This window comes from Amycolatopsis sp. NBRC 101858 (assembly GCF_030269325.1).
Lineage (GTDB): Bacteria > Actinomycetota > Actinomycetes > Mycobacteriales > Pseudonocardiaceae > Amycolatopsis > Amycolatopsis ponsaeliensis.
Window position 1 is genome coordinate 802,660 of sequence record NZ_BSTD01000003.1, and the last position, 55,437, is coordinate 858,096.

The following is a 55,437-nucleotide window of genomic DNA, read 5'->3' on the forward strand; positions in this document are numbered from 1 at the left end:
CCCTCCACTAGGTTTCCGGCATGGCTGAATTCGTACTGGTGGCAGGCGCTTGGCTCGGTTCGTGGGCGTGGGACGACGTGGTCCCGGGGTTGCGCGAAGCGGGCCACGGCGCCCACGCGGTGACGTTGTCCGGCGTCGCCGAAAAACGCGACGTGCCGGCCGGGCAGCAGCGGCACGTGCAGGACATCGTCGACGTCGTCTCGCAGGGCGACCTGCGGGACGTCGTGGTGGTCGGGCACAGCTACTCCGGCATCCCGGTCGGGCAGGCGGCCGAGCGGATCGGCGACCGGCTGAACCGCGCGGTGTTCGTCGATTCGAACGTGCCTGCCGACGGGGAGTCCTTCACCGCCGTCTGGTCCGAGGCACAGGTCGCGGCCCTCACCGAGCGCGGCTTCTGGCCGCCGCTGACCGCGGAAGACTATGCGGGCCAAGGACTTTCGGACGCCGAGATCGCCCGGATCGTCGAGGGCTCGACCCCGCACCCGGCCGCGTCGCTCACCGAACCCGCGGTGCTCACACGCCCGCTGGGCGAAATCCCGGCGACCTACGTCAAGTGCCTGCTCGACGGTGACACGCCCAGCCCGGACGTCGTCAAGCTGCTGGAAAGCGACCGCTGGCAGCTGGTGGAGCTGGACACCGGGCACTGGCCGATGTTCTCGCGGCCGAAGGAGCTGACCACGATCCTGCTGGAGGCGGCCCAGGGCTGACCGTCGCCGGTCACGGCGTCAGGGCGCGCACGTCCCAGACCCACACCCCGCCGACGAACTCCGCCGGTTTGCGCAGCAGGAGCTCCACAGTGGACTTCAGCGCTTCCTGGTTCTGGCGGGGGCCGACCACCAGCACGTCCGCGTTCCAGGCGCGCAGGTCGGTCAGCGCCTGGGTGCGGTCGGCTTCGGTGACGTCCGCGGCCTGGCCCGTCTTCTCCACTTCGGCGAACAGATCCGAGGTCGGCAGGGGCACGGCGCCGTAGCGGCCGCGGCGGTCGTCCGGTGAGGTCGGGCCGACGAAGTAGCCCTCGGGCATCGGGTAGCCGAGGCCCGCGTCGACCTGCCAGTGCAGCGGCTCGGCCTCGCCGGTGCTGGGCAGCGGCACCGGCACGAGCGAGCCGCCGGGGGCGATGTACTGGCGCCAGATCCCGTCGGCGAAGAAAGGAGGCGAGAGCGGGCGTTCGTGCGTCACCAGCTCCGTCGGCGCGATCGGCAGCAGCACCGCCACCACCGCGCCGATCCAGATCATGCGCAGCGGGAACGCGGGCTTGCCGTCGAGGGGCTCCGGCTGCTCGGCCGCCGCCGTCCAGACGCGGTGCGTCGCGATCGCCAGGAGCCCGCCGACCACCGGGATGCAGCCCATCGCGAGCCGGGATTCGAGCAGCGAGTCCAGCAGCGGCAGCTGCCCCAGCCACTTCCACGGGCCGGGGACGCCGGTGTCGTCGTGCGCCACGGTGATCTCGATGCCGAGCGAAAGCACGGCCATCACGTACATCGTGATCGCGAGCGCGCGCGAAACGACGTCACGCCACAGCCAGATCGTGAGCACGACCATGAGCACGATCAGCGGCCAGCCGAAGAACGCGTTCTCCTCGGTGCGGTTCATCGACACGTCCGCCGCCGCCTCGGGCGCGCCGGCGATCGACTGCGTCGCGAAGCGCGTGAACGCCGCCGTGTCGTTGCCCGCCGAACCGTGCAGCAGCGAGTGGAAGCTCTGCGGGCCGAAGAACTGCCAGTACAGCGGGAACCCGGCGATCAGCAGCGCGACGACCGCGCCGATGCCGATCCCCTTGCCCAGCGGCGCCAGCATGCCGCGGATCTCCGCGCGGTGCGGGATCAGGTACGCGACGGCGAACACCACGAACGTGATGGCGAAGATCATCAGCGGCTCTTCGCCCAGCAGGATCTGCCACGCGACGAGCAGCCCGAGCACGATCCCGTTGCGCACCGGGCGTTCGCCGTGCGCGAGCTGGATCGTCTTGAGCGCGATGAACGGCAGCACGAACAGCACGACGAAGTTCGGGTGCGCGTTGCCGTGCGAGATCATCGGCGGGGCGAAGCCGCAGAACGCGCCGCCGATCGCGGCCGCGGTGCGGTTCGGCACCAGGTGGCGGGAGAACACCCAGTACCAGCCGGTCGCGGTGCCGGCGAGCCCGGCGGTGAGCACGATCGCCCACGTCAGCGTCGCGCCGAAGGTCAGCGTGATCGGCGCGAGCGGGATGTTGAGGCCGAACATCGCCGCGTTGGCCGCCATGTTGACGCCGAGCGGGTAGTTCTGGAGGTCCGTGGTGAACGGGTTCTGGAAGTGCAGGACGGCCTTCGCGACGACCGTCGAATACCACTCCCACTGGCTCTGGTCGGCCGCGCCGTTCCAGAGGTAACCGCGCTTGAGGTCGAACCAGAGCCCGTTGTAGAGCAGGATCGTGAAGAGCAGGAACCCGCCGGTGATCGCGGAGTCCTGCCACGCCCAGCGCTTCGGGCCTTCGGGTGGTTCGGGAGCGGGCGGGACGAGATCGGGGACGGCTTCGGACTTCAAGCTCACGGTTCGACCACCCTGGCGAGGAAGTGGAGAGCTCCGGTGCCGGCGTGCCGGACCAGCAGCAGGAACGGCCGGTCGACCGTGACGGTGACCGGGTCGTCGATGATCATCGAGGTGAGGCGCATGGTCAGCGCGGTCGCCGCGGCCCCCTCGAAGCCCTGTTCGTCCACCCGCAGCACGGCCTGGTGCAGCACCTCGGACACGGTCAGCCGCGGGTCCGGGGAGAGCCCGCTCAGGTCGGCCCGGCCGGTGAACATCGTGGTGACGCCGAGGCCGCGCAGCACGCCGGTGAGCGTGCTGGGGATGTCCAGCGAGATCTTCGGCAGCGCGAGCTCGACCGGCTTGAAGGCGATGGCGTCGAGCAGGCTGGTGAGCGTCGGCTGGTCGAGGGCCGCTTCGGCGTCGGCGAGGTCGCCGTCGGGCAGCAGCACCACGGCCTGCAGGCCGCCCGCCGCGACCAGCTGCACGGCCTGCCAGCCGGCGGCGTGCGCGTAGCCGACGCGTTCGCTGAGCCACATGGTCGGGACGTCCCGGGTGCCCGAGGGCGCGTGGAACGGCGCGTCACCGGTGTTCGCCTCGCGGAAGGGCAGCTTCCACGCGGCTTTGAGGTAGAGGGCGTTGACCAGCACGGCGGCCACGTCCGAGTCGATCGAGCCGGGCGGCAGCAGCTGCGGGATGAGGCCGCGCGTGGTGCGCCCGACATCCTCGTTGATCAGGGCGCGCGCGGCTTCGGGCTCCTTCTCGAAGGGAGCGCTCGCGACGGCAGCACCCGGCCACCCGGCCAGCTCGGCCTTGAAGGAGTCTTCGAGCGGCAGCCGGTCGTCGGCCCACAACGTGTTCGAGACGGCCAGCTCGGCTTGCTCGCCCCGGGACTCTTCGACGAGCTGCACGGCTTCCCGCAGCAGGGCGGCCTGCTCCCCGGGATCGCCGAGCAGGGCGACGAGCTCCTCGCGGGTCTCCCCCCGGGCGGCCAGTGCGGCCAGGGTCAGGGCGCTGGCCACCGAATACGGCGAGAAACAGGAGTTCCCGCCCTCGGCACCGAGGGCCGCGTGGACGGCGAGGGCGAACCGGAGGTGGCTGTCCGTGGCCATGCGGGCGAGACTACCGGAACGGTTCACCCTGCCGGGCGGCCACGCGGAACTCCGCCCACGGGTGACAAATCCCCCATGCGGCGGACACCGCCGAATGCCAGCGAACCGGGCCCGGCCCGTCAGCGGTGGTGGCGGGTCACGTGCCAGGAGTACCACGTGTGGGCCTGCGCGTCGGTGAGGGAAGCGACCTGGTCGATCACCACCCGCAGCAACCCCGCGTCGTCGCGGGCCGCCTTCCAGGCGGGGACGAACAGCGGGTCCAGGGACTCCGGGGCCCGGCGGGCCAGCGCGTGAACGAGCTCCACCAGCAGCTCGCGCTGGCCCTCCTGCATCGCCAGCCGGCGGCGGTCGCTCATCACGTACCGCAGCGCCAGCGCCTTCAGCAGCGCCACCTCCGCGGCCACCTGCTCGGGGACGCACAGCCGCGCCCGGTAACGCCCCAGCGGCCCCTCGCCGAACTCCGCGCGGGTGCCCGTGACCGCCGCCGTCGTGAAGCGGCCGACCAGCTCGCTCGTCAGCCGCTTCAACGCCACCTGCGCGCCCGGGGAACCGTCCGGCTCCGCCGACGTCAGCGCCGCCACCACCGGCAGCGCCAGCAGCTCCGCCGCCGCATCCTCCAAAGTGGACACCGACTGCGCCGAGAAGTGCTTGGCCGCGGCCTCGGCGACGGCCGCGCGCTCGTCCGGGTGGGCCAGCACGCGCAGCTTGATCCGGCCGGCCAGCACCCCGTCTTCGACGTCGTGCACCGAATACGCGACGTCGTCCGCCCAGTCCATGATCTGGGCTTCCAAACACGTCTGCTCGTCCGGCGCCCCGGACCGGACCCAGGAGAACACCGGGACGTCGTCGGCGTACACGCCGTACTTCACCTGCCCCGGCTTGCGCGGCCACGGGTACTTCGTGGTCGCGTCCAGGCACGCGCGGGTCAGGTTGAGCCCCACCGGGTCACCCTCGGCGGAAATCAGCTTCGGCTCCAGCCGGGTGAGGATGCGCAACGTCTGCGCGTTGCCCTCGAAGCCGCCGCACGCGGTGGCCACCTCGTCGAGCGCGCGCTCGCCGTTGTGCCCGAACGGCGGGTGCCCGATGTCGTGCGCCAGCCCCGCGGTGTCGACGAGGTCCGGGTCGGCGCCCAGCTCCTCGGCGATGCCCCGCCCGATCTGCGCGACCTCCAGCGAATGCGTCAGCCGGGTGCGCGGGACGCCGGTGACCTCGGCGCCCTCCCCCGGCCCGACCACCTGGGTCTTGCCGGCGAGCCGCCGCAGCGCCGCCGAGTGCAGCACGCGGGCCCGGTCGCGGGAGAACGCGCTGCGCCCGTCCGCGCGCGTGCCGGGCAGCGCCGCGCCCTTGGCCGGTTCCGGCAGCAGGCGGGCGGTGTCGTGCTCGGTGTAGTCCACCCGACCAGCCTAAACGCGGCCACCGACAGTTCTCAGCCCAGGAACGTGGCGAAGAGATCGTCGGCCGGGGTCTTCGTCAGCCGGTAGTACAGCAGCGCGCCGGTCTCGCGGACGATGTAGCGCACCTGGGTGACGCGCTCCTGCACGATCGGCCCGCTGTGCGTCGGCGCGGTCCAGGCGTCCAGCCCCAGGTCGTCGGCCATGGTCCGGGCCCGGAACGAGTGCCACGGGTCGCTGACCAGCACGGCCGTGTGCCAGCCGCGCCCCTGGACCTCGTCCGCGACCGCCCGGAGGCTGCGCAGCGTGTCGCTGCCCTCGCCGACGGCCAGCGTCGCGGCGGACGGCACGCCGTGGCGGGTCAGCCACAGCTGGCCGGCCCGGGCCTCGGTGAAGTTGTCCTCGGCCTTCTTGCCGCCCGCGGTGACGATCGTCTTCGCGACGCCCGAGTCGTAGAGCTGCTTCGCCTTGACCAGCCTGGCCGCGTAGATGTCCGACGGCTTGCCGTTGTACTGCGCCGCCCCCAGCACCACGATGACGTCGGCGGGGGTCCGGTCGTTCACGCGCGCGACCTGCCAGACGCGGAACGCCGTGCCGCCGACGAGCGCGAGCAGCATGAGGACCGTGCCGAAGGCGATCCGGCGCGCCCAGCTCGCGAGCGTCGGTTTGGTGCGTTCAGCGGTACCCACCCGGCCCATCTTGTCAGAAGGCCGGTGGCCGCTCAGAGCCAGCCGCGCTCCTCCGAGACCCGCACCGCTTCGGCCCGCGTCCGCGCGCCGGTCTTGCCGATCGCGGCCGACAGGTGGTTGCGGACGGTCCCTTCCGACAGGTGCAGGGCCCGCGCGACGTCGGCGACCGTGCTGCCGTCCTTGGCTTCCCGCAGCACATCCCGCTCCCGTACGGTCAGCGGGCTGGCCCCGGTGGCCAGCGACTCGGCGGCCAGCGCCGGGTCCACCACCCGGAGTCCACTGTGGACTCGCCGGACGGCCTCGACGAGCTGCTCGGGCGGGGCGTCCTTGACGACGAACCCGGCCGCGCCCGCCGCCATCGCGCGCGCCAGGTAGCCGGGCCTGCCGAACGTCGTGCAGATGATCACCCGGCACGACGGGAGCGCCGCTCGCAGGTCGGCCGCCGCCTCGAGCCCGTCCTTGCCCGGCATCTGCACGTCGAGCAGGGCGACGTCGGGCTTGACCTCACGCGCGGCGGCCACCACCTCGTCACCGGAACCGACCTGCCCGACCACCTCGATGTCCGATTCCAGGCCCAGCACGGTGGCCAGCGCCCCGCGCACCATGGCCTGGTCGTCGGCCAGCAACACCCGGATCAAGCGAGTCCTCCCGCGGGTTCGGCGCGCACGGCCGGGGCGGCCGCGCGGGGTTCCGGCAGCGGGATCTCCGCCCGCACCAGCAATCCTCCCCCGGGCCGGGCCGACGCGCGCAGGGTGCCCCCGGCCGCGGCCAGCCGCTCGGTCAGCCCGCGCAGGCCGTTGCCCGGCACGACCTCGGTGGCCCGCCCGTCGTCCTCGACCTCCAGCCAGGTGTCCCCCAGCTTCACCTTGACCAGCTTCGCGCCGGAGTGCCGCAGCACGTTCGTCACGGCCTCGCGCAGCACGTACCCGAAGACGCTCTGGAACTCCGGGCGCACGTTGTCGACCGCGTGCGGCAGGTCGGCGTCGATCTCCGCGGCCCGCAACGCGGCCCGGGCGCCGACGATCTCGGCCGACAACGACACCTCGCGGTACTCCGACACGGTGGCGCGGACGTCGGACAGCGCGCTGCGCGTGAGGCCCTCGACCTCGCGGATCTCCTCGACCGCGCGCGGGATGTCGCCGGCGCTCTCCAGCACCCGCCGGGCCAGCCCCGCCTTGACGGTGATCGTGGTGAGGCTGTGCCCGAGCAGGTCGTGCAGGTCACGGGCGACGCGCTCGCGTTCGTTCGCCACCGCGAGCGTGGCGATCTCCTCGTTGGCCAGCTGCAGCCGCCGGACCGCCCGGACCAGGCTGGACATGAAGAACATCGCCAGCGTCACCGACCCGACGGTGACCAGGTCACCCCAGTTGTCCGCGAACCGGCCGTCCAGCAGCAGGATCCCGGCCCCGATCAGCAGCGCCGCGCCGTCGAGGAGCACCACCCACGCCAGCGGCAGCAGGAACACCAGCGCGGCGGTGCCGTAGAGCATGACGAACGGGTTGGCGTGCGTCGCGCCGACCACGGCGAGGCCCAGTGCGAGCATCCAGATGCTGTAGGCGAACCGGAACGGGCGGCCGCGGTCGAACGCCAGCGGGAACAGCGCGTACGAGATCGCGACGGCGTAGACGAGCACCCACAGCGCCACCACCTCCGGCGTCACCGGGTCCCGGGCCAGCAGCGACTTCGTCACCGGGATGAGATACGGCAGGGTAAACACGACCGACAGGATCGGCCACCGGAGCTTGTCCGGCCCGCTGCGGCCCCGGTTGGGCGGCGGGTCCTCCCACCACGTTTCGTGGTGGCCCAGCCCGTACTGCTGCGCTTCGTCCTTGGCCATCGCCGTTCCCATTCCCCGTCCCCGGCCCTCAGACCCGGGCGCTGTCCTTACGGTAACGCCTGATCACCAGCGCCCCCAGCACGACCGTCCACCCCGCGAGCACCGCCACCGCGTTCGGCAGCGACACGACCATGTCGGTGGTCACCGCGGGCCGGGCCAGCTGCAGCACCCAGTACGTCGGCATGATCTGCGCGAGGTCGTGCATCCAGGACGGCATGGTCTCGATCGGGATCCACAGCCCGCCCAGGAAGCCCATGCCGAGGGTGACGAGCATGTTGATCGGCTGCATCGACTCGGGCGTGCCGAACTGCCCGATCAGCAGGCCGAGCAGCACGAGCGGGATCGTGCCGAGGAAGATCCCGGCGAAGATCCGGATCCAGCCCGAGGCGTCGAGGTGCACGCCCTCGACGGTGACGGCCAGCAGCGGCACGAGGATCAGCGCGGGCAGGCCGACGAGCATGCCCGAAATGCCCTTCCCGGCCAGGTAGCCCGTGCCGGTCAGCGGGGTCAGCCGCAGCTGCCGCTGCCAGCCGAGCGCCCGCTCGATCGCGAGCCGGGCGCCACTGGTGTTGGCCGCGGCGAACGTGCCGAAGGTCATCATGTTGATCATGACCACGGCGGTGAACAGCGCGTGGTCGGGCGCGTCCGCCTTCACGAAGACGTTGGCCTGCAACAGGAACATCAGCACCGGGAACGCGATGACGAAGATCAGGAACCGCGGCGCCCGGAAGTTCCGGCGGATCTCGGTGAACAGGTAGGCGGCGTTCATCGCACGGACTCCGGGGTCTCGTCGGCGGTCAGGGAGAGGAAGGCGCCTTCGAGGCCGACGGCGCTGATTTCGACGTCGTGCACGGCGGGCACCGCGGCTTTGAGCGCCCACAGCGTCGCGTCGGAGTCGCCGGTGGAGATCGCGACGCGGTCACCGCGCAGCTCGAACTCCTTGACGCCGGGCAGCGCCGCGATCACGGCTTCTGCGGCGCCGGGGACGGCGGCCCGCAGCGTGCGGCCGCCGGCGAGCGCGCGCACCTCGGCGACCGACCCGTCGGCGACGACGCGGCCACGCCGCATCAGCACGACGCGGTCGGCGAACTCCTCGGCTTCTTCGAGGTAGTGCGTGGCGAACACGACCGTGCGGCCGGACTCGGTGAACGAGTACATCGACTGCCAGAACTCGCGGCGGGTCCCGACGTCCATCGCGGCCGTCGGCTCGTCGAGGATCAGCAGGTCGGGGTTGCTGACCAGGGCGACGGCAAAGCGCACGCGCTGCTTCTGCCCACCGGAGAGCTTGTTCGCGCGGCGGCCGGCCAGCTCGTCGACCCCGGCGGCGCGCAGGGCCTCGGCCACCGGCATCGGCCGGCGGTGCAGGGCCGCGACCATGCCGACGGTCTCCCCGACGGTCAGGTCGTCCATCAGGGCGCCGCCCTGCAGCATCGCGCCGATCAGGCCGGCGCGGACCGCGTCGATCGGCTTGCGGCCGAAGACGCGCACGTCACCCGCGTCCGGCGTGGTCAGGCCGAGGATCATGTCGACGGTGGTGGACTTGCCGGCGCCGTTGGGGCCGAGCAGGGCGACCACCTCGCCCGGGGCGATCGTCAGGTCGACGCCGTCGACCGCGTGGACTTCGCCGTAGTGCTTGCGCAGGCCGGTGAGGTGGACCGCGGCCCCCGCCGCCACCGCCTGGATGTCGTTTTCTCGCATGCCCCCAGGCTGCCGCCCGGGAGGCCCGGGTCCCCGGATCGTGCGTCACGTTCTGACCGTGACAGGTGTCAGGGGTACCCGGGCAGCGGGTGGTTCAGCAGCCGATCAGACGGCCGGCCAGGTAGGACTCCAGCTTGTCGATCGCGACGCGTTCCTGCGCCATGCTGTCGCGGTCGCGGACCGTGACGGCGTCGTCCTCGAGGCTGTCGAAGTCGACCGTCACGCAGTACGGCGTGCCGATCTCCTCCTGGCGGCGGTAGCGCTTGCCGATCGACCCGGCGTCGTCGAAGTCGATGTTCCAGTGCTTGCGCAGCAGGTCGGCGACGGCCTTCGCCTTCGGGGTCAGGTCGGCGTTGCGCGAGAGCGGCAGCACCGCGGCCTTGAACGGCGAGAGCCGCGGGTCGAGCTTCAGCACCACGCGGGTGTCGGTGCCGCCCTTGGCGTTCGGCACCTCTTCCTCGTGGTAGGCGTCGACCATGAAGGCCATCATCGACCGGCCGACACCCGCCGCCGGCTCGATGACGAACGGCCGGTACCGCTGGCCCGAGGCCTGGTCGAAGAACGACAGGTCCTGGCCCGAGTGGTTCGAGTGCGTGGTCAGGTCGAAGTCGGTGCGGTTGGCGATGCCTTCGAGCTCACCCCACTCCTGCCCGGCGTTGAACGCGAACCGGTACTCGATGTCGACGGTGCGCTTCGCGTAGTGCGAGAGCTTTTCCTTCGGGTGCTCGAAGTGGCGCAGGTTCTCGGCCTTGATGCCGAGGTCGGTGTACCACTTCGTGCGCTCGTCGATCCAGTACTGGTGCCAGGTCTCGTCCTCGCCCGGCTCGACGAAGAACTCCATCTCCATCTGCTCGAACTCGCGCGTCCGGAAGATGAAGTTGCCCGGCGTGATCTCGTTGCGGAACGACTTGCCGATCTGGCCGATGCCGAACGGCGGCTTCTTCCGCGTCGTCGTCTGGACGTTCGAGAAGTTGACGAAGATGCCCTGCGCCGTCTCCGGGCGGAGGTAGTGCAGGCCCTCTTCGGACTCCACCGGGCCGAGGTAGGTCTTCAGCATCATGTTGAAGTCCCGCGGCGCCGTGTACTTGCCACGGGTGCCGCAGTTCGGGCACGGCACGTCGGACAGGTCGTCCTCGGAGGTCTCCTTGCCGCTGCGCGCCGAGTACTCCTCGGCGAGCTGGTCGGCGCGGAACCGCTTGTGGCACGAGAGGCACTCGATCAGCGGGTCGGTGAACACGTTGACGTGCCCCGAAGCCACCCACACCTGCCGCGGCAGGATCACCGAGGAGTCGAGGCCGACGACGTCGTCGCGGCCCTGGACCACGGTCTTCCACCACTGGCGCTTGATGTTGTCCTTGAGCTCGACCCCGAGCGGCCCGTAGTCCCACGCCGAGCGGGTACCGCCGTAGATCTCTCCGCTGGGGAAGACGAAACCACGGCGCTTGCACAGGCTGACTACGGTATCGATGGTGTTCGTGGGCACTCCACGCTCCGGAAGCATGCGGGGACGGTTATCGGACTAGAACGTCCAGGGTATCCGCCTGGGCCCAGGGCTTTTCGCGCAGGCTACGGCCGGGACACCAGCGATGCCGTGACGACCCGGTTGTCCTCGTACCCCTCGCTCCCGCCGACGTACTCGCCACCGCAGGTGACCAGGAGCAGCTTGTGCGGGCCGTCCGGGTCGAACAGCTGCTCCGAGCGGCCGGCCAGCTCGGACTTGTGGATGGTCTCGGCCGCGTCGACCCGGTAGACCCAGGCACCGCCCGCGGCGTCGGTCAGCTTGACCTCCTGGCCCTGCTTGACCTGCCAGAGCTCGGTGAACGGGCCCTTCTTGCCCTTCCAGTTCACGTGCCCGGACAGCAGGGCGACCCCGTGGTCGGCGCCCAGCTTCGCGCCCCACCACGCGGCTTCGTCGAGGCCTTCGGGGATCTTGAGGGCGCCCGCGTCGTCGAGGTCCTCCTGGACGAGCTTCGCGGCTCCGCCACCGGGCAGGGACAGCTGCGCGGGAGCCTGACCGGTGTCCTGCTTCGCGGGCTGGTCGGCGGCCGCCACCGGCGTGGTCGTGCCGTTCGCACCGGCCGGTTCATCCTTTCCGGTGAAGATGAGCAGCGTGGCGACGAGCGCCGCGACCAAGAAAGCGCCGGCGACGCCGACGATCCACCAGCGGCCGGGGCCCTGCTTCCGCTCCGCCGGACTCTGCTCCTGCATGCGCTTGTGCTCCTTCGCTGTCGTGCCGTTGCGAAGACACACATGCGCCGGCGGGCGCAGGAGGTTGCACCGAACTCGGTCAGCCCGTGGGGCGCGTCACCAGCCGGGCCGTGACCAGGCGGTTCTCGTCGTAGCCCTCGGTGCCGCCGACGTAGTCGCCGCCGCAGGTCACCAGCACCAGGCGGTGCGGGCCGTCCTGGCCGAACCACTTCGCGGCCTGCTCCGGCAGCGTCTCCTTCGGCAGCGTCGTCACGGTGTCGACGCGGTAGACCCAGCGGCCGCCCCGCGCGTCGACCACGCTCACCTCGTCGCCGTCGCGCATGCGCCAGAGCTCGTCGAACGGCCCCCGCTGCCCTTCCCAGTTCACGTGCCCGGACAGCAGCGCCGCGCCCTGGGCCGCGCCCAGCTTCGCGCCCCACCAGGCCGCGTCGCCCAGGCCGCGCGGGATCGGGAGCACGCCGCGGTCGGTGAGCTCCGTGCGGACCAGGCGGGCGGTGGCGCCGTCGGGCAGCCGGACCGTGCCCGGGCGCTGCTGCGCGGCGGACTCGCTGTCCGCGGGCAGCACGGCCGGGGCCGCGTTCTCCCCCGGCAGCGAGCCGGGCGGGGGCGCGGCGGCCTGCGTGGCCGTCGGCGGCAGCCAGGTCAGCACGATGACCCCGGCCGCGAAGGCGGCCACGGCCAGCGCCGCCGAGACGGCGGCCAGCCCGGTGCGCAGCACCTAGTCCGTCCCGGACTTGCGCCGCCTGCCGAGCAGCAGCGCGACGGCCCCGAAGAACACCCCGCCGAAGAGCAGCCCGATGCCGAGCGGGACGCGCGAGCCGTCCCCGCCCGTGTCGGGTGCGGCCGCGCCGAGGTACCCGGCCGGGACCTGCGTCGGCACCGCGGCCTGCGTCGCGCTCGTGCCGCCGCCGGTGTTTCCCGCCTTCGCGACGAAGCCCTTCGGCACCGAGCAGCTGACCCCGCCGAGCACGATGTTCGTCTGGACGTCCTGTAACGCGGCGCCGGCCGCGTCCTTGACGTGGGTGGTGATCTCGACGCGCCAGCCGGCGACGGCGGTGTAGTCGCCGCCTCGCCAGCCGTCCTGGCGGATCAGCTGGTCGAACGCGCCGACGCGGGTCAGCTTGAGGTCGGAGAGGGTGGTGTCCTTGCTCGCGTTCGCGATGTCGCCGGGCGGGCCGAGCCGCAGGTTCTTCAGCTCGAGGCCGGCGGTGCCGCCGGGCATCGGGACGATGCCGAGCCCGCCGTCCTGGCGCACCCACAGCCGGGTCACCGACGACGTGCCGGTCAGCTTCGACGGCGCGGTGCAGTCCACCGCCGTCTTCGCGCCTTCGAGCACGAGCACGGTGTTGTCGGCCGCCTTCGCGCCGCCCTGCCAGTTGTCGCGCAGCGCGTAGCTGGTCTCGGCGACGGCGGTGGGCACGGTGGTCGCCTGCAGCGCGGCGACGACGTTGTGGTCGCGGCTCGCGACGCCCGCCGGGTAGGGATTGCCGTTGGTGTAGCGGCCGAGGTCGATCTGGTAGTGCCCGCCGAAGGTGGCGCGCTCGCCGTCGTCCTTGGGGACCGTGACGCGGTCCGTGCCGAGCTTCGACTGGCCGGGCAGCAGCGGGGAGCGCTGGGTCTCGGTGATCAGGGCGCCGCCGTGCTGGCCTTCGCCGCCGATCCGGACCGACGCGATGTTCGCGAACGAGACCGGCCCGGTCTTCTCGTCGACGGCCTGGCCCTGCGCCCCGGCGACCCCGGCGCCGACCAGCGGGAAGAGGACGGCCGTCAGCGCGGCTGCCTTGCTTGCGAAACGGGTCATGTCTCCCCACTGCGGTCGTTCGGGCGGGTCGCCAGCGTACGAGAAGCGACGAAACGCTCCGCGACAACCTTGCACCGTCGGCCACGACATGCGAAGCCGAAGTGGCAATATCCCACGAACTCACCCGAATGGAGCAATACGACCGGCCGTAGTTCGCAAGGCGAGCTGACGGAGTGGGTGCTACCGCGGGGAACACTAGGATGGGTGGTGCCGTTATCGGCAATGACTACGGAATTCATGGTCGCCGGCGGCGATGACGAGCAGCGGGGAGGCGGGAATGGCGACAGTCACCGGAGGTGGCGCCCAGCCGGGCCTCGCGGAGTGCGCGCCGGCGGCGGCCGTGGCACCGGCGCACCCGCCGTCGTCGGTCCTCACCGACGCCGGCGACCTGCTGCGCGCGCTGGCGGCGCCGGTCCGGATCGCGATCGTGCTGCAGCTGCGCGCGGCCGACCGGTGCGTGCACGAGCTGGTGGACGCCCTCGACGTCGCCCAGCCGCTGATCAGCCAGCACCTGCGGGTGCTGAAGACCGCCGGGGTGGTCCAGGGCGAGCGCCGCGGCCGCGAGGTCGTCTACCGGCTCGCCGACGACCACCTGGCGCACATCGTCGTCGACGCCGTCGCCCACGTGCAGGAAGGAAAGTGATGAACACCGTCGCCCCGCGTGGCCAGGCCCCGGTGCCCGGGCGCCGTTCGACCCGCCAGCGGGCCGCGGTCGTCGAGCTGCTGAGCACCGTCGACGACTTCCGGTCGGCCCAGGAACTGCACGACGAGCTGCGCAAACGCGGCGACGGCATCGGCCTGACGACGGTGTACCGCACGCTGCAGTCGCTCTCGGAGGCGGGCGAGATCGACGTGCTCCGCACGGATTCGGGCGAGGCGATCTACCGGCGCTGCTCGGCCCACCACCACCATCACCTGGTGTGCCGCCTGTGCGGGCGGACGGTCGAGGTCGAGGGCCCGGCGGTGGAGCGCTGGGCGGAGAAGATCGCGGCCGAGCACGGCTTTTCGGAGATCTCGCACACGGTGGAGATCACCGGGACTTGCGCGGAGCACTGACCGGCGCTCAGTACTCGTAGGGGTCCTTCGGGGCCGGGACCGTCGCCATCGAGGCCAGCGTGAAGTCCGGCGTGTAGCTGTTGTCCTTCGTGGCCGTGCCGGGGACGACCTGGCCCGTCACCCGGATCCACGCGTCGCTCGCCAGGTAGTCGGCTTCGCCGCCGCGGAGGTGCACCGTCACCGGGAACGCGTCCGCCGCGCAGCAGCTGATCACCAGGCGGGCCAGCAGCGTGCGGCCGCCGGTGTGCACGATGAAGCCGGTCAGGGAGACGGTGCGGTTGTCGAGGGTGCCGGCCGCGTCCCAGCCCGCCCGGCTGACGAACTCGTTCACCGTCAGCGGCACGACGTTCCCGGTGGGCAACGGCGGGAAGGCGGCAGCGTTGGCGGCGGCCGCGCTCGCCGGGACCCGCGCCTCGGTGCGGAGCACGGAGTCAGCGCCGAGCGCGGGCGGCGCGACGAGGAAGACGGCCAGCACCGGCACCAGCAGCAGCCAGGCGGGCCGCGCCGAGTGGGAGTGCTCGTGGTGCTCGTCGTGGTCCGGCGCGGCGGCGGCTTTGGCCCGCACGGCCAGGAGATCGCGCACGACGGCGACGGCCCCGAGCAGCACCATGACGGCCCCGCCGGCGATGATCCACGGCTGTTGCGCCGGCTTGACGTACCGCAGGTAGTCGCCGTTGACCGCGATCTTGACCAGCGCACCGCCGAGCAGGATCAGCAGGATGTTCTGGGTTTCGCGCTTCACGCGGCCTCCAGGGTCGAGGAGTGACGGCGCGAGGGACCGAACCCGGCGATCGGCGAGACAAACGGCGCCTCCACCGCCAGCAGCGACCGCGGCCGGCCACCGATAGCCGCGGCAGGCGGCAACTCGTTGTGTGCCAAGGACTTCCGGCTCACGCCCGAGCCCCAGAAGCCGCCGGACCGCAGTCCCCGTCCGGCACGCAACAACACCTTGCCTAACGCCAGCCTCCAGCCGGCCCCCGGCAACGACCGCGCACGGCCGCCGAACCCAGCAACGCGCCCAGCAGGCGGCGACTCGGTGTCCGCCTGAGACTTCCGGCCCACGCCAGAGCCCGGGAAGTGACCCGACCGCAACCCCCGCCCCGCGAGCAGCGGCTCCCGGCCCACGCCCGCACCGCGAGAGCGGCGTGCCGACACCCGCGAACCAGCCATCGAATCAGCCGGATTCGTCATGACACCCCCACCACCAAGCCCGCCACCACGGCGCACGCCACCGCCACCACGAACGTCGCCGGGGCGAAGCGGGCCGCGAATGACTTGCCGAACGTGCCTGCCTGCAACGCGAACAGCTTCACGTCCACCGCCGGGCCCACCACCAGGAACACCAGCTTCGGCAGCATCGGCATCGCCGTCAGCGAGGCCGCCACGAACGCGTCCGCCTCGCTGCACAGCGCCAGCACCACCGCCAGCACCGCCATCACCACGATGCCCAGCACCAGCTGCTCGCCCAGCACCCCGAACCAGCGCGCCGGCACCAGCACGTTCAGCGCCGACGAGATCAGCGCCCCCAGCACCAGGAACCCGCCCGCCTCGACCAGGTCCGTGCGGGCCGTCTCGGCGAACACCCGCCACCGCTGCCCGCTCGCCACCTCCGGCAAGCGCCGCAGCGCGCGGGCGGTGATCCACTCCAGCTTGCCCCAGCGGGCCCACAGCCAGCCCATCACCATCGCCGTCGCCAGTGAACCCGCGAAGCGCGCCAGCACCATCTCCGGCCGGCCCGGGAACGCCACCGCCGTCGCCACCAGCACCACCGGGTTCACCGCCGGCGCCGCCAGCAGGAACGTCAGCGCCGCCGCCGGTGCCACGCCCTGCCCCATCAGCCGGCGCGCCACCGGCACCGAAGCGCACTCGCAGCCCGGCAGCGCGACCCCGGCCAGCCCCGCGACCCCGACCGCCGCGCCGGCTCGCCGGGGCAGCACCTTCTCCAGGACCCGGGCCGGCACGAACGCCGCGATCGCCCCGCTGATCAGCACGCCCAGCACGAGGAACGGCAGGGCCTGCACGCAGACCGCGACGAACACGGTCGAGCCGGTGCGCAGCGCGGGCACGTCGAACGCCCGCTGCAGCCAGCCCTGGGCCAGGATCGCGACCAGCAGGATCGCGCACAGCACCTCGACAGAGCTGATGCGGAACCGGCGGGTGCGCCGGGCCGAGTCGGAAACGATGTTCACGAAGGCGATGATGCCAGCACGGTCCGACAGCGAGAGCGCCGCACAGCCGCGAACGGTCGAGAAGTGCCGGATTCCGGCCGGAATCCGCCGTTCGCGACGAAAAGCCGCCCCGAGTGGGTTACTCGCCGGGCACGATTCCCGGCAAATCGGTCCGCAGCTGCGACGCCGTCGACACGACCAGCATCAGCAGCGTCCCGAGCGCCGCCGCGTCCAGGCCCGCCGCCGGGAACGCGTACCGCAGCGTCACGTCCACGCCGTTGTCCGAGTGCCCGACACCCAGCGTCCCGAACAGCCCCTGTCCCGCCCGCTCGGCGACGGCGATCGACAGCTCCGGCCCGTCCGCGAGGTCCCAGCCGACCACGCAGGTCAGCGTCAGCACGGTCAGCCCCTCGCCGAGCCGGGTCGCCTGGATCACGCACGGGACGTCGCCGTGGGAGAACGTCAGCGCGCCGTCGTCGTCGACGTGCACCTCGAGGTAGCGCTCGAGCGACTCCTTCGCCTGCGTCAGCAGCTCCGCGGTCTCGGCCGCTTCGGTCGCGCTCATGACGAAGACGCCTGGTCGACAGCGGCACCGAAGCGGCGATCCCGCTTGGCGAACTCCAGGCACGCGCGCCACAGGTGCGTCCGGTCGAAGTCCGGGAACAGCGTGTCCTGGTAGACCATCTCGGCGTAGGCCGATTGCCACAGCAGGAAGTTCGACGTCCGCTGCTCGCCCGAGGGCCGCAGGAACAGGTCCACGTCCGGCATGTCCGGCTGGTACAGGTACTTGCCGATGGTCTTCTCGGTGACCTTCGCGGGGTCCAGCTTGCCGTCCGCGACGTCCCGCGCGATCCGCTGCATCGCGTCGCCCAGCTCGGCGCGGCCGCCGTAGTTGACGCACATCGTCATGTTCAGCGCCGTGTTGTGCTTGGTCTTCTCCTCGGCCGCCTGCAGCTCCTTGATCACCGACGCCCAGAGCTTCGGCCGCCGCCCGGCCCAGCGGATGCGCACGCCGATCGAGCCGAGGTAGTCGACCTGGCGGCGGATGGTGTCGCGGTTGAAGCCCATCAGGAACCGCACCTCTTCGGGGCTGCGCTTCCAGTTCTCCGTCGAGAACGCGTACACCGAGAGCCACTTGACGCCGATCTCGACCGCGCCGGCGGCGACGTCGATCATCACCGCTTCGCCGCGCTTGTGGCCTTCGATCCGCGGCAGGCCGCGCTGGTTGGCCCAGCGGCCGTTGCCGTCCATGACCAGCGCGACGTGCTTCGGGACCAGCTCGCGCGGGATTTCCGGCGGCTTCGCGCCGGACGGGTGCGGATCCGGGGCTCGCAGTTCGTACCGCGACGCCTTGTTCTCGCGTCCCCTGCGCAGCACTGCGAGCCTCCCTGGATGGGTGAAAACCGATCAGGCCCGACCCTACTGCCCGCGCACCACAGGCTCCCGAGCGCGTCGCTCGACCAGGGGCAAGGACCGGAGCTGCCGCTCCAGATGCCATTGCAGGTGGGCCGCGACCAGGCCGCTCGCGTCGCGGCGGGTGCCCGGCAGGGCCGACTCGGCCAGCGGCCATTCGCCGTGCAGGAGAGCGGTGAGCAGGTCGATGACCTCGGGCGCGGGGTGCACGCAGCCGGGCACGCGGCAGTCCTGGCACATCGAGCCGCCGGCCGTGACGCTGAACGCGACGTGCGGCCCGGGCAGGCCGCAGCGGGCGCATTCGGTGAGCGCGGGCGCCCAGCCGGCGTAGGACATCGCGCGGAGGAAGAACGCGTCGAGCACGAGGGACGCGTCACGCTCCCCGGCGGCGAGGGACCGCAGTGCGCCGCAGACGAGGAGGTAGAGCTTGAGCACCGGTTCGCCCTCTTCGGCCGAGAGCCGGTCCGCGGTTTCGGCGATCGCGCTGGCCGCGGTGTAGCGCTGGTAGTCGGCGACCAGCGGCAGCGCGAAGGCGTCCACGGTCTCGACCTGGGTGATCACGTCGAGCGTGCGCCCGGTGTAGAACTGCACGTCGACGTGGCCGAACGGCTCCAGCCGGGCCCCGAACCGCGAAGACGTCCGCCGCACGCCCTTCGCGACGGCGCGGACCTTGCCGTGCCGGCGCGTGAGCAGGGTGACGATCCGGTCGGCCTCACCCAGCTTGTGCGTGCGCAACACCACCCCGGTGTCGCGGTAGAGGTTCACCACCCCGCCATCGTCCCACTCGCAGGCGATGCCGGGGTGGTGCGCCCCGCGGAATCACAGGATCAGCAGTAGTAGCCGTAGCAGGTGCTGACGGCCACCGCCGAGGCGATGATCACGATGATCGCCACGACGCAGCCGATGCTGCCCAGGATGGTGGAGATCAGGCAGAGCGTCTTGGTGGTGCGCGACGCCTGCTCCGCCATCATGTAGTTGCCCTGCATCTTGTACGTGCCGACCTCGTTCGACTTCATGATCGCGAAGATGCCGAGGATGAGGCCGCCCAGGAAGAGCGAAGCGATCGCCCAGCCTTTGTAGTCCTTGATGGCGTTGATGTCGCCACCGCCGGGCATGCCGTAGCCGGGCGTGCCGAAGCCGCCGGTCGGGGGCTGGCCGTACGGCGCGGGCTGGCCGTAGGCGGGCATCCCGCCCGACGGCGGCCCGTAGCCGGGCTGCTGCGGCTGCTGGAAACCACCGGACTGCGGCTGCTGGCCGTAGGGCGGCTGCTGCTGGCCGTAGGGATTGGTCATGAACGTCTACCCCAATTACTCGTGAACGTCCGCCGGGTCACTCCGGCGGTGGTGCGGAAACGGCTTGCTTCAGTGGTGCGGCGGCTGGTCGTTCGGCGGCTGGCCGAACTGGCCCGGTTGGAGCTTCTGGGTGGCTTCGGGTTCGCCCTGGCCTTCGGGGCGGAGCATCTGGGTGCGTTCGGCCTGCTCGTCGAAGGCGGACGGCGGCTGCTGGCCGGGCGGCGGCGCCAGCGGCTGGCCGAAGCCACCGGACTGCGGCTGGTCGAACCCGCCCGGCTGCGGCTGCTGCCCGAAGCCACCCGGCGCGGGCTGCTGCGGGAACCCACCCGGCTGCGGCTGGTCGAAGCCGCCGGACGGGGTCTGCTGCGGGAACCCGCCGGGCTGCTGGCCGAACTGGCCGGGCTGCTGCCCGGGCGGCGGGTAGCCACCGGCGAACGGCTGCGCGCCGGGCTGGCCCGTGCCGGGCTGCCCGTAGGGGCCGGCGTCGTCGGCGTTGACGACGACCGTGCCGACGATCTTGTCGGCGAGGGTCTGGGACTTGTCGTCCCACAGCGGCCACAGCCAGCCGACGTAGCAGATGACGCCGTCGACGAAGTGGGCGAGGTCGCGGACGAACGCCATGCCGGCGCCGATCGGCTGCCCGGTGGCCTCGCTGACGAGCTTGATCTTCGCGACGCGCTTGCCGAGCGACTGGCCGGTGTTGCCCTGCTGGATCCAGCGGTTGAAGACCGCCCAGCCGATCCAGGCGAGCGTGCCGAGAATGACGACGATCTGCAGGATGCCGATCTTCCCCATGATCGCCACGATGATGAAGATCAGGTACAGCAGGGCCAGCGGCCCCATGTCGATGAGCCAGCCCAGCGCGCGCTGGCCCCAGTTCGCGTAGTTCTGCGGTGCGCCGAAGGGGTTTCCCGGCTGGCCGAACGGCGCCGGCTGCCCGTAGGGCGCGGCCTGCCCGTACGGCGGCGGCGCCTGACCGGGCGGCGGCTGTCCGAACGGCTGCTGGCCGCCGGGCTGCTGCCCGAACGGCTGCTGACCGTAGGGATCGGTCATCTGGGTATCCCCCTCGCTGATCACTCCACCGCACGCTGCGCGCGGAATCCGGTGCGAATGTACGGCACTGGTCCGCGGGAGCGTACTCGGTTCACCTGCGGCCGCGCTGCCAGGCATCCACTGTCCGGGTGAACCGGACGAGCCTCCGACGCGGTGCGTGGCGAAGCGGTTCCCGTGCGTCGAATTCAGACGCGCAGGCCGGTGAACGGGGCGAACGGGAGGTTGCGAATGACGAACCAGACGACGAACACGACGCCGACGGTCAGCGGGGTCCAGCGCCAGTGCAGCCAGCTGTTCACCCAGCGGCCGCGCAGCCGCCCGACCGTCCAGGCGATCGTGCTCCAGACGAAGAGCAGGATGAACACGAGCGACACGGCGTTGTAGTGCAGGGCCGCGGGCAGGTCGCCGTGCATCAGGCTGTACGCCATCCGCATGCCGCCGCAGCCGGGGCAGTCGATGCCGAGCAGCGCCTTGGTCGGGCAGACCGGGAGCCAGCCGCCGGGGGTGGTGGGGTCGCCGATCAGGACCGCCGCGCAGCACACGCCGAGCCCGCCGACGACGGCCATCGGGGCGCTGAGCGCGCGCAGGGTGGCCTTGGCGCCGCGGGCGGGGTATCCCGTGTAGACGGTCGTCATGGCATCAGCGACCAGAACGAGACGCCGACGAAGGCGAACATGACCAGGATGAACACCAGGTAGAGCGCGAGCAGGATGCCGGAGGAGATCGCCGACCACATCGCCCACTTGCGGGCTTCGTCGGCGGCCCGGTGCGCTTCGGCGTGGAAGCCCTGGAACCACAGGGAGTTGACCTGGCTCGCCTTCACGATGGCGACGATACCCAACGGCAGGCAGCACATCACCGTCGCCAGGATCGCCCAGACCAGGTTGTTGTCCGGCGGCGGCCCGTAGTTCGGCACCCAGCCGTGGGGCGGCGGTGGGTACTGCGGGTAGGGCTGGGTCACCGGGGATCGCCTCCTGCTGCCGTGGTCGTCAGTTCGACGCGGCGTCGTCGGTGAGCGTTCCGAAGAGCAGGACGATCGTCACGATCGCCGCGACCCACAGCACGGCGCCGGCGACGGCGGCGACGATCGCCCACCGCCGGGCGTCGCGGGCCGACGCGAGGGCGGCGTCCTGGTCGCCCTGGGCCCAGAGCTTCTCGACCTTGGCGGCCTGGTAGATCGACAGGGCGCCGAACGGGAGGCAGCACAGGATCGCGCTGACGATCCCCCAGACCAGGTTGCTCGCGGGGGGCGGCCCGGGGTTGTAGTCGGCGGGCGGGCGCGGGCGCTCGGTCACGTCAGAACCCGAGCCGGCGCAGCTGCCGGGGGTCGCGCTGCCACTCCTTGGCCACCTTGACGTGCAGGTCGAGGTAGACCTTGGAGCCGAGCAGCGCCTCGATGTTCTTGCGGGCGGCGGCGCCGACCTCGCGCAGCCGCTCGCCCTTGTGCCCGAGGATGATGCCCTTCTGGCTGGGCCGCTCCACGTACAGGAACGCGTGCACGTCGATCAGGTCGTCGCGGCCTTCGCGCGGCAGCATCTCCTCGACGGTGACGGCGATCGAGTGCGGCAGCTCGTCGCGGACGCCTTCCAGCGCCGACTCGCGGATCAGCTCGGCGACCAGCGTCTGCTCGGGTTCGTCGGTGAGCTCGCCGCCCGGGTAGAGCTGCGGGCCCTCGGGGAGCTTCTGGACGAGCAGGTCCGCGAGCGCGCCGACCTGGAAACCGTCCACGGCGGACACCGGGATCAGCTCGGCGAACTCCATGACGTTCTGCAGCGCCAAGAGCTGCTCGGCGACCTGCTGGGGCTGGACGAGGTCGGTCTTGGTGACGATGCCGATGACCGGCGTGCGCTTGGCGATCTTCTGCAGCTCGGCGGCGATGAACTTGTCGCCGGGGCCGATCTTTTCGTCGGCGGGCACGCAGAACCCGACGACGTCCACTTCGGACCACGTCGTGTGCACGATGTCGTTGAGCCGCTCGCCGAGCAGGGTGCGCGGCCGGTGCAGGCCGGGGGTGTCGATGAGGACGAGCTGGGCGTCCTCGCGGTGCACGATGCCGCGGATCGCGTGGCGGGTGGTCTGCGGCTTGCTGGAGGTGATCGCGACCTTGGTGCCGACGAGGGCGTTGGTCAGCGTCGACTTGCCGGCGTTGGGACGGCCGACGAAGCAGGCGAAGCCGGAGCGGTGTTCGGTCATCGCTCCAGCACCTCGATGACCGCGCCGCTCGGGTCGGCGAGGATGATCGGCGCGTACTTGGCGATGTCGCGGATCGCGTGCCGGGAAGCTTCCTTGAGCAGGCCTTCGCCGGTGACGACGGCGGCCGCTTCGATGCCTTCGGCGCCGCTGGACAGCGCGGCGGCGACGGCAGCCTGCAGCGCGGTGAGCTTGAACGACGGCTGGTCGACCGTGCCCGCCGCGTAGGTGCGGCCGTCGGTGTCGCGGATCGCGGCGCCTTCGGCGGCCTGGATCCGGGCGCGCGAGGACCGGGCGAGGGTGACCAGCTTCTGGTCCTCCGCCTCGAGGTCAGGCATGTTCGACGCTCCTGTCGCGTTCGTCGGGGTGGGGCAGGCGGGTGCGGCGCCGGGTGGTGCGGTCGGCCGGGTCGGTCATCGCCTCGGCGTCGGCCGGGTGCACGACCACCGAGGTGATCCGCATGCGGCCGCGCCGGTCCTTGCCCCCTTCGGCGAACAGCCGAAGGCCGGCGACCTCGGCTTCGGCCCCCGGTAGCGGGACCCTACCCAGTCGTTCCGCGAGCAGCCCGCCCACGGTCTCCACGTCGTGGTCTTCGAGGTCGATGCCGAAGAGCTCGCCCAGGTCGTCGACGGTCATCCGGGACGACACGCGGACGGCGCCGCCGGTGAGCTCCTCGACCTCGGGGCGCTCGTCGGCGTCGGACTCGTCGGTGATCTCGCCGACGATCTCCTCGAGGACGTCTTCGATGGTGAGCAGGCCGGCGGTGCCGCCGTACTCGTCGACGGCGATCGCCATGTGGTGGTGCGAGCGCTGCATCTCCTTGAGGAGCTCGTCGAGCCGTTTCGAGTCGGGGACGAAGGAGGCTTCGTTCATCAGGGTGTCGACGACCGTGCTCGACCCGTCCGGGTCCATGTAGGCCGACATCAGGTCCTTGATGTTGACGACGCCGACGATGTCGTCGACCGAGTCGTCGATCACCGGGAGCCGGGTGAAGCCGGTGCGCAACGCCAGGGCGAGGGCTTGGCGGACGGTTTTGGTGCGCTCGATCCAGACGATCTCGGTGCGCGGCACCATGACCTCGCGCGCGATCGTGTCGCCGAGCTCGAACACCGAGTGGATCATCTCGCGCTCGGAGTCTTCGACGACGCCGCGTTCCTGCGCGAGGTCGACGAGCTCGCGCAGCTCGACCTCGGAGGTGAACGGGCCTTCGCGGAAGCCCTGACCGGGGGTGATGGCGTTACCGATGAGGATGAGCAGCCGGGACAGCGGGCCGAGGACCGAGCCGAGGACGCGGACGGGCCCGGCGACGTAGCGGCCGATGCGGTAGGGGTGCTGGCGGCCGAGGGTGCGGGGGCCGACGCCGATGAGGACGTAGCTCACGACGATCATCACGACCGCTGTGACCAGCACGGCGACGCCGAGTGGCGCCAGGCGGGTGCCGATGAAGACGGTGACCAGCACGGTGGCGGTGAGTTCGCAGCCGAGGCGCAGCAGGAGCAGCAGGTTGATGTGCCGGCGTCGTTCGACGACGACCGCCGCGAGGTGGCAGGCTCCGGGCAGCCCGAGCCGGGCGAGGCCTTCGGCCCGGGCTTGCGACACGGTGCTGATGGCGGCGTCGGCCGCCGCGAACACGCCCGCGAGGAGCACGAGCGCGATCGCGAAGAGGAGCTGGACCATGGCCGGCGCTAAGGCGTTTCCCCGGCGGGTGGTTCGGCGGCCGGGGTGGTGGCCGCGTCGAGCCCGGCGATGCCGAGGACGCGGTCGTCGGTGTTGCGCTGGGCGTCGCGCTTCTGCAGGGCGGCGACGGCGTCCTGGTACTCGCCGAGGATGCGCTTCTGGAGGGCGAACATCTCGCGCTCTTCGGCGGGTTCGGCGTGGTCGTAGCCGAGGAGGTGGAGGCAGCCGTGCACGGTGAGCAGGTGCAGCTCGTCGATCAGCGCGTGGCCCGCGGTCTTGGCCTGGTCCTTGGCGAAGGCCGGGCAGAGCACGATGTCCCCGAGCAGGGCCGGGGACGCGTCGGGCGCGTCCGGGCGGCGGGAGGAGTCGAGCTCGTCCATCGGGAAGGCCATGACGTCGGTGGGACCGGGGAGGTCCATCCAGCGTTCGTGCAGGTCTTCCATGACTTCGAGGGTGACGAGCAGGATGGAGAGCTCGGCGAGCGGGCTGACCTCCATCTTGTCGAGGGCGTAGCGCGCGGCCGAGACGATGGACGTCTCGTCGACGTCGACGCCGGACTCGTTGGCGATTTCGATGCTCAACGCCGGTTGCCCTTCCAGCCGTTGCCCTGCTGCTGGTCCTGGGCGTCCTGCACGGCCTGCCACTTCTCGTAGGCGTCGACGATGTCGCCGACGAGCTTGTGCCGGACGACGTCCTGGCTGGTCAGTTCGGAGAAGTGGAGCCCGTCGACGCCGCCCAGGATGTCGCGGACGACGCGGAGGCCGCTGCGCTGCCCGTTGGGCAGGTCGATCTGGGTGATGTCGCCGGTGACGACGATCTTGGAGCCGAAGCCGAGCCGGGTGAGGAACATCTTCATCTGCTCGGGCGTGGTGTTCTGGGCCTCGTCGAGGATGATGAAGGCGTCGTTGAGCGTGCGGCCGCGCATGTAGGCGAGCGGCGCGATCTCGATGGTGCCGGCCTGCATGAGCCGCGGGATCGACTCGGGTTCGACCATGTCGTGCAGCGCGTCGTAGAGCGGCCGCAGGTAGGGGTCGATCTTCTCGTTGAGGGTGCCGGGCAGGTAGCCGAGGCGCTCGCCGGCTTCGACGGCCGGGCGGGTCAGCACGATGCGGGTGACCTGCTTGGCCTGGAGGGCCTGGACGGCTTTCGCCATGGCGAGGTAGGTCTTGCCGGTGCCGGCGGGGCCGATGCCGAAGACGACGGTGTGCTTGTCGATGGCGTCGACGTAGCGCTTCTGGTTGAGCGTCTTGGGCCGGATGGTCTTGCCGCGGCGGGAGACGATGTTGAGGCTGAGGACCTCGGCGGGCGAGGCGTCTCCGGTGGAGAGCATGCCGATGGTGCGGCGGACGGTGTCCGGGCCGACCTGCTGCCCGCCGGTGGCGAGGGTGACGAGGTCGGCGAAGACGCGTTCGGCGAAGGCGACGTCGGCGGGGGTGCCGGTGAGGGTGACTTCGTTGCCGCGAACGTGCACGTCAGCGGCGAGAAGTTCCTCGGCGACGCGGAGGTTCTCGTCACGGGAGCCGAGCAGGCTGAGCGCGGCGGCGTCGGGGATGGGGAACCGGGACTGCGCGGCCTGGACGGCGGCATCCTCGGTCTTGGCGACGTCCCCGGGGACGTCGGGTCGGGCGGCTCCACCCGGTACGGTTCCGGCCACGTGGCCTCAGGCCTGCTTTCTCGGTGAGGGAGATCGGACCCCACCGATGCTACTGGCACCCACCGACAGAACGCAGACGGGTTTCGCCTAGTCCTGCTCAGGAGCCCCGAAGAGCCCGAGAGGCTCCCCACCCAGAACATGGGCATGAACATGAAAAACGGTCTGCCCGGCATCAGAGTCGGTGTTGAAGACAACCCGATACCCACTCTCAAGGACACCCTCAAGCTCAGCAACCCGCCGAGCGCTCAGAGCAACATCGGCCAGCAGCTGCGGATCAGCGGCGGCAAGCTCCCCCAGGTTCCGATACCGAGTCTTGGGCACAACAAGCACATGGACCTTCGCTTGAGGCCGAATATCCCGAAAGGCAAAGGTGGTGTCGTCCTGGTAGACGACATCAGCAGGGATCTCACCAGCAATGATCCGCTCGAAGAGAGTCTCGTCCTCACTCATGAGAGACACCCTATCGACAGAGAGCCGCGATACGAGACAGGCACCGAGCGGCACAGGCGGGGGGTCCGGGGGGAACCCCCGGCGGGGGTCTGGGGGTCCGACCCCCAGAGAACACAACGAACGCGAAGCGGCCCACTGAGTCGAGCGAAGCGAGAGGAAGGGGGCCGCGGAGCGGTAGACCCTGGGGGTCGATCTACCGCCACCGCGGCGGCCGCCGGACCGAGGGGGGAGGTGCCCGGCGGGGTCTGTGCTATCCCAGTGGCGCGCCGGACCCGGAAACGGTGTGTGGCGCGTTAGTAAACGAGAGTAACGGGTCGGAGTGTGATCGCGCCATAACTGGGCGCAAAATCGGGGGTCTTTTTTCCGGTGATCTTTTCACCGCCACCGGCTGGTGAGGGCGCCCAGCGCGCCGAGGGCGACGGCGGCGGCGGTGGACGTGCGCAGCACCGTCGTGCCGAGCCGGACGGCGCGGGCGCCGGCTTCGCGCAGCGTGTGGAGTTCTTCGTCGGTGATGCCGCCTTCCGGGCCCACCACCAGCAGCAGGTCTCCGGTGTCGGGGAGGGTGAGGTCGGTGAGGCGGTCGGGGACGTCGGACTCGAGGACGACGGCGAGGGACATCGTGGCGGCGAGGCCGGCGAGCTCGCGGGTGCCGGCGGGTTCGGTGATGTCGGGGACGTGGGCGCGGCGGGCTTGCTTGGCAGCCGAGCGGGCGGTGGCGCGCCAGCGGGCGAGGGCTTTGCCGCCGCGGCCGCCGTCGTCCCACTTGGCGACGCTGCGGGCGGCGCGCCAGGGGACGATCGCGTCGACGCCGGCTTCGGTGGCGAGCTCGACCGCGAGTTCGCCGCGGTCGCCTTTGGCGAGGGCCTGGGCGAGCACGACGCGCAGGGCGGGTGGTTCCTCGGTCCAGCTTTCCTCGACCGACAGCGTCAGGGCGGCGTCGCGGCCGGGCTGGACGGCTTCGACGACGCAGCGGGCCATGGTGCCCGCGCCGTCGGAGAGGACGAGCCGCTCCCCCGTGCGCAGGCGGCGGACCGTGGCCGCGTGCCGGGCTTCCTCGCCGTCGAGGACCGTGCGCCCCGAAGCGGGCACGGAGGTGGCGAGGAAGACCGGCAGGGTGGTGTCGGGCACGGGTCAGCGGTGGTTCTTGGCGCGCAGCTTGGAGAACAGGCCGCCGTGCTTGGCGCCGTTGGACGCCAGCGTGGGGACTTCCTCGCCGCGCTGCTGGGCGAGTTCGACGAGGAGGTCGCGCTGGGCTTCGTCGAGCTTGGTCGGGACCACGACGTCGATGTGGACGTGGAGGTCGCCGCGGCCGTCGACGCGGCCGGAGGACCGCAGCCGGGGCATGCCCTTGCCGGTGAGGACGAGCTCGGCGTTGGGCTGGGTGCCGGGTTCGACGTCGAGTTCGTAGTCGCCGTCGACCAGCGTCGAGATGGGCACCGTGGCGCCGAGGGCGGCGGTGGTCATCGGGATGCGGAAGTTGCAGTGCAGGTCGTGGCCCTGGCGGACGAAGACCTCGTGCGGGGTCTCGTCGATCTCGACGTAGAGGTCGCCGGCCGGGCCGCCGCCGGGGCCGACCTCGCCCTGGCCGGACAGGCGGATGCGCATGCCGTCGCCGACGCCCGGCGGGATCTTCGCGGTGACGTTGCGGCGGGCGCGGATGCGGCCGTCGCCGCCGCACTGGCGGCAGGGGTCGGGGATGACCTCGCCGAAGCCGCGGCAGACCGGGCACGGGCGGGCCGTGACGACCTGGCCGAGGAAGGACCGCTGGACGGACTGGACCTCGCCGGCGCCGCCGCAGGTGTCGCACGTCTTGACGCCGGTGCCTTCGGTGGTGCCGGCGCCGCGGCAGAGGTCGCAGACGATCGCGGTGTCGACGGCGATCTCCTTGTCGACGCCGGTGGCGCAGTCCTCGAGGGACAGGCCGAGCCGGATCAGCGCGTCGGAGCCGGGCTGGACGCGGCTGCGCGGGCCACGCCCGCGGCCGCCGCCACCGCCGCCCGCGGCACCGAAGAAGGCGTCCATGATGTCGCCGAGGCCGCCGAACCCGGCGAACGGGTCGCCGCCGCCCCCGCCGCGCGCGCCGCCGTCCATCGGGTCGCCGCCGAGGTCGACGATCTTGCGCTTCTGCGGGTCGGACAGCACCTCGTAGGCCGTGGTGACCTCGCCGAACTTGTGCTGCGCGTCTTCCGACGGGTTGACGTCGGGGTGCAGCTCCCTGGCCAGCTTCCGGTACGCGCGCTTGATGTCCTGATCGCTCGCGTTCTTGGCCACCCCGAGGATGCCGTAGTAGTCCCTCGCCACCGTCTCTGCTTCTCCTTCTGCTCTGCCCGGCTCAGCGGCCGGCCAGGATCTGCCCCACGTAGTTGGCGACCGCGCGCACCGCGGCGATCGTGCCGGGGTAGTCCATCCGGGTCGGGCCGACCACCCCCATGCCGCCGAGCACCATGTCCTGGCCGTATCCGATCGAGACGACCGAGGTGCTGCGCATCTGCTCGTCCTCATTTTCCTCACCGATGCGGACCGTGATCGCACCGGGGTTGCGCGCGGCGGCCAGGAGCTTGAGCACGACCACCTGCTCCTCGAGGGCTTCGAGGACCTGGCGCAGCGAACCCGGGAAGTCGGCGACGTTGCGCGTGAGGTTCGCGGTGCCGCCGAGGACCAGGCGTTCTTCGGGGTGTTCGGCCAGCGACTCGACGAGCACGGTGGTGACGCGGATGAGCGCGTCCCGCAGCTCGCCGGGCGCCTGGTCGGGCAGCTCCGCGACGCGCGCCGCTGCGTCGTTGAGCCGCCGGCCGGACATCGCCGTGTTGAGCACGGACCGCAGCCGCGCCACGTCTTCTTCGGTGACGACGTCGCCGAGGTCGACCGTGCGCTGGTCGACGCGGCCGTTGTCGGCGATCAGCACGAGCATCAGCCGCGCCGGGGTGAGCGGCACCACTTCGAGGTGGCGCACCTTGGCGTTGGTCAGCATCGGGTACTGGACGACGGCGACCTGCCGGGTCAGCTGCGCGAGCAGCCGGACCGAGCGGCGGAGGACGTCGTCGAGGTCGGTGCCGCTGTCGAGGAAGGTGGTGATGGCCCGGCGCTCGGCGGCGCTCAGCGGCTTGATCTCGGAGAGCCGGTCGACGAAGAGGCGGTAGCCCTTGTCCGTCGGGACGCGGCCGGCGCTGGTGTGCGGCTGGGTGATGTAGCCCTCTTCTTCGAGGGTGGCCATGTCGTTGCGCACGGTGGCGCTCGAAACCCCCAGGTTGTGCCGCTCGACGATCGCCTTGGAGCCGACCGGTTCCTGGTTGGAGACGTAGTCGGCGACGATCGCGCGCAGCACGTCGAAGCGGCGCTCGTCCGCGTTGGCCACCGGTTCCTCACCTACTTCGCTCGCTGCTCAGCTTGAGTTTACGGAAGCCCGGGCCGGTCGCGCTCGACCCCGCCCACCCGGGCCCGGGTAAAGAACGCACAAATGAATTCCCATGCGTTGTTCTCCCAAAAATTCTCCGGGTTGTCGGCGGAACCGAAACGGGGTTTGCTGCCTCTGATCCGCATGCCCTTCCCTTACTTCCGAGGTCGCCGTGAACACAGTTGAACCCGCTTCGGCCGGTATGCCCGAAATCGCCCGGCGCGCCGCGGAGGCCAAGGCCCGCCTCCAGCGGATCTCGGCGACCGCGACGAGCGCCGACGGCGCCGTCACGGTGACCGTCAACACCAGCGGTGCGCTGCAGGAACTCGCCTTCGGGCCGCGTGCCGACGAGCTGCCGCGCGCCCGGCTCGCGGCGGCCGTCGTGGCCACCGCGAAACGCGCCCAGCTGCAGGCGGCCCAGCAGCTCACGAGCGTGATGGCGCCGGTGATCGGCGCCGACAGCGACGCCATGGAATTCCTCCGGGAACAGATTCCGGAGCCCGAAGTGCCCGAAGAGGAATCACCTCGGGAATTCACCCGGAAACCGCCGCCGCGGCCGGGTGACGACGAAGACTTCGGCGGCCCGATCCTGCGCCGGGGGCTCTGATGGCCGACCGCGCGATGAAGGTCGACTTCGACGTCCTCGGCGGCCACGAGGACGAGATCCGGGAGATCGCCGACCGGGTGCAGCAGGCGGTCGAGGCCGCCGGCACCGCCGGTGCGCTCGACTTCGACGCGTTCGGGCTGGTCGGGCAGGTGTTCGCGGTGCCGATCCAGGGCTGGGTGGACACCGCCGACGGCTTCCTGAGCGCCGCCGTCGAGGCCGGCCACGAGGTCGCGGACCGGGTGAAGACCGCGCACACGGCGTTCCGCGACCACGAACAGCAGACGAAGTGCCTGATCGAGGGCATCGGCAAGGAGCTTCCGGCATGACCGAGAACGCACTGGTCGCGACGGCCGAGTCGCCGGGCGGCTTCTGGAGCGGCATGGGCGACGGCTCGAAGGGCGAGCTGGACAACCTCAACGCCCAGACCGGCGGCGCGGGCATCTTCAGCGATGCCGCGTCGACGCTCACCGACGCCCGCAACGGCGACTGGGGCAACCTCGCCATGGACGTCGGCACGGACGCCCTCGACCTGCTCGGCGCGGCGATGGACCCGCTCGGGACGCTGGCCGGTGCCGGTGTCGGCTGGCTGATCGAGCACATCAGCTTCCTCAAGGACGGCCTCGACAAGCTCGCCGGCAAGCCCGAAGCCGTCACCGCCAAGGCCGTGACCTGGACGAACATCTCCAAGCAGCTCACCGAAACGGCCGAGAGCTACGAGCAGCAGGCCAAGAAGGTCCAGCAGTCCTTCAGCGACTGCGGCTCCGCCGAGGCCTACCAGCGGACGGCCGAGAGCTACGTCAGCGTCCTGCGCGGCGCGGCGTCGCACGCCGGGGACGCGTCGACCGCGATGAACGTCGGCGCGGCGCTGGTCGGCACCGAACGCGGGCTGATCCGCGACATGATCTCGTCGTTCGTCGGCGAACTGATCGTCAAGGCCCTGGCCGCGCTCGCCGCGTCCTGGTGCACCTTCGGCGGCACGATCGCGGCGTTCATCGCCGACACGGTCGTCGAGGGCGGGGTGCTCGCCGAGAAGATCAGCACGCGCATCGCGAAGGTCGTCGAGAAGCTGGAGAGCCTGGCGAAGGGCGCGGGCAAGTCGAAGGCGGCCCTCGAAGGCGCGGCGAACGCGCTGAAGAAGGTGGGCAAGGGCGTCGACAAGCTCGTGGACAAGAGCGTCGACACGGCGGCGGGCATCGAGCGCAAGGCGAACGAGCTGAAGCAGGCCGGCAAGGAGGCGAAGTCCGCCGAGGAGACGGCCAAGGGCTGGAACGAGGCCGCTGAGTCGCACGTCCCCGGCCGCGAAAAGCTCGAAGGCGCGGGCGACAAGTATTCGGAGGACGGCCGCAGCGCGCTCAAGCCGGCGGAGTGGCAGAGGGCCGGCGGCTACCCGGGGTGGAGCACCGCGGACACCGTCGGTGTCGTGACCGAGGGCCGCCGTCAGGAGAACGAGCAGATCGACCGCTACCACGAGGGCCGAGAGGCCTACGAGAAGGAACACCCCGAGGGCGAGGCCGAGTGATCGAGCAGGCCGAGGTGGAGCTGGCCAATCGCCACGGCCGGCTCCACCCGTCGCAACGGGGGAAGCTGCTCGACCTCAACTTCTGGGTGGCGGCTGTCCTGGTCGTCGCCGGTCTCGTGGTGGCGGTGCTGCTCGCCGCCGTGGCGGAGACCGCCGCCGAAGTCCTCGGCACCCTCGTCCCGATCCTGGCGATCACCGCCTGGTTCGCGTTCGTCTGCCGGCGCCGGCTGGCGGACGTGCGGAGCGGGCAGCTGGTCGCGACCACGGGCTGGACCCACGACTTCGGCAGGCAACGACCCGAAGGCGACTACCCGATCGCGCTCTCCACGCGGCTCAGCCAGGGCTACAACGAGCACTTCTACCTGAAGGCGGGCGGCCGGACCTACCCGCTGGAGCGGAAGCTCCGCGAGCGGATCCGGCCGGAGCAGGTCAACACCGTGCTGATCGCCCCCCGGTCCAAGCTGCTGATCAACGTCCTGCCGGCGTAGCACCGATCGCGTCGAACTCGGCATCGGTCAGCTCGATGTCCGCGGCGGCGACGTTGTCCTCGAGGTGCGCGACCGACGACGTGCCGGGGATCGGCAGCACGACGGGCGACCGCTTGAGCAGCCAGGCGAGCGCGAGCTGCGACGGCGAGGCGTCGTGCTCCTTGGCGAGCCTGCTCAACGGGCTGTCCGGCCCGGCGAGCGCGCCGGTGGCGAGCGGGAACCACGGGATGAAGGCGATGCCGTGTTCGGTGGCGTGGTCGAGCAGCGGCTCGGCGTCGCGGTTGGCCAGGTTGAACAGGTTCTGCACGGAGACGATCTCCGCGGTCCGCTGCGCTTCCTTCAGCTCGGCCACGGTGACCTCGGACAGCCCGATGTGCCGGATCTTGCCTTCGTCCTGGAGCTTCTTCAGCTCGCCGACCTGCTCGGCGACGGGCACCTTCGGGTCGATCCGGTGCAGCTGCAGCAGGTCGATCCGGTCGAGGCCGAGGTGCCGCAGGTTCAGCTCCACCTGCTGGCGCAGGTACTCGGGGCGGCCGACCGGGATCCACTGGTTCGGCCCCTGCCGGGTGAACCCGGCCTTGGTGGCGATGACGAGGCCGTCGGCGTAGGGGTGCAGTGCTTTCTTGATGAGCAGGTCGGCGACGAACGGGCCGTAGGAGTCGGCGGTGTCGATCAGCGTCACACCGAGCTCGACGGCCCGCCGCAGCACGCGCACGGCCTCGTCGGGATCCTTCGGGTCGCCCCAGACTCCGGGCCCGGTCAGCTGCATGGCCCCGTACCCGAGCCGGGTGACCGGGAGGTCACCGCCGAGGGTGAAGGTGCCGGAGTTCTTCGCGCTCATTCGTCGTCCTAACGTCGTCCGCGGGCCCCTCGGGTTGAACCCGGCGGACCCGCGGACGATTCCCGGAGTCAGGAGTTGCGAGGGAAGCCCAGGTTCACCCCGGCGTGCGACCGGTCCGGCCACCGCGACGTCACGACCTTCGTCCGCGTGAAGAAGTGGAACCCCTCCGGCCCGTAAGCGTGGCTGTCGCCGAACAGGGAGTCCTTCCAGCCGCCGAACGAGTAGTAGCCCACCGGGACCGGGATCGGGACGTTCACCCCGACCATGCCGACCTCGACCTCGTTCTGGAACCGCCGCGCCGACGAACCGTCGCCGGTGAAGATCGCCACCCCGTTGCCGTACGGGTTCGCGTTGATCAGCTCCAGCGCCTCGTCGTAGGACGCCGTGCGCGCCACCGACAGGACCGGGCCGAAGATCTCGTCCGTGTAGATCGACATCTCCGGGCGGACGTGGTCGAACAGCGTCGGGCCGAGCCAGAAGCCGTCCGGGGCACCGGGCACCTCGATCCCCCGGCCGTCCACCACCAGTGCCGCGCCTGCCGCCTCCCCGGCGTCCACATAGGACGAAACGCGCGCGTGGTGGGCCGCCGTCACCAGGGGGCCCATTTCGGACGACGGTTCGCGGCCGTTGCCCACGCGCAGCACGGACATCCGCTCGGTGATCTTGCGGACGAGCTCGTCGCCGATCGGGTCGACCGCGACGACCACCGACACCGCCATGCAGCGCTCGCCCGCCGAGCCGAACCCGGCCGACACCGCGGCGTCGGCGGCCAGGTCGAGGTCCGCGTCCGGCAGCACCACCATGTGGTTCTTCGCCCCGCCGAGGGCCTGCACGCGCTTGCCGTGCCGGGTGCCGGTTTCGTAGACGTAGCGCGCGATCGGCGTCGACCCGACGAACGAGATCGCCTTGACGTCGGCGTGCTCCAGCAGCCCGTCGACGGCCGCCTTGTCGCCGTGCAGCACGTTCAGCGCGCCCGCGGGCAGCCCGGCCTCGGCGAACAGCTCGGCGATGAACAGCGCCGCCGACGGGTCCTTCTCACTCGGCTTGAGCACGACGGTGTTGCCGCAGGCCAGCGCGTTCGGGACGAACCACAGCGGCACCATCGCCGGGAAGTTGAACGGCGAGATCACCCCGACCACGCCGAGCGGCTGCGCGATCGAGTAGACGTCGACGCCGGTGGACGCGTTCTCGCTGAACCCGCCCTTGAGCAGCTGCGCGGCGCCGCACGCGTACTCGACGTTCTCGATCGCGCGGGCGACCTCGCCCGCCGCGTCGGACTCGACCTTGCCGTGCTCGCTCGTGACGATCTTCGCCAGCTCGTGCTTGCGGGCGGACAGGAGCTCGCGGAAGGCGAACAGCACCCGCGTCCGGCCGGCCAGCGACGTCCCGCGCCAGCCCGGCAGCGCCGCCTTGGCCGCGGCGACCGCGGCTTCGACCTCGGCGTCGCCGGCGAAGTCGACGTGCGCCCGGACCTGCCCGGTCGCGGGGTCGAACACCTCACCCGAACGCGCGGCGGTCCCGGTGAACGGCTTGCCGTCGATCCAGTGGCTGATGCGGTCGGTCACGGCGATGCGCTCCTTGGCTCGGGGACGTCTCCTCCGAGTCTCCGGGCGGGCGCCACGCCAACGCCATCGACAACGTGTACGGAGTCACCGTCCCGGCCGTACAGTCTGTCCCTGCCGATCAGACCCGAGGAGCCATGTACCCGACCGTCGCCGAGGTGCTCGCGCTGCCGGTGCTGCGCCAGGGCCGTCCGCACGTCGTCGCCGGCGTGGCCGGGCTCGACGCCCCGGTGCGCTGGGCGCACGTCGCCGAGGTCGCCGACATCGCGCACCTGCTGCGCGGCGGCGAGCTGGTGCTGACGACCGGCGTCGCGCTGCCCGACGACGGCCCGGCGCTGGCCCGCTACGTCGCCGACCTGGCCGGGGTCGGCGCCGCCGGCCTGGTGATCGAGCTGGTCCGGCACTGGAACGACAAGCTGCCCGCCGCGCTGGTCGAGACGGCCGAGAAGCACGGCCTGCCGCTGGTGACGCTCTCGCGCGAAACCCGGTACGTGAGCGTCACCGAGGCGGTGAACGGCCAGATCGTCGACGCCCAGGTCGCCGAGCTGCGTGCCGCCGAGCGCGTGCACGAGACGTTCACCGCGCTGACGGTCGCGGGCGCCGAACCCGGCGTCGTCCTGGGCGAGGTCGCCCGGCTGACCGAGCAGCCGGTGGTGCTGGAGACGCTGTCGCACGAGGTGCTCGCCTACGACGCCGCCGGGGTGGATCCGGCCGAGCTGCTCACCGGCTGGCCGGCCCGGTCGCGCGTCGTCCAGATCGGCGAGCGGACCGGCTACCACCCCGGCTCGGGCTGGCTGGTGACCGTCGTCGGCGCGCGCGGGCACGACTGGGGACGCCTGGTGCTCGTCTGCGCCGACCAGCCGCCGCACCGCCACCGGGTGGTCGCCGAGCGGGCCGCGTCCGCGCTGGCCGTGCACCGGCTGGTCGCCAAGGACGTCGACGGCCTGGAGCGGCAGGCCCACCGGGCCGTGCTGCACGAACTGCTCGCCTCACCGGCGCCGACGGCGGAATTGCTGGCGCGCGCTTCGGCGCTGGCCGTGCCGCTGACCGGGCGGCAGCTGGTCGGGCTGGCGGTCCGGCCGAAGCTGACCGGCAACCGGCCTGCTCTTTCCACGCCGCCGGTGCTGCGCGAACTGGCGGAAGCGACGGTGCTGGCCGCGCGCCGCGCGAAGGTGTCGGCGCTGGTGGCGACGGACGACCTCGGCGTGCGGGCGCTGATCGCGCTGTCGCCGGAGGCGAACGCCGACACGGTGCTGCACCGGCTCGCCACCGACGTCCACGAGGCCCGGGGCAGCGCGCCCGGCGTGCTCGCAGTCGGCACGACGGTGTCGACGCCCGCCGAAGCGGGCCGGACGCTGCTGGAGGCCGGCCAGGTGGCGGCGGCCGCGCTGGGGTCGGGTGGCGAGCGCGTGCTGCACCGGCTGTCGGACGTCCGCCTGCGCGGACTGCTGCACCTGCTGTCGGGCGACGAGCGCGTGACGGCGTTCGCGGTGCGCGAACTCGGGCCGCTGCTCCAGCGCGACGCGGCCTCGGGCAGCCGGCTGGTGCAGGCGCTGCGGCACTACTGCGAGCAGGGCGGCAACAAGTCGGCGGCCGCGGCGGCGGCGCACACCTCGCGGACGGCGTACTACCAGCAGCTCGCCCGGATCGAGCAGGTCCTCGGCGTCCGGCTGGAGGACCCGGAGTCGATGCTTTCGCTCTACGTGGCCTTGCTGGCGTGGGACCTCACCCGGTCGAGCGAAGAAGACCCACCCGGACGGGGAGCACAGTGATCGACCTCGGGCTGCCGATGGAACCGATATGGCCCTACTCCCCCTCGCAGCCTGCTTGATGAGCTTGAGCTGTCTCGCCCCGGCGCAGCCGCCGGCGTCGACGTTGCAGCTGACCAGCCACGACACCGCCAACCGCATCGGCTCGGCCGTGCTGACCTGCGACCCGACCGGCGGCACGCACCCCCGGCGCGACAAGGCGTGCGCGGTGCTGTCGAGCGTCGGCGGCGACTTCTCGCGGATCACCGCGCGGCACCAGGCGTGCACGCTGATCTACGCCCCGGTGGACGTGACGGTGGTCGGTACCTGGCGGGGGAAGCCGGTGTCGTACCGGACGTCCTACCCGAACCGGTGCGCGGCGGACCGCGACTCGGACGACGTTTTCGCGTTCTGACGCCTTGGCGCGCGGAAGCCGCCGGGCCGCCCCCACGACGGCCCGGTGGCTTCCGCGCATTGCTTTTAACTACGCACAGCGCGTGCCGGCGGTTCAGCAGGTGCGGAGAGTCACGTCGCGGGCCGCCGAACGGCTGAGGTTCCAGGCCGGCCAGCCGTCCGGGGTGTCGCCGGCGAGGACCTGGCGCAGCACGCACGTCCGGAGCGGCTCCGGCAGCCGGGCCGACACCACCGGGACGACGTCGGCGGAGAACCCCGCCAGGTACTGGTGGTCCAGGGGCTTGCCGGCGGCCGCGCGGTCGAGGTTGGCGCCGGCGATGAGGCGTTCCGGGTCGAGGACGGCGAGCACCAGCAGCGCCGCGGCCGCGGTGCCGATCGCCGCGCGGGGCAGCCACGCCGAGCGGAGCTTGACCAGCGACGCCAGCACCAGCACGAACACCGCGCCGAACCACAGTTCGCAGACCTCGACCAGCAGGCGCAGCACGGTGAAGCCGTAGGCCTCCTGGTAGGTCCACATGCGACTCAACGCCGACCCGACGAGCACCAGGCTCAACGCGCTCAAGGCACCCAGCAGCACGCGCTGGCGCAGCCGGTCGGCCTTCGTGACGTTCGGGGCCCAGCGCAGCGCCGCGGCGACGATCGCCAGCGTCAGCACGGTGACCGCGCACAGCTGCCAGAAACCGCCGCGCGCGTACTCGGCGGAGGTGAGGTTGCTGGTGCGCAGGACGTATTCGGTGCCGCCGAAGAGCACGACCAGCCGGACGACGACGAACACGCTGAACAGCAGGACGAGGACGGTCAGCGGGACTGTCCACTCCAGACCGTACTTGGTCCGGTATGGACGTTCGGCGGTGGCGCGATGCGCTGGGGCGGCGAGGAAGTAGCACGCTCCGGCGACGAGCAGGGCCGCGACGACGAACACGCAGCACCAGCGCACGAGGACGGCGACGCTGAGGTCGGGGATGACGGCGTTGACGACGGCGGCGAAGGCGGCATCGGCACTGGCGAGCAGCGGCACGAAGACGGCGACGAGCGCGGCGGTGGCCAACACGGCGAGGCCGATCCGCCGGGCGACACCGTCGCGCCGGGCGGCGAAGCGGCCCACCCCGCGGCCGGCCCAAGGAACGGCGCGGAGAGCTTCCAGGGGGACGGCGAGCATGTCGTAGAGGACGGAGTTGACGGTCCGCTCCCCCACGACGGCGAGCGAACCCGTGACGACGGCGCCGAGCACGCAGAGGACGAACAGCCAGCCGGACGCCCGCACGGCACCCATCGCGAGCAGGGCGAGGGTGAGGAAGGCCCACCCGGCGCTGCCCCAGGTGAAGGACCCGCCACCGTCGGCCGACCGCCGATCGGCGAGGAAGACGGCGAGGGTGACGGCCAGCCCGGCCAGCAGCCACCCGACCCCGGGCCGGTCGACGGGCAGGACGAGGGCAGCGGCCACCCCGGCCAGCCCGGCGGCGGGAAGAACGGCGGGAGGCAGCGGGACGACGGCGGATTTCGGTGGCGGGATCGGCCGCAGGAGAACGGAAGAAGCGGCGACGGCGACCCCACCGGCCCGGGCCCGACCGGCGGCGGGTGAAGCTGCACCCGCGCCCTCGCCGCCTGCCGACCTAAGAGCCCCGACGCCCACCCCCTCCGCGGATACGGCCCCGCCGCCCGCCGATCGCTTCCCCCGCGGCACCCGCTCCCCCGCGCCCGAGTCGATCCTGTTCTTCGGCATCTCGCCCTGCTTTCTCCGCGCGGATCGCCAGCGATCCTCCGCGAGTTCACGTTCGCTTTTGCGAATCCCTCAGCCCGCACCACTCGCCGCGGTCATGACCCGCGAAGCTCAGCCCGTCGGCAGCGTCACCCGGATCCGGCTGCCGACCCCCGCGGAAGGCTCCACCGCCCCGATCGTCCCGCCGTGCAGCTCGACCGCCCACCGCGCGATCGCCAAGCCCAGCCCCGTCCCCCCGCCGGACGGCCGCTCCCCCCGCGTGAACCGCTCGAACACCCGCTCGCGGTCGGCCGGGGCGATCCCCGGTCCCTCGTCGCACACGTCGATGCGGATCTCGCCCGGGCGGACCTCGGCCAGCACCCGCACCGATCCGCCCGCCGGGCCGTGGCGGGCCGCGTTCTCCAGCAGGTTCGCCACCACCTGGAACAGCCGGCCGCGGTCCGCGACCACCACCGCGTCCGACGGCGCCACCGTCACCGAGAACGTCACCCCGCGCACCAACGCCGCCTCGGAAACCGCCTCCGACAACAAAGCGGACAGCGAAAACGACGTCTTGTGCAGCGGAATCGCCCCCGCGTCGAGGCGCGACAGGTCCAGCAGCTCGTCCACCAGCGTCGCCAGGCGCTCGGTCTGCTGCAGTGCCGTCTTCAGCGTCGCCGGGTCCGGGTCCTCGACGCCGTCGACCAGGTTCTCCAGCACCCCGCCCAGCGCCGTGATCGGCGTGCGCAGCTCGTGGGACACGTTCGCGATCAGCTCACGGCGCTGCTTGTCCGCGTCGCCGAGATCGCCCGCCATCAGGTTGAACGCCTGCGCCAGCTCGCCCACTTCGTCCCGCGTGGTGGCGCGGACGCGGCGCGTGTAGTCGCCCTTCGCCATCGCCCGCACCGCGCCCGTCATCTCGCGCAGCGGCCGGGTCATCCCGTGGGCCAGCACCTGCGACAGCAGCAGCGCCAGCACCATCGCCGTGATCGTCGTCTTGGGCGGCAGCCAGCCGATCTGCCAGTTGAAGAACGCGAACGCGACCCCGCCGGACGCGACCATCAGGATCGCCAGCTTCAGCTTGATCGAGCGGACCCCGTCCAGCGGCCGCGGCAGCAGCTCGACCACCCGCACCAGCAGCGCCTTCACGATCCCGCCTCCAGCGCGTACCCGACGCCGTGCACGGTCCGGATGAGGTCGGCGCCGAGCTTGCGCCGCAGCGCCTTGATGTGGCTGTCCACCGCCCGGGTGCCCGCCGACGAGCTGTGGACGTCCCAGTCCCACACCTCCGACAGCAGCCGTTCGCGCGGCTGCACCACCCGCGGCCGCCGCGCGAAGTGCACCAGCAGGTCGAACTCGATCGGCGTCAGCTGCGCCGCGACGCCGGCCCGCGCGACGCGCCGCTCGTCGACGTCGATCTCGAGGTCGCCGAGCACGATCCGCGCGTGCGAGTCCGACCGCGACGAGCGCTCGACCCGCCGCAGCAGCGCGTGCACCCGGGCCGTGAGCACGCGCATCGAGAACGGCTTCGTCAGGTAGTCGTCGGCGCCGACCCCCAGCCCGACCAGCATGTCCGTCTCGTCGGCACGCGCGGTCAGCATGAGCACCGGCACCGGCCGCCGTCCCTGGATCCGGCGGCAGACCTCCAGGCCGTCGAACCCCGGGAGCATCACGTCCAGCACGACCAGGTCCGGCTCCGCCGAGGTGTCCGCTTCGACCGCGGCGGCCCGTCGTGGGCGACGTCCACGCTGAACCCCTCGGCCCGCAGCCGGGCCGCGATCGACGCGGCGATCGTGACGTCGTCCTCGACGACGAGCACCCGCCGCACTCCTGGTTCCATGAAAACGACCTTAGGGATCGGCGGTGGAGAGGGTCCGCGCGAAGTGTGGAGATCCTGTGGAGACGTTTCACCCGCTTTGCCGGTTCGTGACGGCGAGATGTGTGACGCAGGTCATGCACCCCGGCACCGATCGCGCAATCGACAGTCTGCACTCCTGATCAGGGAAGAGTGAACAGTCTGCCGTTGCCCCGGCCGCGACCCGGCGCGCAGGATTCCGCAATGGCGCCGACACCCGCAGACCAGCGCGTGCACGACGACGGCCGGGTCGAGCTCGACCCCGCCGACGTCGGGTCTCTCGAAGGCAGCCGGTTCTTCAACGAAGAGCTGGCCCCCGTCCCCGTCGCAAAGCGGACCTGGACCACCTACAACTACTTCGCGCTCTGGATGGGGATGGCCCACAACATCCCCAGCTACGCCCTGGCCGCGTCGCTGATCGCGCTCGGCATGAACTGGGTCCAGGCACTGATCACGATCACGATCGGCAACCTGATCGTGCTCGTGCCGATGCTGCTCAACAGCCACGCCGGCACGAAGTACGGCATCCCGTTCCCGGTGTTCGCCCGCGCGTTCTACGGCCTGCGCGGCGCCAACCTGGCCGCGCTGCTGCGTGCGTTCATCGCGTGCGGCTGGTTCGGCATCCAGACGTGGGTCGGCGGCGAGGCCATCTACGTCATCCTCGGGCGCCTGCTCGGCTCGTGGTGGCGGGACGCGCCGGAGGTCGCCGGCCAGCACTGGACGCTGTGGCTGTCCTTCGTGGTCTTCTGGATCGGCCAGATGCTGATCATCTGGCGGGGCATGGACGCGGTCCGCCGCTTCGAGAACTGGACGGCGCCGCTGGTGTCGGTCGGCTTCCTGATCATGCTCGCGTACGTGCTGGTCAAGGCGGGCGGCCTCGGCCCGATCCTGGCCGACGGCGGCAAGCTCGGCTGGGGCCCGGACTTCTGGAAGGTGTTCGCGCCGTCGCTGATGGCGATGATCGCGTTCTGGTCGACGCTGTCGCTGAACATGCCGGACTTCACGCGCTTCGGCGGCAGCCAGCGCAAGCAGGTCCGCGGCCAGATCCTCGGCCTGCCGACGACGATGACGTTCATCGCGGTCGTCGCCATCCTGACGACGTCGGGCGGGCACGTCCTCTACGGCGAGGACATCTGGGACCCGGCACAGCTGGCCGACAAGTTCTCGAGCCCGGTCGTGGTCGTCGTCGCGCTGGTCGCCCTGGTGCTGGCCACGATCTCGGCGAACCTCGCGGCCAACGTCGTCAGCCCGTCCTACGACTTCTCGAACGCGTTCCCGAAGAAGATCACGTTCGCGGTCGGCGGCGGCATCACCGGCGTCATCGGCATCCTGATCCAGCCGTGGCGGCTCTACTCCGACCCGAACATCTACATCTTCGCCTGGCTCGGCTTCTACGGCGGCCTGCTCGGCGCGGTCGCGGGCGTGCTCGTCGCGGGCTACTGGGTGATCGCCCGCACCAAGCTCAGGCTGAAGGACCTCTACACACCCGATGGGGTGTATTGGTTCAGCGGCGGCTGGAACTGGCGCGCGCTGGTCGCGACGCTGGTGGGAGCCGTCCTCGCGGTCGGTGGTGCCTACGGCGGGCCGTTCCCCGCGGACGGGCTCATCCCGTTCCTCAAGCCGCTTTACGACTACAACTGGGTGGTCGGCTTCGTCGGCGCGTTCGTCGTCTTCGCCGCCCTGTCTCGTTCGTCAACCAAGGAGGAAGCAAGTGAGCGTCGTCCGAGCCGGATTGATCCAGCAGCGGTGGACGGGTGACAAGGAGTCCATGATCAAGGCGGCGGTCGACCACATCGCCTCCGCCGCCTCGCAGGGCGCCCAGGTCGTCTGCCTGCAGGAACTGTTCTACGGCCCCTACTTCTGCCAGGTGCAGGACACCGAGTTCTACTCCTACACCGAGGGCATCCCGGACGGGCCGACGACCAAGCTCATGCAGGAGGTGGCCGAGCGCCACGGCGTCGTGCTGATCGTGCCGATGTACGAGGTCGAGCAGCCCGGCGTGTACTACAACACCGCCGCGGTGATCGACGCCGACGGCACGTACCTCGGCAAGCACCGCAAGAACCACATCCCGCAGGTCAAGGGCTTCTGGGAGAAGTTCTACTTCCGGCCCGGGAACCTGGGTTACCCGGTGTTCGACACCGCTGTGGGCCGCATCGGCGTCTACATCTGCTACGAGCGGCACTTCCCGGAGGGCTGGCGCGCGCTGGGCCTGGCCGGGGCGAAGATCGTGTTCAACCCGTCGGCGACCAGCCGCGGGCTGTCGCAGTACCTGTGGAAACTGGAGCAGCCGGCGGCCGCGGTCGCGAACGAGTACTTCGTCGGCGCGATCAACCGCGTCGGCGTGGAACCGCTGGGCGACAACGACTTCTACGGCCAGACGTACTTCGCCGACCCGCGCGGCCAGCTGATCGGCGACGCCGCGTCCGACACCGACGACGAGGTCGTCATCCGCGACCTGGACATGACGCTGCTCGACGAGGTCCGGGACCTGTGGGCGTTCTACCGCGACCGCCGCCCGGACACCTACGGCCCCCTCACGGAGGCCTGATGACCACGCTCATCAAGGGCGGCCAGGTCGTTTCGCCGTCGGGTGCGCTCCTGGCGGACGTGCTGGTGGACGGCGAGACCATCGCCGCCGTCGGCGCGCCCGGCACGCTCACCGGCGACGAGACGATCGACGCCACCGGCAAGTACGTGCTGCCCGGCGGGATCGACGCGCACACGCACATGGAGATGCCGTTCGGCGGGACGCACTCGGTCGACACGTTCTCGACCGGCACCACCGCGGCCGCGTGGGGCGGCACGACGACGATCATCGACTTCGCCGTGCAGGCCAAGGGCACGTCCCTGCTGTCCACCATGGACAAGTGGCACGCGAAAGCCGACGGCAACTGCGCGATCGACTACGGCTTCCACATGATCGTCAGCGACGTCAACGACCAGTCGCTGAAGGAGATGGAAGCCTGCGTCGACGCCGGGGTCGGCAGCTTCAAGATGTTCATGGCCTACCCGGGGGTGTTCTACTCCACGGACGGGGAAATCCTGCTGGCCATGCAGAAAGCGCGCGAAATCGGCGCTACGATCATGATGCACGCGGAGAACGGCATCGCGATCGACCAGCTGGCCGCGCAGGCGTTCGAAGCCGGGAACATCGACCCGGTCCAGCACGGGCTGACCCGGCCGCCGGAGCTGGAAGGAGAAGCGACGTCGCGGGCGATCCAGCTCGCGAAGGTCACCGGCTCGCCGCTGTACATCGTGCACCTGTCGGCGTCGCAGGCGCTGGCGGCGGTCGCGGAAGCACGCAACGAGGGTCAGAACGTCTTCGCCGAGACGTGCCCGCAGTACCTCTATCTGTCCATTGAGGACTTGGCGAAGCCGGACTTCGAGGGCGCGAAGTACGTCGCGTCGCCGCCGCTGCGGGAGAAGTCGCACCAGGCCGACCTGTGGCGCGGGCTGCGGACCAACGACCTGTCCGTGGTGTCCACCGACCACTGTCCCTTCTGCTTCAAGGACCAGAAGGAGCTGGGGCGCGGCGACTTCCGGGCGATCCCGAACGGCATGCCCGGCGTGGAGCACCGGATGGACCTGCTGCACCAGGGCGTCGTCGCGGGCGAGCTGACACTCGGGCGCTGGGTCGAGACGTGCTCGGCGACGCCGGCGCGGATGTTCGGGCTGTACCCGCGCAAGGGCGTCATCGCGGCGGGTTCGGACGCCGACATCGTCGTCTACGACCCCACGGCGAAGCAGACCCTGTCGGCCGAGACGCACCACATGAACGTGGACTACTCGGCGTACGAAGGGTTCGAGCTGACCGGTCGCGTGCATACGGTGCTGTCCCGTGGGCGCGTTGTCGTGTCGCCGGACGGGTTCACCGGGTCGACGTCGCACGGCAAGTTCCTGTCCCGCTCGCTGAACCAGTACCTGAACTGAGGTGAGCATGGACTTCGGGATCGTGCTGCAGACGGACCCGCCCGCGCGGGACGTCGTGCGGCTGATGAAGGACGCCGAGGACGCCGGGTTCCGCTACGGCTGGACGTTCGACTCCTGCGTGCTGTGGCAGGAGCCGTTCGTCATCTACTCGGCGATCCTCGCGGCGACGTCGTCGATGGTCGTGGGGCCGATGGTGACCAGCCCCGGCACGCGCGACTGGTCGGTGATGGCGTCGACCTTCGCCACGCTGAACGACATGTACGGCAACCGGACGGTCTGCGGCATCGGCCGCGGCGACTCGGCGCACCGGGTGGTCGGGAAGCCACCGTCCACTTTGGCCACCGTCCGCGACTGCATGCGCGTGGTGAAGGACCTCGCCGAAGGCCGCGCGGTGGAGATGAACGAGACGACCGTGCAGATCCCGTGGATCCGCAACGGCCGGCTCGAGATGTGGATGGCCGGGTACGGGCCGAAGGCGCTGAAGACGGTCGGCGAGCACGCGGACGGCTTCATCCTCCAGTGCGCGGACCCGGCGATCGCCCGCTGGACGATCGGCGCGGTGCGCGACGCGGCGAGGGCGGCCGGGCGCGACCCGGGCGGCATCACGATCTGCGTCGCGGCCCCGGCGTACGTCGGTGACGACCTGGCGCACCAGCGCGAGCAGCTGCGCTGGTTCGGCGGGATGGTCGGCAACCACGTCGCGGACCTGGTCGCGCGCTACGGCTCGTCCGGCGCGGTGCCGAAGGAGCTGACCGACTACATCCGCGAGCGGGAGGGCTACGACTACAGCCACCACGGCAAGGCGGGCAACCCGTCGACGGAGTTCGTCCCGGACGAGATCGTCGACCGCTTCTGCCTGCTGGGCCCGGCGTCGGCGCACATCTCCCGCCTGCAGGAACTCGCGGAGCTGGGCGTTGACCAGTTCTCGCTGTACCTGATGCACGACGACCGCGAGGCGACGCTGGCGTCCTACGGGTCGCAGATCATCCCGAAGCTCACCGCGTAGGGCCCGCCCTACCCCGGTTCCGGGGGTGCGCACCAGCGCGCCCCCGGTCCCGGTGCCGGGACGATCGGGGCCATGAATTCTCCGAAACTCCGTGTTGCGCTGGCTCTGGGGGCCGTCGCGAGCGCGGTCGCCTTGAGTGCGCCCGCGGCCGCGGCGAGCCCCGCCGGAATCGTCTGGGAAGACTCGTGTGCCGCCGGGTACCGGTGCGGCCACCTCGACGTCCCGATGTCCTACCAGGATCCTTCCGCCGGGACGGTGACCGTCGCCGTCGGGCTCCTCCCGGCCACCGACCAGGCCCACAAGCTGGGCACCCTCTTCTACAACCCCGGCGGGCCCGGGTCGTCCGGGCGGTTCGCGCCCGCGTTGACGCCTTTCCTGCACGCGCGCTACGACATCGTCGGGTTCGACCCGCGCGGCGTCGGCGCGAGCTCGAAGATCCACTGCTTCACCGATCCGTCGCAGCTCGCGGTGCTGCAGCGGGCGCTCGGCACGTTCCCGCTGACCCGTGACGCCGAACAGCGGCAGATCGCGGACACGAAGACCGTCACCGACCTCTGCGAACAGAACGCGGGCCCGCTGGCGAACCACCTCTCGACCGGCACGATCGCCCGCGACCTCGACCGCCTGCGGGCGGCGTTCGGCGAGCCGAAGCTGCGGTACTACGGGAAGTCGTACGGCACCTACCTCGGCGAGACGTACGCGAACCTGTTCCCCGGCCGCGTCGGCTCGCTCGCCCTCGACGCCGTCGACGACCCGATGCGCTGGGCGACCGGCTCCGGCCCGATGAGCTACCGGCTGCAAGGCTACGAAGACGGGCCTCGCGCGCTTGAGTCCTTTTTGGACGCCTGCGCGGCGCGCTGCACCTTCGACTACTCGGCCATTCTCGACCGCCTCGCGGCCGGCCCGATCACCGTGACCGACACGGCCGGGAAGCAGATCGCCGTCACCTACCAGAGCGCGATCGCCACGATCCACAACTACCTGACCGACGCCCAGGCGGCACCGCAGCTGGCGGCGTACCTGCAGGCGCTCGCGGATCCGGCGTCACGCGCTCCGGCCTCGGCGGGCGGCCCGCCGGACGTCGACTCGCTGCTTGGCGGCGGTGCGACGCTCTGTTCGGACGCGGCGAACCCACGTGATCCGGCCGTCTGGTGGGACTACGCCGCGCGCGCCGACCAGGTCGGCCGTGGGTTCGGGCCGTACGACGTCTACAAGACGCTGCCGTGCGCGACGTGGGACATCGCGGACACCGGCCGCTACACCGGTCCGTGGAACCGGCCGACGGCGCCGATCCTGCTCCTCGCCAACCGCCAGGGCGACCTGGAGACGCCGTACGCCGGGGCCCAGCGGACCGAAAAGCTGCTGGCCAACGCGCGTCTGCTGAGCCTCGACACGTACGGCCACGGTTCGCGCGGCAAGAGCGCGTGCGTGGACGCGTCGCTGGACCGCTACTTCGCCGCCGGTTCAGTGCCGGCCCGGGGTGCGGTCTGCGCTCCGGACCGGGGTCCGTTCGAGTGAAACCCTTTACTGGCAACGTACTCGATTTCTGCGAAGCCACTCACACCTGGCAGGAGGGCCGCTAGGGTGGGCCGGTGACGCAGCCGCCCCCGGGATTCGACCGCACGCTCCTCCTCCGCGACGGCCGCCGGGTGTGGGTCCGGCCGCTGACCCCGCAGGACGCGCCGGAGCTGGGCGAAGCCATCCGCACCGCGGACCCGGAGACGCTGCGCAGACGCTTCTGCGGTTCGGCGCCTCGCGTGACCCCCCAGTTGCTGGAGCGGCTGACGGTCCTGGACTACGAGCGCCGGTTCGCCCTGGTGGCGCGGTGTTCGGAGGGGCCGGGGGTGGCAGTGGCCCGCTACGAGGCAACGGGCCGGAAGATGGCGGAAGTGGCGATAGCGGTGGCCCCGGCATGGCGCAGGGTGGGATTGGCTTCGGCCTTGCTGCACATGCTGGGGCTGGCGGCCCTGGAGCGCGGATTCGAGCGCTTCACGGCGGTGTATTCGGCGGACAACCGTCCGGTGGCCGAGCTGCTGGACTACGCGCGGGGCCGTCGGGTGATCGCTGAGGGGGTCGCGGAGGCGGAGGTCCGGCTCCGCGACCACCCCGAAGCACCGCCCGACGCCGCGAGACAGAGCTTCTCGTTTTTTCAGCGGAATCCGTAACAGACCGCGCGACCCCACCGATCCAGGCCGGGCACCTCGTTCCCGCAACAGAACGGCACCGGCATGGACATCGCGGAGCGCGCGCAAGCACTCGCCCTGAAGATCCGCAAGCACAAGGACGGCATCGAGACCGAAGAGGCGACCAAGAACGCCTTCGTGATGCCGTTCATCAGCACTGTCCTCGGTTACGACGTGTTCAACCCGGCCGAGGTGATCCCCGAGTTCACCGCCGACGTGGGCACCAAGCGGGGCGAGAAGATCGACTACGCGATCGTGCACGACGGTCAGGTGCAGGTGCTCGTCGAAGCCAAGAAGATCAACGACCCGCTCCGGATCGAGCACGCTTCCCAGCTCTTCCGCTACTTCGCCGTCACGAACGCCCGGATCGCCGTCCTGACGAATGGTCAGGTGTACGAGTTCTACACCGACCTCGACGCGCCGAACCGGATGGACGCCAAGCCGTTCCTCGTGCTGGACTTCGCCGACATCGACGAAACCCTGCTGCCCGAACTGGCCAAGCTCACGAAGGAGTCGTTCGACCTCGACTCGGTCATCAGCGCCGCAGGTGAGCTGAAGTACATCGGACAGCTGAAGCGCATCCTCGCGGCGCAGTTCAAGGAACCCGAGGACGAGTGGGTGAAGTTCCTGACCACGCGGGTGTACGAAGGACCGTTCACCCAGCGAATCCGTGAGCAGTTCGGCCCGCTGGTGGCCAAGGCGACCCGCCAGTTCCTGAACGAGCAAGTCAACGACCGGTTGAAGAACGCGCTCGGGGCACCGGACTCGTACGTGAGCGTCACGCCGCAGGCCGACCCCGCGGTCGCCGAAAGCCCGGCTCGCGAAGACGGCAACGGTGAGCTCGTCACCACCGAAGAGGAGATCGAAGGCTACCGGGTCGTCCGGGCGATCGTCTGCGGCGAAGTGGCGGCGGCGCGGGTCGTCCCGCGGGACACCAAGACCTACTTCGGTGTCCTGCTCGACGACAACAACCGCAAGCCCATCGCGCGGCTGTGGTTCAACCGCTCGAAGAAGTACCTCGGGGTCTTCGACGAGAACAAGGTCGAGACCCGCATCCCGATCGCGAACGTCGAGGAGATCTACGCCCACGCCGACCACCTGCGGCGGACGGTGGCGAGATACCTGACCGCGCCACCCGTCGCCGCCGAAGAAGCTCAGTCCAGCAGTGCCTGGTAAACCAGCTGCCTCAGCTGTGACCGCAGCCGATAAGTGCTCGATGGCAACAGCTGCGTGTAAAACCCCACCGTCAAGTCCTCATCCGGATCCACCCAGAAAGCCGTCGACGCCGCTCCGCCCCACGCGAACTCCCCCGCCGATGACAACGTGCGCGCCTTCACCGGGTCCTCCAGTACCGAGAACCCCAGACCGAACCCGTGGCCGTCGAAGGGCATCTCCGCGAACAACGGCCTTCCGTACTCCTCCAGGTCCACGTGGCCCGGCAGGTGGTTGCTCGCCATCAGGGACACCGTTCGCGGCGACAGCAGCCGGATGTCGTCCAAAGCGCCGCCGCGCAGGAGCATCTCCGTGAACCGCCAATAATCCGAGGCCGAGGACACCAGCCCGCCGCCGCCGGAAAGGCAGTCCGGGCGGGACTTCCCGAGCGCGCCGAACGCCTCATTGCGCGTCGCCCGGCCGGAAGCAGGGTCGGGCACGTAAAGCGCGGCCAAGCGAGCGGGAGAAGACGCCACGAACCCCGTGTCCGTCATGCCCAGCGGCGTGAAGATCCGCGACGCGAAGAACTCGTCCAGCGAAAGCCCCGAAACCACCTCGACGAGCCGGCCCAGGACGTCCGTCGCGATCGAGTAGTTCCACTCCGCGCCCGGCTGGAACAGCAGCGGCAGCGACGCCCACTGCTCCGAACACGCCGCCAGGTCGAGACCCGGCGGCGTCCCCCACTCGAACCCCGCCGCCCGGTAGATCGCGTCCACCGGGTGGCCGTGGTGGAAGCCGTACGTCAGGCCCGCCGTGTGGGTCAGCAGGTGCCACACCCGGATCGGCGAGCGCGCCGGCTCCGTCAGCGGGCGAAGCGCCGATCCCTTGACGAACACCCGCGGCGACGCGAACTCCGGCAGCCACCGCGAGATCGGGTCGTCCAGCTCCAGCAGGCCGTCCTCGACGAGCATCATCGCCGCGACCGACGTGATCGGCTTGGTCATCGAGAAGATCCGCCACAGCGTGTCGGTCTCCACCGGGGTGCCCGCTTCGACGTCGCTGTACCCGCCGCTGCCGACGTGCACGATCCGGCCGTGCCTGCTCACCACCGCGAGCCAGCCCGGCAACCGTCCATCCTCGACATACCGGTCGAAATGGGTGTCCAGCCGGGAAAGCCGGCCCGCGTCGAACCCGGCTTCGGCCGGCTCGACGTCCACCTTGAGGTTCGCCATCCCGCGAGATTACTTCTCGCGAGCGCGTTCGGCCGCTTTCTCTTCACGCCAGGCTTCGTCGTCCTTGCCGACGCGCCAGTACCCCGAGATCGACAGCAGCTCACGCCGCACGCCGCGCTCGTCGAGCAGGTACCGCCGCAGCTCGCGGACGAACCCCGCCTCGCCGTGCACGAACGCCTGGACGACGCCCTCGCGCCACGGCAGCTCCCGCACCGCCGCGGCGACATCGCCGCCGGACGCGCGGTGCAGCCACGTGATCTGCGCGTCGGCCTTCGTGGCCAGCGGCTGCTGCTCCTCGGCGTTCTCGACCAGGATCACGACCTGCGCCGCGACGCCGGCCGGGAGCGCTTCGAGCGACGCCGCGATGGCCGGCAACGCGCTTTCGTCGCCGGCCAGCAGGTGCCAGTCCGCTTCGGAGCCCGGCGCGTACGCACCGCCGGGGCCGGACAGCAGCAGCTCGTCGCCCGGCTGGGCCGCGGCCGCCCACGGGCCGGCGATGCCTTCGTCGCCGTGGTGGACGAAGTCGAAGGTCAGCTCGCCGGCCTGCGGGTCGAACGCCCGGACCGTGTAGGACCGCATCCGCGGCCAGTGCTCCCGCGGCAGCGTGGCCCGGCACTCCTGGACGTCGAACGGCTCCGGGTACTCGACGCCCGGAACCTTGAACAGCACCTTCACGTACGCGTCGGTGAACGCGTTCGGCGTGAAGTCGGCGATGCCCTCGCCGCCCGCGACGATCCGGATCATGTGCGGGGTCAGCCGCTCGGTGCGCAGCACGCGCAGTTTCACCGCGGGCCGTCCGGACCGCCGGGGTGCTTCGGCCATCGGCCAACTCCTCGCTCAGGTACTAAGGCTTACCTAAGCAACCGTACGCGCCGGATCCGGCTCCTGACCATCCGGCCGCCCCAGTTCTTCGAGCATCCGGGCAAAAGCGGCAGCGGTCTTCGCGCGGAACCCGACGAAGAACCGGTTGGCCAACGGGACTCCCCAGCGTCCCCAGGTGGCCGCGTTGACCACCCGGTGCTCGACGCGCGCACCCGCCGGATCGGCCGTGACGCGGTACTCCCCGCGGTACCACCAGCCGCCCTGCACCGCGAGGAACCCCCGTTCGGCGTCGACCTCCGTCCGCATCGGGTGACCACCCCCGGTCACCCGGCGCCGCACGTCCTCGAACACCTCCGCGGGCGGGCGCGCGACGACCCCCGACGCCTCCGCAAGCGTTTTCACCCGCGCGGATCCGAGACGCGCGTGTTCTGGAACGCCGTGATCAGCCACTCGCCGTCCTCCTGGACGAGCACGAAGCTGACCGTCGACTCGCGGCCTTCGTCGGTGGTGTCGGCGCCGCTGACCGAGGACCCGCCCCCGACGACGGCCACGGCGACGTCCGGGCGGATGAACCGCACCTTCGCCGTCGCGCCGAGCTGCCCGGTCAGCTTGGACCCCTTGAGCGGCCCCTCGAACAGGGCGCGGTGCGAGCTTTCGATCGCTTCCCGGCCCGGGAAGTTCAGCCCGAAGAACGTCACGTAGTCCGCGTCCTCGGTGAAGAGCCGGCCGTACGCGGCGGCATCGGCGGAGTTCCAGGCCTCGGTGAGGCGGCCGAGCACGGCGCGGACGCCGGCATCGGCGGTCGTGGTGGTCATGAGATCCCCTTTCGCGAACGTCGTTCGTTCGACGAACACAGTTCTACTTACGAACGCCGTTCGCGTCAAGTACAGTGTTCGGGTGACCGTTCCCCCACCGCCGTGGCGCAGCGCCCCGCGCCGCCGCGCCGCAAAACCCGCGCTCTCCCAGGAGCTGATCGTGAAGACGGCGCTGGAGGTCCTGGCGAAGGAAGGCCTCGACGCGGTCACCATGCGGCGGGTCGCCCAGGAGCTGGAAACGGGACCCGCGTCGCTCTACGCGCACGTGGCCAACAAGGACGAGCTGGCGGAGCTGATGCTCGACGCCGTGCTCGCCGAAGCGCCGATCCCGGACCCGGACCCGGCGCGCTGGGACGAGCAGGTGAAGGACCTGGTCCGCGGCCAGATCCGGGTGATGGTCGCCCACCCCGGCATCGCGCGGGTGGCGTGGGACATCGCCGTGCCGGTCACGCCGAGCTCGCTGCGCCAGGGCGAGGCGATGCTCGCCCTGCTGCGCGCGGGCGGCCTGACGCTCAGGCAGGCGACGTTCGCGGGCGACGCCCTGGCGCTCTACGCCAAGGCGTACGCCTACGAAGCGAGTGGCTGGACCTGGGGCGACATCGACGAAGCCGAGACGGCCAAACGCGGCGAGCAGATGGTGGCGTACATGCGGTCACTGCCCCCCGAGGCGTTCCCGAACATGCTGCACATCGGCGAGTTCTTCAACGCCGAGACCGCGGCCGAACGCCTGGAGTTCGCCCTCGACGTCTACCTGGCCGGGCTGAAGGTCGTGGCGGCGAAGAACTAGGGCCGCAGGACGATCTTGCCGCGGGTGTGCCGCTGCTCCAGCTCGCGGTAGGCGTCGTGCACCTCGGCCAGCGGGTAGACACGCGCGATCGGCACCTCGAGCAGTCCCTTGGCCACCAGCAGGCTCAGCTCGCGCAGCACCTCGGCCGACGCTCCCGCCATGTTGCCCTCGGTCTTCACGTTGTACTTCGCGGCCGCCTCGTAGTCGATGATCGTGTCGATCCGTCCCGGGTGGATCCCCAGGTGCAGGGCCAGTTCCACGTAGCCGGAGCCGAAGGTGTCGACGAACGCGTGCACGCCGTCCGGAGCGGCTTCCTTGATGCGCTCGAGGACGCCGTCGCCGTAGGCCACCGGGATGACGTCGAGCTCGCGCAGCCACGCGTGGTTCGCTTCCCCGGCCAGGCCGATCACCGTGGCGCCGGCCAGCTTCGCGAGCTGGACGGCCAGCGATCCGACGCCCCCGGCCGCACCCGAGACGACGACCGTGTCACCTTCGCGCGGGCAGACCGCGGCCATCGCGGCGTAGGCGGTCGTGCCGGCGACGAACAGCGCGCCCGCGGCCTCCCACGAAATGCCGTCCGGCCGCGGCGTGAGGTCCGAAGCCTCCGCCACGACGTAGTCCGCGTGGCTGGAGCGCGTGTGCACGAAGCCGATCACCTCGTCGCCGACCGCGATCTCCTCGACGCCCTCGCCGAGTTCCGCGACGACGCCGGCGAAGTCGCTGCCCTGCCCGGACGGGAACGTCGCGGGCCAGCGCTCGTGCAGGAACCCCCGCCGGATGGCGGCCTCGCCGGGGTTGATCCCGGCGGCGCGGACCTCGACGAGCACCTGCCCCCGTCCCGGCACCGGCCGTTCGACGTCCTCGATCCGGAGGACGTCCACGTCGCCGTACTCGTCGAACCTGATCGCGCGCGCCATGAGGCCTCCTCGAAAGTCGTTGCTCGATACAAGCAACGACCGGCCCCGGAGTTTTATGCCCGCGAGTTCAGCCCGCGAGGCGCCGGACGACGCCGTCGGCGAGCAACCGGCCACGATCGGTGAGCACCGCGCGGCCCCGGGAATCCAAAGCGGACGCATCGAGCAGGCCCTCGGCCGCCGCCGCCCGGGCCTCCGCCAGCCCCGGTTCGTCCAGCACGTCGAGCGGAAGTCCTTCGGCGACGCGCAGTTCGAGCATGATCCGCTCGAGGTGCTGGTCGTCGTCGGTGAGCACCTCGCGCCCGCCCGCGGGCGAGTCGCCGGCGGCCAGCAGCGCGGTGTAGCGCGCCGGGTGCTTGACGTTCCACCAGCGCACGCCGCCGACGTGGCTGTGCGCGCCCGGCCCGGCGCCCCACCAGTCGTCGCCACGCCAGTAGCCGAGGTTGTGGCGGCAGCGGGCGGCGTCGGAAGCCGCCCAGTTCGACACCTCGTACCAGCGCAGGCCCGCCGCCGACAGCGTCGCGTCGATCATCTCGTAGTCCGCGGCCAGCACGTCGTCGTCCGGCGCGGGCAGCTCGCCGCGGCGCACCCGGCGGGCCAGCGCCGTGCCCTCCTCGACGATCAGCGCGTACGCCGACACGTGGTCGACGCCCGCGGAAAGCACGGCGTCGAGCGTCGCGAGCAGGTCGTCGGGGCGCTCGCCGGGCGTGCCGTAGATCACGTCGAGGTTCACGTGCTCGAACCCGGCCGCACGGGCTTCGGCAGCGGCCTTGCCCGGCCGGCCCGGGGTGTGCACGCGGTCGAGGATCTTCAGCACGTGCTGCGCGGCCGACTGCATCCCGAGCGAGACGCGCGTGTAGCCGGCTTCGCGGATCCCGGCGAAGAACTCCGGCGACGTCGACTCCGGGTTCGACTCCGTCGTGACCTCGGCGCCCGGGGCGAGCCCGAAGACGTCGCGGACGGCGTCGAGGACCGAGGCGAGACCGTCGGCGCCGAGCAGCGACGGCGTGCCGCCGCCGACGAACACCGTGTCGGCGGCGGGCGGCACGACCAGTACCTTCGCGGCGAGCTCCAGCTCGCGCCGCAGCCCTTCGAGCCAGGACTGCGGCGACGAGCCCGAGTCGAGCTCACCGGCGGTGTAGGTGTTGAAGTCGCAGTAGCCGCAGCGCGTCGCGCAGAACGGCACGTGCACGTAGACCCCGAACGTTCTGCTGCCGAGCCCCTTCAGCGCGCTGTCGGGCAACGCCGGGTCGATCGGGGTGGCGGGGTCGGGACGCAGCACGGGCACACCGCGATTGTCCCTTACGACGCCGGGAGGTTCGCCGCCGCCCAGTCCGGGTCGGGGGCGATCATCTCGATGACGTCGAGCAGCACGCCGTTCGGATCCGCGACGTAGAAGTGCCGCTGCCCGTACACCTCGTCGACGACCGGCGTGACGAGCTCCACACCGGCCTCCGCCAGCCGCTTCGCCTCGGCCGCGGCGTCCTCGACGACGAGCCCGAACATCAGCCCGGACGTCTCCCGCGACCGGTAAGCCGGCGGGACCGACTCGTGCCCGCGCTGCACGAAGCTGATCTCGTAGCCCGGTGCACCGGCGTTGATGCTGGCGAACAAGTCCAGCTCGACCGTGACCGGCAGCCCGACCACGTCCCGGTAGAAGCGGGTGGTCGCGGCGACGTCGTCGACCAGGTAGCCCGCCCCGAAACCCTTGACCTGCATCCCCAGTTCCTCTCGTTCAAACCACTATGTCTGTAGTACTCTAACCGCAGTGGTTTGAATCGGGCAAGGAGGATTTCCGTGCGGCAGAACACCGAACGGCGGACGGCCCTGACGGACGCGGCCATCGAGGTCCTCGCCCGCGATGGCGCGCGCGGGCTCACCTACCGCGCGGTGGACACCGAGGCAGGGGTGCCGCCGGGGACGACGTCGAACTACTTCCGCGACCGCGACCGGCTGCTGGCCGAGGCCGGGGACCGCGTGCACGTCCGGCTGTCCGCGCCGGAAGAGGTGATGGCCGATCCCCGGGCCGAAGAGCCGTCGACCGGCCGGGTCGCCGCCCTGCTCGGTGACCTGATGACCCGGCTGACCACCCGCCGCAGCTCCTACCTCGCCCTGCTCGAACTGCGCCTGGAGGCGAACCGGCGGCCCGGGCTCGCGGCGGCACTGACCGCGACCGTGCGGGAGAGCTTCGAGCTCAGCGTGGGCTTCCACGAAGCCGCCGGCCTGCCCGGCGGGCGCGACGAGGTCCTGCTGCTCCATCTGGCCCTGACCG

60 protein-coding genes and 1 pseudogene (1 of these 61 only partly in view) are annotated in these 55,437 nt (G+C 71.2%); 18 read left to right on the plus strand and 43 right to left on the minus strand.

Translation table 11 applies throughout. The annotated features are described in order from the left end of the window. Window positions 1–20: 20 nt before the first annotated feature. Window positions 21–707, plus strand: coding sequence for an alpha/beta fold hydrolase (locus QSK39_RS26880; protein ID WP_285480592.1), 687 nt, complete (start codon window positions 21–23; stop codon window positions 705–707). 10 nt (window positions 708–717) lie between these two features. Here the strand turns inward: QSK39_RS26880 and QSK39_RS26885 are convergent, their stop codons facing one another. From QSK39_RS26885 to QSK39_RS26940, 12 genes are all read right to left on the minus strand, one after another. Further along, on the minus strand, window positions 718–2,529 hold the full coding sequence (locus QSK39_RS26885; protein ID WP_285480593.1) for a glycosyl transferase: 1,812 nt from the start codon (window positions 2,527–2,529) through the stop codon (window positions 718–720). Further along, window positions 2,526–3,617, minus strand: coding sequence for a serpin family protein (locus tag QSK39_RS26890; RefSeq protein ID WP_285480594.1), 1,092 nt, complete (start codon window positions 3,615–3,617; stop codon window positions 2,526–2,528). Before QSK39_RS26890 ends, QSK39_RS26885 begins: the two co-directional genes overlap by 4 nt. A gap of 119 nt (window positions 3,618–3,736) precedes the next feature. Further along, window positions 3,737–5,011 carry a deoxyguanosinetriphosphate triphosphohydrolase gene (locus QSK39_RS26895; RefSeq protein ID WP_285480595.1) on the minus strand — a complete coding sequence of 425 codons (1,275 nt, stop codon included), beginning with the start codon at window positions 5,009–5,011 and terminating at the stop codon, window positions 3,737–3,739. 32 nt (window positions 5,012–5,043) lie between these two features. Continuing rightward, window positions 5,044–5,697 carry a YdcF family protein gene (locus QSK39_RS26900; protein WP_285480596.1) on the minus strand — a complete coding sequence of 218 codons (654 nt, stop codon included), beginning with the start codon at window positions 5,695–5,697 and terminating at the stop codon, window positions 5,044–5,046. 32 nt (window positions 5,698–5,729) lie between these two features. Further along, window positions 5,730–6,335 (minus strand): response regulator transcription factor, encoded by a 606-nt coding sequence (locus tag QSK39_RS26905; protein ID WP_285480597.1) that lies wholly within the window; start codon window positions 6,333–6,335, stop codon window positions 5,730–5,732. After that, entirely contained in the window at window positions 6,332–7,534 is a 1,203-nt protein-coding gene (locus QSK39_RS26910) for a sensor histidine kinase (protein ID WP_285480598.1), read from the minus strand. The genes QSK39_RS26905 and QSK39_RS26910 overlap by 4 nt, the downstream gene beginning before the upstream one ends. Before the next feature lie 28 nt (window positions 7,535–7,562). Further along, entirely contained in the window at window positions 7,563–8,303 is a 741-nt protein-coding gene (locus QSK39_RS26915; RefSeq protein ID WP_285480599.1) for an ABC transporter permease, read from the minus strand. Continuing rightward, entirely contained in the window at window positions 8,300–9,232 is a 933-nt protein-coding gene (locus QSK39_RS26920) for an ABC transporter ATP-binding protein (protein ID WP_285480600.1), read from the minus strand. The genes QSK39_RS26915 and QSK39_RS26920 overlap by 4 nt, the downstream gene beginning before the upstream one ends. Before the next feature lie 94 nt (window positions 9,233–9,326). Further along, window positions 9,327–10,715 carry a glycine--tRNA ligase gene (locus QSK39_RS26925; protein ID WP_285480601.1) on the minus strand — a complete coding sequence of 463 codons (1,389 nt, stop codon included), beginning with the start codon at window positions 10,713–10,715 and terminating at the stop codon, window positions 9,327–9,329. Between the two features lie 83 nt (window positions 10,716–10,798). Continuing rightward, window positions 10,799–11,440 carry a class F sortase gene (locus tag QSK39_RS26930; protein ID WP_285480602.1) on the minus strand — a complete coding sequence of 214 codons (642 nt, stop codon included), beginning with the start codon at window positions 11,438–11,440 and terminating at the stop codon, window positions 10,799–10,801. A gap of 79 nt (window positions 11,441–11,519) precedes the next feature. Continuing rightward, a complete protein-coding gene (locus QSK39_RS26935) occupies window positions 11,520–12,158 on the minus strand; it encodes a class F sortase (protein WP_285480603.1) in 639 nt (212 codons plus the stop codon). After that, complete coding sequence (locus QSK39_RS26940) at window positions 12,159–13,241, minus strand: LPXTG cell wall anchor domain-containing protein (protein WP_285480604.1); 1,083 nt, start codon at window positions 13,239–13,241, stop codon at window positions 12,159–12,161. Window positions 13,242–13,518: 277 nt separating this feature from the next. On the opposite strand from QSK39_RS26940, the gene QSK39_RS26945 reads away from it, so the two are divergent. Both QSK39_RS26945 and QSK39_RS26950 read left to right on the plus strand, forming a co-directional pair. Beyond that, window positions 13,519–13,884: an ArsR/SmtB family transcription factor gene (locus tag QSK39_RS26945; RefSeq protein ID WP_285480605.1), complete on the plus strand. Its 366-nt coding sequence runs from the start codon at window positions 13,519–13,521 to the stop codon at window positions 13,882–13,884. Further along, on the plus strand, window positions 13,884–14,297 hold the full coding sequence (locus QSK39_RS26950) for a Fur family transcriptional regulator (protein WP_284741963.1): 414 nt from the start codon (window positions 13,884–13,886) through the stop codon (window positions 14,295–14,297). Before QSK39_RS26945 ends, QSK39_RS26950 begins: the two co-directional genes overlap by 1 nt. A gap of 7 nt (window positions 14,298–14,304) precedes the next feature. On the opposite strand, the gene QSK39_RS26955 is transcribed toward QSK39_RS26950, so the two are convergent. From QSK39_RS26955 to hrcA, 19 genes are all read right to left on the minus strand, one after another. Further along, the gene (locus tag QSK39_RS26955; RefSeq protein WP_285480606.1) at window positions 14,305–15,039 is read right to left on the minus strand and encodes a TIGR03943 family putative permease subunit; all 735 of its coding nucleotides are present in this window, start codon (window positions 15,037–15,039) and stop codon (window positions 14,305–14,307) included. A gap of 445 nt (window positions 15,040–15,484) precedes the next feature. Next, on the minus strand, window positions 15,485–16,486 hold the full coding sequence (locus QSK39_RS26960; protein WP_285480607.1) for a permease: 1,002 nt from the start codon (window positions 16,484–16,486) through the stop codon (window positions 15,485–15,487). A gap of 118 nt (window positions 16,487–16,604) precedes the next feature. Further along, window positions 16,605–17,030, minus strand: coding sequence for a YbjN domain-containing protein (locus QSK39_RS26965; RefSeq protein ID WP_284741966.1), 426 nt, complete (start codon window positions 17,028–17,030; stop codon window positions 16,605–16,607). Further along, complete coding sequence (locus QSK39_RS26970; protein ID WP_285480608.1) at window positions 17,027–17,842, minus strand: isoprenyl transferase; 816 nt, start codon at window positions 17,840–17,842, stop codon at window positions 17,027–17,029. Before QSK39_RS26970 ends, QSK39_RS26965 begins: the two co-directional genes overlap by 4 nt. Before the next feature lie 42 nt (window positions 17,843–17,884). Beyond that, a complete protein-coding gene (gene recO, locus QSK39_RS26975; RefSeq protein ID WP_285480609.1) occupies window positions 17,885–18,646 on the minus strand; it encodes a DNA repair protein RecO in 762 nt (253 codons plus the stop codon). Window positions 18,647–18,705: 59 nt separating this feature from the next. Continuing rightward, complete coding sequence (locus tag QSK39_RS26980) at window positions 18,706–19,170, minus strand: CD225/dispanin family protein (RefSeq protein WP_285480610.1); 465 nt, start codon at window positions 19,168–19,170, stop codon at window positions 18,706–18,708. Between the two features lie 69 nt (window positions 19,171–19,239). After that, the gene (locus QSK39_RS26985) at window positions 19,240–20,223 is read right to left on the minus strand and encodes an RDD family protein (protein WP_285480611.1); all 984 of its coding nucleotides are present in this window, start codon (window positions 20,221–20,223) and stop codon (window positions 19,240–19,242) included. A 185-nt stretch (window positions 20,224–20,408) separates the two neighbouring features. After that, complete coding sequence (locus QSK39_RS26990; protein ID WP_285480612.1) at window positions 20,409–20,858, minus strand: DUF2752 domain-containing protein; 450 nt, start codon at window positions 20,856–20,858, stop codon at window positions 20,409–20,411. Then, entirely contained in the window at window positions 20,855–21,184 is a 330-nt protein-coding gene (locus QSK39_RS26995; protein WP_285480613.1) for a CD225/dispanin family protein, read from the minus strand. The genes QSK39_RS26990 and QSK39_RS26995 overlap by 4 nt, the downstream gene beginning before the upstream one ends. 28 nt (window positions 21,185–21,212) lie before the next feature. Beyond that, complete coding sequence (locus QSK39_RS27000) at window positions 21,213–21,518, minus strand: CD225/dispanin family protein (protein WP_285480614.1); 306 nt, start codon at window positions 21,516–21,518, stop codon at window positions 21,213–21,215. Window position 21,519: 1 nt separating this feature from the next. After that, entirely contained in the window at window positions 21,520–22,416 is an 897-nt protein-coding gene (gene era, locus QSK39_RS27005; RefSeq protein WP_285480615.1) for a GTPase Era, read from the minus strand. Beyond that, window positions 22,413–22,751, minus strand: a complete 339-nt coding sequence (locus tag QSK39_RS27010; RefSeq protein WP_284741975.1) for a cytidine deaminase-like protein — start codon at window positions 22,749–22,751, stop codon at window positions 22,413–22,415. The genes era and QSK39_RS27010 overlap by 4 nt, the downstream gene beginning before the upstream one ends. Further along, on the minus strand, window positions 22,744–24,090 hold the full coding sequence (locus QSK39_RS27015) for a hemolysin family protein (protein ID WP_285480616.1): 1,347 nt from the start codon (window positions 24,088–24,090) through the stop codon (window positions 22,744–22,746). Before QSK39_RS27015 ends, QSK39_RS27010 begins: the two co-directional genes overlap by 8 nt. 8 nt (window positions 24,091–24,098) lie before the next feature. Further along, the gene (gene ybeY, locus QSK39_RS27020) at window positions 24,099–24,671 is read right to left on the minus strand and encodes an rRNA maturation RNase YbeY (RefSeq protein WP_285480617.1); all 573 of its coding nucleotides are present in this window, start codon (window positions 24,669–24,671) and stop codon (window positions 24,099–24,101) included. Next, window positions 24,668–25,744 carry a PhoH family protein gene (locus tag QSK39_RS27025; protein ID WP_285480618.1) on the minus strand — a complete coding sequence of 359 codons (1,077 nt, stop codon included), beginning with the start codon at window positions 25,742–25,744 and terminating at the stop codon, window positions 24,668–24,670. Before QSK39_RS27025 ends, ybeY begins: the two co-directional genes overlap by 4 nt. Window positions 25,745–25,831: 87 nt before the next feature. Then, window positions 25,832–26,194 carry a histidine triad nucleotide-binding protein gene (locus QSK39_RS27030; protein ID WP_285480619.1) on the minus strand — a complete coding sequence of 121 codons (363 nt, stop codon included), beginning with the start codon at window positions 26,192–26,194 and terminating at the stop codon, window positions 25,832–25,834. Window positions 26,195–26,569: 375 nt separating this feature from the next. Continuing rightward, window positions 26,570–27,322, minus strand: coding sequence for a 16S rRNA (uracil(1498)-N(3))-methyltransferase (locus QSK39_RS27035; protein WP_285480620.1), 753 nt, complete (start codon window positions 27,320–27,322; stop codon window positions 26,570–26,572). A gap of 3 nt (window positions 27,323–27,325) precedes the next feature. Beyond that, window positions 27,326–28,495, minus strand: coding sequence for a molecular chaperone DnaJ (gene dnaJ / locus QSK39_RS27040; RefSeq protein WP_284741980.1), 1,170 nt, complete (start codon window positions 28,493–28,495; stop codon window positions 27,326–27,328). A 31-nt stretch (window positions 28,496–28,526) separates the two neighbouring features. After that, on the minus strand, window positions 28,527–29,549 hold the full coding sequence (gene hrcA / locus QSK39_RS27045; RefSeq protein ID WP_285480621.1) for a heat-inducible transcriptional repressor HrcA: 1,023 nt from the start codon (window positions 29,547–29,549) through the stop codon (window positions 28,527–28,529). A gap of 241 nt (window positions 29,550–29,790) precedes the next feature. Between hrcA and QSK39_RS27050 the strand changes: the two genes are divergently transcribed. The 4 genes from QSK39_RS27050 to QSK39_RS27065 are packed head-to-tail and all read left to right on the plus strand — an operon-like array spanning window position 29,791 to window position 32,202. Next, window positions 29,791–30,195 carry a YbaB/EbfC family nucleoid-associated protein gene (locus QSK39_RS27050; RefSeq protein WP_285480622.1) on the plus strand — a complete coding sequence of 135 codons (405 nt, stop codon included), beginning with the start codon at window positions 29,791–29,793 and terminating at the stop codon, window positions 30,193–30,195. Then, window positions 30,195–30,521, plus strand: coding sequence for a type VII secretion target (locus tag QSK39_RS27055; RefSeq protein WP_285480623.1), 327 nt, complete (start codon window positions 30,195–30,197; stop codon window positions 30,519–30,521). Before QSK39_RS27050 ends, QSK39_RS27055 begins: the two co-directional genes overlap by 1 nt. After that, the gene (locus tag QSK39_RS27060; protein ID WP_285480624.1) at window positions 30,518–31,714 is read left to right on the plus strand and encodes a hypothetical protein; all 1,197 of its coding nucleotides are present in this window, start codon (window positions 30,518–30,520) and stop codon (window positions 31,712–31,714) included. The genes QSK39_RS27055 and QSK39_RS27060 overlap by 4 nt, the downstream gene beginning before the upstream one ends. Beyond that, window positions 31,711–32,202, plus strand: coding sequence for a hypothetical protein (locus QSK39_RS27065; protein ID WP_285480625.1), 492 nt, complete (start codon window positions 31,711–31,713; stop codon window positions 32,200–32,202). Before QSK39_RS27060 ends, QSK39_RS27065 begins: the two co-directional genes overlap by 4 nt. Here the strand turns inward: QSK39_RS27065 and QSK39_RS27070 are convergent. Both QSK39_RS27070 and QSK39_RS27075 read right to left on the minus strand, forming a co-directional pair. Beyond that, window positions 32,183–33,043: an aldo/keto reductase gene (locus QSK39_RS27070; protein WP_285480626.1), complete on the minus strand. Its 861-nt coding sequence runs from the start codon at window positions 33,041–33,043 to the stop codon at window positions 32,183–32,185. The two genes, QSK39_RS27065 and QSK39_RS27070, sit on opposite strands and share 20 nt — an antisense overlap. Window positions 33,044–33,111: 68 nt before the next feature. Further along, complete coding sequence (locus QSK39_RS27075; RefSeq protein WP_285480627.1) at window positions 33,112–34,608, minus strand: CoA-acylating methylmalonate-semialdehyde dehydrogenase; 1,497 nt, start codon at window positions 34,606–34,608, stop codon at window positions 33,112–33,114. Window positions 34,609–34,742: 134 nt separating this feature from the next. Here QSK39_RS27075 and QSK39_RS27080 point away from each other — a divergent pair, with 134 nt between their 5' ends. Both QSK39_RS27080 and QSK39_RS27085 read left to right on the plus strand, forming a co-directional pair. Beyond that, window positions 34,743–36,377, plus strand: a complete 1,635-nt coding sequence (locus QSK39_RS27080; protein WP_285480628.1) for a PucR family transcriptional regulator — start codon at window positions 34,743–34,745, stop codon at window positions 36,375–36,377. Between the two features lie 58 nt (window positions 36,378–36,435). Beyond that, on the plus strand, window positions 36,436–36,768 hold the full coding sequence (locus tag QSK39_RS27085) for an SSI family serine proteinase inhibitor (protein WP_285480629.1): 333 nt from the start codon (window positions 36,436–36,438) through the stop codon (window positions 36,766–36,768). A 93-nt stretch (window positions 36,769–36,861) separates the two neighbouring features. On the opposite strand, the gene QSK39_RS27090 is transcribed toward QSK39_RS27085, so the two are convergent. The 3 genes and pseudogenes from QSK39_RS27090 to QSK39_RS27100 form a co-directional block, all read right to left on the minus strand. Continuing rightward, window positions 36,862–38,211 (minus strand): DUF4153 domain-containing protein, encoded by a 1,350-nt coding sequence (locus tag QSK39_RS27090; RefSeq protein ID WP_285480630.1) that lies wholly within the window; start codon window positions 38,209–38,211, stop codon window positions 36,862–36,864. A 387-nt stretch (window positions 38,212–38,598) separates the two neighbouring features. After that, window positions 38,599–39,615 carry a sensor histidine kinase gene (locus tag QSK39_RS27095; protein WP_285480631.1) on the minus strand — a complete coding sequence of 339 codons (1,017 nt, stop codon included), beginning with the start codon at window positions 39,613–39,615 and terminating at the stop codon, window positions 38,599–38,601. Beyond that, window positions 39,612–40,285: pseudogene (locus QSK39_RS27100) on the minus strand (response regulator transcription factor). Before QSK39_RS27100 ends, QSK39_RS27095 begins: the two are co-directional and overlap by 4 nt. A 240-nt stretch (window positions 40,286–40,525) precedes the next feature. Between QSK39_RS27100 and QSK39_RS27105 the strand changes: the two are divergent. From QSK39_RS27105 to QSK39_RS27135, 7 genes are all read left to right on the plus strand, one after another. Beyond that, entirely contained in the window at window positions 40,526–42,079 is a 1,554-nt protein-coding gene (locus QSK39_RS27105; protein WP_285480632.1) for an NCS1 family nucleobase:cation symporter-1, read from the plus strand. Window positions 42,080–42,089: 10 nt separating this feature from the next. Next, complete coding sequence (locus QSK39_RS27110; RefSeq protein ID WP_285480918.1) at window positions 42,090–42,872, plus strand: nitrilase-related carbon-nitrogen hydrolase; 783 nt, start codon at window positions 42,090–42,092, stop codon at window positions 42,870–42,872. Then, window positions 42,872–44,254: a dihydropyrimidinase gene (gene hydA, locus QSK39_RS27115; protein WP_285480633.1), complete on the plus strand. Its 1,383-nt coding sequence runs from the start codon at window positions 42,872–42,874 to the stop codon at window positions 44,252–44,254. The genes QSK39_RS27110 and hydA overlap by 1 nt, the downstream gene beginning before the upstream one ends. A 7-nt stretch (window positions 44,255–44,261) precedes the next feature. Continuing rightward, window positions 44,262–45,260: a TIGR03842 family LLM class F420-dependent oxidoreductase gene (locus tag QSK39_RS27120; protein WP_285480634.1), complete on the plus strand. Its 999-nt coding sequence runs from the start codon at window positions 44,262–44,264 to the stop codon at window positions 45,258–45,260. A 72-nt stretch (window positions 45,261–45,332) separates the two neighbouring features. Then, window positions 45,333–46,778, plus strand: a complete 1,446-nt coding sequence (locus tag QSK39_RS27125) for an alpha/beta fold hydrolase (protein ID WP_285480635.1) — start codon at window positions 45,333–45,335, stop codon at window positions 46,776–46,778. A gap of 74 nt (window positions 46,779–46,852) precedes the next feature. Continuing rightward, window positions 46,853–47,425 (plus strand): GNAT family N-acetyltransferase, encoded by a 573-nt coding sequence (locus tag QSK39_RS27130; protein ID WP_285480636.1) that lies wholly within the window; start codon window positions 46,853–46,855, stop codon window positions 47,423–47,425. Between the two features lie 63 nt (window positions 47,426–47,488). Further along, complete coding sequence (locus QSK39_RS27135) at window positions 47,489–48,619, plus strand: type I restriction endonuclease (protein ID WP_285480637.1); 1,131 nt, start codon at window positions 47,489–47,491, stop codon at window positions 48,617–48,619. Here QSK39_RS27135 and QSK39_RS27140 read toward each other — a convergent pair. From QSK39_RS27140 to QSK39_RS27155, 4 genes are read right to left on the minus strand one after another with little or no spacing between them, the layout of a single operon-like run. Continuing rightward, window positions 48,598–49,827, minus strand: coding sequence for a serine hydrolase domain-containing protein (locus QSK39_RS27140; protein WP_285480638.1), 1,230 nt, complete (start codon window positions 49,825–49,827; stop codon window positions 48,598–48,600). The genes QSK39_RS27135 and QSK39_RS27140 overlap by 22 nt on opposite strands. A gap of 9 nt (window positions 49,828–49,836) precedes the next feature. Then, window positions 49,837–50,649 (minus strand): siderophore-interacting protein, encoded by an 813-nt coding sequence (locus QSK39_RS27145; RefSeq protein ID WP_285480639.1) that lies wholly within the window; start codon window positions 50,647–50,649, stop codon window positions 49,837–49,839. A 33-nt stretch (window positions 50,650–50,682) separates the two neighbouring features. Then, window positions 50,683–51,051, minus strand: a complete 369-nt coding sequence (locus QSK39_RS27150) for a hypothetical protein (protein WP_285480640.1) — start codon at window positions 51,049–51,051, stop codon at window positions 50,683–50,685. Continuing rightward, a complete protein-coding gene (locus tag QSK39_RS27155) occupies window positions 51,048–51,464 on the minus strand; it encodes an SgcJ/EcaC family oxidoreductase (protein ID WP_285480641.1) in 417 nt (138 codons plus the stop codon). The genes QSK39_RS27150 and QSK39_RS27155 overlap by 4 nt, the downstream gene beginning before the upstream one ends. Before the next feature lie 82 nt (window positions 51,465–51,546). Here QSK39_RS27155 and QSK39_RS27160 point away from each other — a divergent pair, with 82 nt between their 5' ends. Beyond that, window positions 51,547–52,251, plus strand: a complete 705-nt coding sequence (locus QSK39_RS27160; RefSeq protein WP_285480642.1) for a TetR/AcrR family transcriptional regulator — start codon at window positions 51,547–51,549, stop codon at window positions 52,249–52,251. Here QSK39_RS27160 and QSK39_RS27165 read toward each other — a convergent pair. The 3 genes from QSK39_RS27165 to QSK39_RS27175 all read right to left on the minus strand — a co-directional run bounded on the left by QSK39_RS27165 (window position 52,248) and on the right by QSK39_RS27175 (window position 54,884). Beyond that, on the minus strand, window positions 52,248–53,168 hold the full coding sequence (locus tag QSK39_RS27165; RefSeq protein WP_285480643.1) for an NADP-dependent oxidoreductase: 921 nt from the start codon (window positions 53,166–53,168) through the stop codon (window positions 52,248–52,250). The genes QSK39_RS27160 and QSK39_RS27165 overlap by 4 nt on opposite strands. A gap of 67 nt (window positions 53,169–53,235) precedes the next feature. Further along, on the minus strand, window positions 53,236–54,453 hold the full coding sequence (hemW, locus tag QSK39_RS27170) for a radical SAM family heme chaperone HemW (protein WP_285480644.1): 1,218 nt from the start codon (window positions 54,451–54,453) through the stop codon (window positions 53,236–53,238). Window positions 54,454–54,467: 14 nt separating this feature from the next. Continuing rightward, window positions 54,468–54,884 (minus strand): VOC family protein, encoded by a 417-nt coding sequence (locus tag QSK39_RS27175; RefSeq protein WP_285480645.1) that lies wholly within the window; start codon window positions 54,882–54,884, stop codon window positions 54,468–54,470. 78 nt (window positions 54,885–54,962) lie between these two features. Between QSK39_RS27175 and QSK39_RS27180 the strand changes: the two genes are divergently transcribed. Then, window positions 54,963–55,437: the 5' portion of a TetR/AcrR family transcriptional regulator gene (locus QSK39_RS27180; RefSeq protein WP_285480646.1), read on the plus strand. The gene runs 101 nt beyond the window's last position; only the first 475 of its 576 coding nucleotides appear in the window; its start codon is at window positions 54,963–54,965; the stop codon falls past the right edge of the window.

What these genes read in the sequence shown, in the direction of transcription:
- QSK39_RS26910 (WP_285480598.1), bottom strand. Translation starts at nt 7,534, where the DNA reads ATGGCCAAGGACGAAGCGCAGCAGTACGGGCTGGGCCACCACGAAACG.
- QSK39_RS27105 (WP_285480632.1), top strand. Translation starts at nt 40,526, where the DNA reads ATGGCGCCGACACCCGCAGACCAGCGCGTGCACGACGACGGCCGGGTC.
- QSK39_RS26940 (WP_285480604.1), bottom strand. Translation starts at nt 13,241, where the DNA reads ATGACCCGTTTCGCAAGCAAGGCAGCCGCGCTGACGGCCGTCCTCTTC.
- QSK39_RS27010 (WP_284741975.1), bottom strand. Translation starts at nt 22,751, where the DNA reads ATGCCTGACCTCGAGGCGGAGGACCAGAAGCTGGTCACCCTCGCCCGG.
- QSK39_RS26880 (WP_285480592.1), top strand. Translation starts at nt 21, where the DNA reads ATGGCTGAATTCGTACTGGTGGCAGGCGCTTGGCTCGGTTCGTGGGCG.
- QSK39_RS26965 (WP_284741966.1), bottom strand. Translation starts at nt 17,030, where the DNA reads ATGAGCGCGACCGAAGCGGCCGAGACCGCGGAGCTGCTGACGCAGGCG.
- QSK39_RS26985 (WP_285480611.1), bottom strand. Translation starts at nt 20,223, where the DNA reads ATGACCGATCCCTACGGTCAGCAGCCGTTCGGGCAGCAGCCCGGCGGC.
- QSK39_RS27120 (WP_285480634.1), top strand. Translation starts at nt 44,262, where the DNA reads ATGGACTTCGGGATCGTGCTGCAGACGGACCCGCCCGCGCGGGACGTC.
- QSK39_RS26980 (WP_285480610.1), bottom strand. Translation starts at nt 19,170, where the DNA reads ATGACCAATCCCTACGGCCAGCAGCAGCCGCCCTACGGCCAGCAGCCG.
- QSK39_RS27050 (WP_285480622.1), top strand. Translation starts at nt 29,791, where the DNA reads ATGCCCGAAATCGCCCGGCGCGCCGCGGAGGCCAAGGCCCGCCTCCAG.
- QSK39_RS26890 (WP_285480594.1), bottom strand. Translation starts at nt 3,617, where the DNA reads ATGGCCACGGACAGCCACCTCCGGTTCGCCCTCGCCGTCCACGCGGCC.
- QSK39_RS27165 (WP_285480643.1), bottom strand. Translation starts at nt 53,168, where the DNA reads ATGGCGCGCGCGATCAGGTTCGACGAGTACGGCGACGTGGACGTCCTC.
- QSK39_RS27055 (WP_285480623.1), top strand. Translation starts at nt 30,195, where the DNA reads ATGGCCGACCGCGCGATGAAGGTCGACTTCGACGTCCTCGGCGGCCAC.
- QSK39_RS26930 (WP_285480602.1), bottom strand. Translation starts at nt 11,440, where the DNA reads ATGCAGGAGCAGAGTCCGGCGGAGCGGAAGCAGGGCCCCGGCCGCTGG.
- QSK39_RS27175 (WP_285480645.1), bottom strand. Translation starts at nt 54,884, where the DNA reads ATGCAGGTCAAGGGTTTCGGGGCGGGCTACCTGGTCGACGACGTCGCC.
- QSK39_RS26990 (WP_285480612.1), bottom strand. Translation starts at nt 20,858, where the DNA reads ATGACGACCGTCTACACGGGATACCCCGCCCGCGGCGCCAAGGCCACC.
- QSK39_RS27070 (WP_285480626.1), bottom strand. Translation starts at nt 33,043, where the DNA reads ATGAGCGCGAAGAACTCCGGCACCTTCACCCTCGGCGGTGACCTCCCG.
- QSK39_RS27030 (WP_285480619.1), bottom strand. Translation starts at nt 26,194, where the DNA reads ATGAGTGAGGACGAGACTCTCTTCGAGCGGATCATTGCTGGTGAGATC.
- hydA (WP_285480633.1), top strand. Translation starts at nt 42,872, where the DNA reads ATGACCACGCTCATCAAGGGCGGCCAGGTCGTTTCGCCGTCGGGTGCG.
- QSK39_RS27060 (WP_285480624.1), top strand. Translation starts at nt 30,518, where the DNA reads ATGACCGAGAACGCACTGGTCGCGACGGCCGAGTCGCCGGGCGGCTTC.
- QSK39_RS27155 (WP_285480641.1), bottom strand. Translation starts at nt 51,464, where the DNA reads ATGACCACCACGACCGCCGATGCCGGCGTCCGCGCCGTGCTCGGCCGC.
- QSK39_RS27015 (WP_285480616.1), bottom strand. Translation starts at nt 24,090, where the DNA reads ATGGTCCAGCTCCTCTTCGCGATCGCGCTCGTGCTCCTCGCGGGCGTG.
- QSK39_RS27080 (WP_285480628.1), top strand. Translation starts at nt 34,743, where the DNA reads ATGTACCCGACCGTCGCCGAGGTGCTCGCGCTGCCGGTGCTGCGCCAG.
- QSK39_RS27145 (WP_285480639.1), bottom strand. Translation starts at nt 50,649, where the DNA reads ATGGCCGAAGCACCCCGGCGGTCCGGACGGCCCGCGGTGAAACTGCGC.
- QSK39_RS27140 (WP_285480638.1), bottom strand. Translation starts at nt 49,827, where the DNA reads ATGGCGAACCTCAAGGTGGACGTCGAGCCGGCCGAAGCCGGGTTCGAC.
- QSK39_RS27135 (WP_285480637.1), top strand. Translation starts at nt 47,489, where the DNA reads ATGGACATCGCGGAGCGCGCGCAAGCACTCGCCCTGAAGATCCGCAAG.
- QSK39_RS27125 (WP_285480635.1), top strand. Translation starts at nt 45,333, where the DNA reads ATGAATTCTCCGAAACTCCGTGTTGCGCTGGCTCTGGGGGCCGTCGCG.
- QSK39_RS26915 (WP_285480599.1), bottom strand. Translation starts at nt 8,303, where the DNA reads ATGAACGCCGCCTACCTGTTCACCGAGATCCGCCGGAACTTCCGGGCG.
- era (WP_285480615.1), bottom strand. Translation starts at nt 22,416, where the DNA reads ATGACCGAACACCGCTCCGGCTTCGCCTGCTTCGTCGGCCGTCCCAAC.
- QSK39_RS26950 (WP_284741963.1), top strand. Translation starts at nt 13,884, where the DNA reads ATGAACACCGTCGCCCCGCGTGGCCAGGCCCCGGTGCCCGGGCGCCGT.
- QSK39_RS26920 (WP_285480600.1), bottom strand. Translation starts at nt 9,232, where the DNA reads ATGCGAGAAAACGACATCCAGGCGGTGGCGGCGGGGGCCGCGGTCCAC.
- QSK39_RS27110 (WP_285480918.1), top strand. Translation starts at nt 42,090, where the DNA reads ATGATCAAGGCGGCGGTCGACCACATCGCCTCCGCCGCCTCGCAGGGC.
- QSK39_RS26945 (WP_285480605.1), top strand. Translation starts at nt 13,519, where the DNA reads ATGGCGACAGTCACCGGAGGTGGCGCCCAGCCGGGCCTCGCGGAGTGC.
- QSK39_RS27085 (WP_285480629.1), top strand. Translation starts at nt 36,436, where the DNA reads ATGAGCTTGAGCTGTCTCGCCCCGGCGCAGCCGCCGGCGTCGACGTTG.